We start from the raw sequence: 56,375 nt of genomic DNA, 5'->3' as shown, positions 1-56,375 counted from the left end.
CTCTTCGAGGCGCTGTCTCTCGCTCTGAAAAGCGCCATCGAGGATGGCAGCTATAACGAGGCGCTCGGGATGTTCGACTCCGCCGATGGCGGGCTGACACTCGAGCAGATCGAAGCCTCTTCTGGCGATTGAATCGAGGCATGCGGCAGCCTGAGCAATGTCCCCGCTTTCCATGAAAATATGGCGAAGGACGAAAGGGATTGAAGTCAGGTAGCCGCCATATGCGTGGCCTCACAAGGGATGATCGGGCCTTCATGGCCTCCGTCTGAAACAATCAAGCCCAAAGGTGACTAAGGTGAGTATGAAACAAACTGGCGCTGCACAAACGATGGACATGGCAGGCGCTCCGGAAATTCACAAGCCCACCAACGTCCTGCGTTGGTTCGGCGTGGCGGTCGTCAGCGTGATCTGCGCATGGATTGTCTACCAGATTCTCTTCAACCCCGGCTTCCAGTGGGATATCGTCGGTACCTACATGCTGCACCCCTCGGTGCTCTCGGGTATCGTGCAGACGATCTATTTGACGATCCTCGTGATGGTGCTTGGCATCATCATCGGCGTGTTGCTGGCCGTGATGCGTTTGAGCAATGATCCGTTGCTCGCATTCTGTTCGCATTCCTTCGTCTGGTTTTTTCGGGGGACGCCGGTGCTGGTGCAACTCGTGTTCTGGTATAACTTTGGCACGCTCTTCCCGATGATCGAGTTCGGTATTCCCTTCGATGGGCCGAAATTCATCGAGATCCCCGCCAACGTGGCCATTTCCTCGTTCACGGCAGCCCTTCTGGGCCTTGGCCTTGCGGAAGGCGCTTACATGGGCGAGATCATCCGCGCCGGCCTCATGTCCGTGGATGACGGGCAGACGGAAGCCTCCAAGGCGCTCGGACACCGTCCGTGGCAAACGTTCTGGGTGGTGGTGCTGCCGCAGGCCATGAAGGCGATCATTCCGCCCACCGGCAACCAGGTGATCGGGATGCTCAAATATACCTCGCTTGCCAGTATCGTGGCCCTGCCCGAACTGATGCACTCCATCGAGCTGATCTATGCCCGCACCTTCGAAACGGTGCCGATGCTGATCGTTGCGGCGGTCTGGTATCTCATCATGGTGAGTGTCCTCACCGTCGGTCAGCACTTCATCGAGAAGCACTATTCCAAAGGCTGGCGCCGTCAGGAGCAGGTGGATGGCTGATATGAACCTATCTCAAAATCTCGGAGGATCGACATCTGCTATGCATGAGATGGAAAACTCCAAGCCGCTGGTGCGCTGCGAAAACGTCTGGAAGAAGCTCGGCGGAAACGACGTGCTCAAAGGCATCAATCTCGAAGTCGGGCGCGGAGAGGTCGTGAGCCTGCTCGGGCCGTCGGGCGCGGGCAAGAGTACGTTGCTGCGCTGCATCAATGCCATCGAGTACATTGATCGCGGTCTTGTCTATGTCGATGACGTGCCGGTCGGCTGCGAAGAAAGTTCGGGCGGGTACATGCGGGTATCGGAGCAGCGGCTCAGCCGCCAGCGCGCGGATATCGGCATGGTGTTTCAGAACTTCAACCTGTTCCCGCACATGTCGGTCCTTCAGAACATCATCGACGCTCCGGTGCGTGTGCGGAAGGAGAAGAAGTCCGACGCCATCGAGCACGCCCACGAACTGATCAAGCGGGTGGGCCTGCCGGAAAAGGCCAACGCCTACCCGCGCCACCTTTCCGGCGGTCAGCAGCAGCGCATCGCGATCGCTCGTGCGCTGGCGATGCGACCGAAGCTGATGCTCTTCGACGAGCCCACATCGGCGCTCGACCCATATCTGACCAACGAGGTGCTCGACGTGATCAAGGACCTCGCGCAGAGCGGGATGACCATGATCATCGTAACCCACGAAGTGCGCTTTGCCCGCGAGGTCTCCGACAAGACGACGATCATGGGTAATGGGAAGATCATCGAAGCAGGCGACACTGAGCAGGTGTTTTCATCACCGTCGAATCCGATCGCGCAGGACTTTCTGTCGAACTCGCTCTGACGTTTCGGGCGCGGCGTATTCGTTCGCAGACTTTCGTAAGAACCAACAGGGAGAATAACATGTACAAGACCATTCTGACGGGGGTCGTCGCAGCCGCGATGAGCTCCTTCGCACTGACTGCCCATGCGGCCGATGTCACGCTGAACCTGTCGAACGAATATTCGGCCAACAGCGTTCACGGGCAAGGCGACCAGTATTTTGCCGATCTCGTAGCCGAAAAAACCGACGGTTCCGTCGAGATTGTCGTGCATTACGGTGGCGCGCTTGGCTACAAGTCGGCGGACCATTTCGATGCGGTAGGCGTTGGTGCGCTCGAAATCGCGGACACCTACGGTGGCGCGTTGGGCGGGATCGACCCGATCTTTCTCGTGTCTTCGCTGCCCTTCCTGACCACGACGCTCGACGAGGCGGAATTGCTTTATGGGGCCTCCGAGCCGGCGCTCAAGGAAGTGTTCGAAGAAAACGGTCAGATTCTGCTCTATGCCTCTCCCTGGCCGCCGTCGGGGCTTTGGGGCAAGGCGCCGCTCAACACCGTCGAAGCGCTAAGTGGCGTAAAGATCCGAACCTACGATAAGAACGGCACGACGGCCTTCAATTCGCTCGGTGCGGCGGCGGTGCGCCTCTCCTGGGCGGATGTGGTGCCCTCGATCTCGACCGGTGCGATCGATGCGGTTCTGACATCCGCGGAACTCGGTGCGGCCACCAGTTTCTGGGATTACTTCGACCATTACAGCGAGATTTATCAGTACTCGATTCCGGTGAACCTCGTGCACATGAGCAAGACCGTATTCGACGGGCTGACCGAAGAGCAGCAGGCTGCCATCCTGGAAGCTGCGGCCGAAACGCGGGATCGCAACTGGGCCGCCATCCCCCAAATGGTTGAACAGACCTATGCCGATCTGGATGAGCACGGCGTGACCATCGTACAACCCTCGGGCCCCGAATTTCAGGCGCAGCTTCAGGATGCCGGCAAGCTCGCTCTCGACGAATGGCTCGAAAGCGCCGGAGAGACCGGTCAGGCGATCATCGACGACTACATGTCGAAGGTGTCGCAGTGATCAAAGAAGTCGGCAATCATTGGGCAATGAGAGTTTTCAGGCGTGCCGATCACTTCTCAACCCTGTTGTCTCGGGCCGCGATTACGATCGCGGCCCTGATACTCGTCTATTCCGTCTGCCATATCCTGCTGGAGACGGCGCTGAGATCCGTTTTCGCGACCTCCACCCATGTGCTGGACGAGTTTATCGGGTTCGCCATCCTGTCCATGACCTTCCTGTCGCTTTCTGCCACGCTGCGGGCCGACAAAATGGTGCGGGTGACGATTATTTCCGAAAGACTGTCCGCAAAGACAAACCGCTGGCTTGATGCCGTGGTTTCCGCAATCGGGTTTCTTCTCGTGGCCTATGGCTGCCTCTTCTTCTGGGGCACGGTCGCCAAGAATTATGGCCGCGGCGCGGTTAGCGAAAGCGTGGCCGAAGTCCCGCTGTGGATTCCCGACCTGGTCGTGTTCATCGGTGCGGCGCTGCTTGCGCTGCAACTTCTCCTGCGTGCCCTCTGTCTGACACTGAGCGGTGAAACGCCGACAACTGTGGAGTAACTGGAGTTGGACCCCGTTCAATCGACCCTGATCGTTTTTGCTGTTCTGCTGCTGTGCCTTGCCAGCGGGCTGTGGGTGTTTCTTGCCCTCATCCTCACCTCGGGCCTCTCTCTCTTTCTGGTGATGGATTTCGATCCGGCCCGGATCGGCTCCATCGCGAATCTTATCATCGTGCGCAGCGCCACGTCCTGGGAACTGGCGGCGGTGCCTATGTTCATTTGGATGGGCGAGATCATGTTCCGCACGGATATTTCCGACAGGCTTTTCCGGGGTCTCGCCCCGATCGTTCAGCGCCTGCCCGGAGGGTTGCTCCATGTGAACGTCATCGGATCGGCACTCTTTGCGGCGGTCACCGGCTCCAGCACCGCCACAACGGCGACTGTGGGCAAGGTCACGCTGACCGAACTTGCCCGCCGCAAGTATTCCGACCGGCTTGCTATTGGCTCGCTGACCGGTTCGGGCAGCCTCGGGCTCCTTATTCCACCCTCGATCGCGCTTATTATCTACGGCGTGCTGGCTGAAGTCTCCATTGCCAAGCTGTTCATTGCAGGCATCGTTCCGGGCGTTCTGATCGCCTTCGCATACTCGGCGTATATCGCCGGGCGCTGTCTGATTACCCCGGCGCTTGCACCGCAGGAGGCAGAGGAGGCGGATGAGAGCAGCCTCGGTGCCATCGTCAAAAATGTCTCGCCGGTTTTCGGGCTCATTTTCGTGGTGCTTGGGTCCATCTATACCGGCTGGGCAACACCCTCGGAGGCTGCGGCCATCGGCGTGTTCGTTGCGATGGTCTTTGCGGTGACGACGCGGCAGATGACCTTCGAGATATTCCGGCAAACCATCATCAACGCGCTTAAAACCTCGTGCATGGTGTGCGCGATCCTGATGTCGGCGGCGTTTTTGTCCACGGCTATCGGCTATATGCATGTGCCGCGCAACATCGCGCTGTTTATCGAGTCGTTGGAGCTGTCGCCCTATGTGCTGATCATCGCGTTGTCGCTGTTTTATATCCTTCTGGGGCTGTTCCTTGATGGGATTTCGATCATCGTGATGAGCCTGCCGATCACCCTGCCGATTGTCTTGCAAGCCGGGTTCGATCCGATCTGGTATGGCATATTCCTTATTATCATGATTGAGTTGGGACTGATGACGCCGCCTGTCGGGCTTAATCTGTTTGTCATGCAATCTATCAGCAGAAAGCCGATCTACCGGGTGGCGGCCTACGCAGCGCCGTTCTTCCTGCTGATGTGCCTGGTGGTGGTATTGATTACCGTCTGGCCGGAGCTCGTGCTCTGGTTGACGAGAATCTTGTGATGTCGGATCGGCGGGAGGTCGGCCGTTGTGCAGGAAGGAGGGAAACCCGGTACGTGCCGCGCCTGCGTCGAATGGCGCATTTCGCAATTAAATGTACGATTCTATCAGAAACGCGGTAGCGTCACAAATTAAGGTGTCAAAGAAGTCGTCGCATAGCCTTCACAGTTTTGGAAAAGCTGTTTAAGTAGGCGAAAATACTTAAGTATGCTGGTGTATGCGAATGTTGGTGGTATGCTTTTAAAGCATTATTTAGCCCATTGGGAGGTGCTTGTCGTATGCGTGCAAGAAGTGTCCAGAATGTACGGAATTCACTTTCGCGGAGTGAACAGGTCTACGAGACGTTGCGGCAGAAGATCCGGTCCGGCGAATTGCGGGCGGGAATGCGCCTGCTGGAAGAGGAACTGGCCGCGAGTCTTGGGGTAAGCCGGACGCCTGTACGCGAGGCCCTGAGCCGAATGCAGGTGAAGGGCATGGCCGAATTGGCGAGTGGCGGCTTGTCCGTCTCTGTGCTGACGCGCCCCCAGATTATGGAAGTTTATGCGATGCGGGAAATCCTCGAAGGTGCCGCCGCGCGCTTTGCGGCTGAGAACGCCACCGCTTCTGACATCGCGGCGATCAAACATTTCCACAACCGTTTCCTTGAATATGACGGGGACTCCGGGGATTGGGCTCGTCTCAACCGGATGTTCCACGATGCGATCTACGATGCCGCGCGAAACCGCTATCAGAAGCGGATGCTTGACGAGTTGAACGACACGCTGGCACTGCTGCCCGACACGACCTTCTCCGTGAAGGGCAGGGCGGATACCGCCAAGCAGGAGCATTCCGCGATCGTCAAAGCCATCGAAAACCGGAATCCGGATGCAGCGGAAAAAGCCGCACGGCAGCATATGCAAAGTTCTCTGAACGCACGCCTTCACCTCATTTTCGACGAATAGGTGACGGACGCCTCAGTCGCAGCGGGAGGCGCCTGACGAGGCACTTGCCGACCATTTCGGAGATTGGCGCTGAGCATCGCTCATGCACGCTCTGGTTGTTGATGTCTGGAAATCCCCGGTGATTGATGAGGCTGCCGACGGTTCTGGGCCAGGCACATATGTCCTGGTGTCATCGCGCTTTTCGGTGGTGCCGGACTGAGTGCCGTATATGGCGCGAGGTCGGCGACACATCATATAAAACTGCACGCCCGCGATGGGTGTACCGCGTGCTTGATGCCAGGGCGCGGCAGTTGTGCCTCGTGCATCGGCACATCGCTTTCGCCTTTCCGAGTACCGCGCAAACACCTCTTTTAGTTGATTTTTCATATTTTCCGCAACGCAAGCCGGCGAAGTGCAACTTCGCGTCTTGGCAAGTTGTCTACTCTTGTATACAAATACATACATGCATGCACTAAACGCTTTGAAGGGGAATCATGCGTAGATTGAAAGCGCCGCCAGCGTCGGTGGATGTATTGATTATCGGAGGTGGAAATGCGGCGCTGTGTGCGGCCATCGCGGCCCGACGGGGTGGCGCCAACGTGGTGGTGGTAGAAGGAGCGCCAAAGTTTTACCGGGGCGGCAATACGCGGCACACGCGAAATATGCGATGCGCCCATGACGCGGCTACCGATCATCTGACCGGCCCCTATACCGAAGATGAATTCTGGGAAGACCTCTATCGGGTGACGGAGGGCAATACCGACGAACAACTCGCCCGTTTCATGATCTCTCGATCAAAGGATATGCTTGGCTGGATTGCGGAGCAGGGCGTGCGGTTTCAACCCTCTATCGGCGGCACCTTGAGCCTCGGGCGCACCAATTCCTTTTTTTTGGGTGGCGGTCGGGCGATGCTGAATACGCTTTATCGAACCGCTGAAAATTTGGGTGTCGAGGTGTTCTACGACACGCCGGTCACCAAGCTTGAAATCGACGGGACCGCGTTCAAATCTGCGACCGTTTCAGTCAATGGCAAACCGCACGTCATCAAGGCGAATGCAGTGGTTGCAGCGGCTGGCGGATTCGAGGCCAATATTGAGTGGCTGAAGGAAGGCTGGGGCGAAACCGCCGAGAATTTCCTTATCCGGGGCACGCCTTACAATCGTGGTGATGTGCTGCGCATGATGCTTGACAATGGTGCCGAACCCATCGGCGACCCGACGCAATGCCATGCCGTCGCAATTGATGCACGTGCGCCGAAATTCGACGGCGGCATCGTTACCCGGCTCGATTGCGTGGTGTTCGGTATTGTCGTGAACAAGAACGCCGAGCGCTTCTATGACGAGGGCGAGGATTTCTGGCCCAAGCGTTATGCCGTTTGGGGCCGGCTGGTCGCCGCCCAGCCTGACCAGATCGCCCATATCATTTTCGACGCCAAGTCGATCAACATGTTCATGCCCTCGCTTTTTCCACCGATACAGGCGGATACGATCGAAGAACTGGCCGGTAAGCTCGATTTGCCGGTCGAGGCACTCTGCACGACCATGAACGAATTCAACGAGGCCGTTCAGCCGGGTGTGTTCTGTCACACTGAACTGGACGATTGCAGAACCGAAGGGCTCGACCCGCCCAAGAGTCATTGGGCGCGGCGCATCGATCAGCCGCCCTATTACGCCTTTCCGGTCCGACCTGGCATCACCTTCACCTATCTGGGTACGCGCGTGGATCGCGATGCGCGGGTGCAGATGGTGTCGGGTGGGCCGGCGGAGAACATCTATGCCGCTGGCGAGATCATGGCCGGCAACGTGTTGGGCAAGGGCTATGCCGCTGGCATCGGTATGACAATCGGAAGCGTATTCGGTCGGATCGCAGGTGAAAGGGCAGCAAAACATGCACGCGAATGAAGAACTGGAAGAAGCCGATCGCCTGATGACGATCTGCAATTCGTGCCGGTATTGCGAGGGCTTGTGCGCGGTGTTTCCGGCAATGGAACTGCGCCGGAGCTTTGCAGATGGGGATCTGAACTATCTGGCGAACCTTTGTCACAACTGCGGTGCCTGTCATGTGGACTGCCAGTTCTCGCCACCGCACGAGTTCAACGTCAACGTTCCCAAGACGCTGGCGCAGGTGCGGGCGAAATCCTATCGCAGCTACGCCTGGCCCAGAATGTTCCAGCCCATGTTCGACCGCAACGGTCTGGCTATTGCAGTGGTGACGGCGATCAGCATCGCACTCTTCATCCTGGGCTTCGCGCTCTGGCATGACCCTAAGGTGCTTTGGGCGGGCGGTGATTTCTATCGGCTGATGCCCCATAAGGTGATGGTCGCACTGTTCGGGGGTGTTTCGCTGTTCGCGCTGCTGGCCTTCGTGATGGGTTTCCGGAACTTCTGGAAGGATATCGGCGCGGGCGAGACCAGTGCCGGCAACGGGAAAACGATCTGGCAGGCCATGAGGGATGCCGGAAGCCTGCGCTATCTCGACGGTGCCGGGGCGGGTTGCTTCAACGAGGATGAATACCCCACCGATAAGCGCCGCTTCTATCACCATCTAACCTTCTACGGCTTCATGTTGTGTTTCGCCGCAACCTCTGTGGCTACGATCTATCACTATGTGTTTGATTGGCCCGCGCCTTATGGCTGGTCCAGTCTGCCCAAGTTGCTGGGCATTTCCGGTGGTATCGGGCTTCTGATCGGACCGATCGGGCTGATGCGTGAAAAACGCAGGCGCAACCCGGAACTGGTGGAGAAATCCCAATTCGGGATGGAGGCCGCCTTTATCGTGATGCTGTTCGCCACCGGCCTCTCGGGCTTGTTGCTGATGGTGCTGCGCGAGACGCCAGCCATGGCTATCATGCTTGCGGTTCATCTCGGCACGGTGTTCTCCCTTTTCCTGACCATGCCTTATGGTAAGTTCGTGCATGGGCTCTACCGGTTCGGTGCGCTGGTGTATTATGCCTCAGAGCGGAGCCCTGACCCGGATATGTCCTACACCTCGAAATAACCTGCCCCGGATATCCGAGCAGTCGGGCTTGGCGGTTTATCTTCTGCGACAGGTGCGAAACAGAACCGTACTCGAATCTATTGTAAACGGCCTGTGACCAAAGCAAAGACCCGGCCTGCCAGGCCGGGTCAGAGAAGTAATTTCGAGAGTGGTAAGGTTTATTTGGGCGGGTCCACCCAAACCATTTTGGCGTCTTTCAGGTCGCCGCAATCGAAGCCGAAGACCATGGTCAGAGGTTCGTCGCCGTCATTATGGACAAGATGGTTGACCTCGGCGGGCATGTAGAAAAGCTTGCCCGGCTCGCCGCGGAACTCTTCCTCACCCATCACGAACTTGCCGCTGCCGGAGAGCACATAGTAAAACTCGGCGGCCGTGACGTGGTAATGCATCAGGTGCGTTTCGCCCGGATCGAGCGAGTAGATGCCGAGGATCATGTTTGCATTGGGAATCGTGTCCGGGGTGATCAAAGCCCGCCAGCGACCGCCATCATCGGGATTGCCGCCACCACGCTGGAAATCGGGATCGTTCTTGTCCGCCATTTCCTGAAAGGGGCGGTCATTGCCGTTCACCATGTAGCCCTTGGGTAAAGTTTCCGTCGTCATGTAACACTCCACATTGTGTTTATGTGTTTTGAACATGCATGGATCACTGTTCGCATGCTCTTGTATGCAAAAACATACTATACATGCGAACTCTGTCAATCGAAAGTAGGGAGCCAGTCCCGTGGGCCGAATGCGGCTCAGGAAAAAGGCGCACGGAGAGCTCCGTGCGCCTTTGAAGGTCCTGCGATGGGGCGGGGTTCAGGCCGGTGTAAAAAAGGGGATCGGCGCCCCTTCCGTTTCCTTGAAGACAACCTTTACCGGCTGACCGATGCGCAGGGCGTCGAAGTCGCAATCGACGAAATTGGTCAGCACCGAAGGTCCTTCGGCGAGTGTGACATACCCCACGGCGTAGGGTCCCGGCTTGGCTTTGCGCATGATGCTGAAGGTGTATATCTCGCCGGTGCCGGCACTTTCTTCCCAGACGGTATCGTCCGAGAAGCAGAACGGGCAGATCGAGCGTGGAAAGTAATGCGCTTCGCCGCAGCTATTGCATCGCTTGATGAGCAGTTTGTGGTCGCGTGCCGCTTCCCAGAAAGGGGTGGTTTCGGGGTTTTCCTTTGGGGCTGGATAGGTCTTGGTCTCGGTCATTGTGTGCGCTCCAGAATGGCGGTGGAGGCGCCGTGCCGCAGGCCGAGCAAGCCGCCCGTGCCATGCACCAGGGCCAGATCGCAGTCGGGCACCTGAACCTTCGGATGGGCCTCGCCGCGCAGTTGGCGTACCGCCTCGATAATCTTGGTCATACCACCGCGATTGACGGGATGGTTGTTGCACAGCCCGCCGCCATCGGTATTGAAGGGCAGTTTTCCCACGCCCGAGATCAGGTTGCCGTCGGAAACGAACTTGCCGCCCTGACCCTTTTCGCAGAAGCCGAGATCTTCGAGTTGCATCAGGACGGTGATGGTGAAGCTATCGTAGATTGAGGCGTACTTGATGTCTTGAGGAACGACACCTGCCTCCTGAAAGGCACGCGGGCCGGACCAGGCCCCGGCGGAGTAGGTCAGATCGAGCCGATTGCCGCCGCGCGGGCCCTTCATCGCTTCGCCGTGGCCGGTGAGGGTCACGAGCGGCCGATTCAGGCTTTGGGCGATTTCCTTCGAGGTCACCACGATGGCCCCGCCACCGTCTGTCACCACGCAGCAATCCATCCTGCGCAGAGGGTCGGAGATCATCGGGGAGGCAAGCACCTCCTCCACGGTGACGACATCCTGAAGGCGGGCGTTGGGGTTGTATTGAGCATGGTGTGAGGCGGCGACCTTGATCCAGGCAAGCTGTTCCGGGGTCGTGCCGAAATCATGCATGTGGCGCATGGCGCACATCGCATAGGCATTGTGAGTAGTGGCGCCGTAAGCGGCTTCGAAATCTTCTTCAGCGCCCACGGCCTTGGTGCCGATATCGCCGGTGCGGGGTTTGCCTGCCAGCGTGACAAGCGCGACAGAACACTTGCCGGAGGCAATGGCCTCGGCCGCATGGCCCAGGTGCATGATGTAGGAACAGCCGCCGGATTCCGTGCTGTCTACATGGCGTACCTTCAGGCCGAGATAGTCCACCATCGCCCAGGCACCGCCTGGAGCGTCGCGCCCGCAGAAATAGCCGTCTACGTCCTCGGATCGCAGCCCGGCATCTTCCAGTGCGCCCTTGGCGACCTCGGCATGGAGTTGCGCGGTGGATTTGTCCGGCGCATAGCGCGTGGGGTGTTCGTAGATACCAGCGATATACGCCTTACCCTTGATCGTCACAGGGGCCTCCGTCAGTTGGGTGTGTCGGCTGGTTTCCCGCGCAACCGATCATTTCTTTCTCGCATAGGAAAACCAGACGCTTTTCGTCTCAAGGTATTCCTTGATGGCTTCGATGCCGCTTTCGCGACCGATGCCGGATTGCTTCATGCCGCCGAACGGCATCATATAACTGATGACGCGGTAGGCATTCACCCAGACCGTGCCGCTTTTGATTGCCGAGGTCATGCGAAAGGCGCGGTCCATGCTTTCGGTCCAGACGCCTGCGGCAAGACCATAGATCGTATCGTTGGCGATGCGAATGGCGTCGTCTTCATCCTCGAAGCCGATCACGGAAAGCACCGGGCCGAAAACCTCTTCTTGGGCAATGCGCATGTCGGGCCGCACATCGGTAAAGATCGTGGGTTCGACGAACTGGTCGCCCGGCAGTTCGCCCGGTGCCACCGGTCCGCCGCCCAGAACGCATGTGGCGCCCTCTGTTTTGGCGATGTCGATATAGTCGAGCACCTTCTGGTATTGCGGTGGGGTGGTCACCGGGCCGATATCGGTTTCGGGCAGCATCGGGTTACCCTTGCGGGCCTTTGATGCGCGCTCGATAACCATTTGGGTGAATTCCTCGCGGATGGAGTTCTGCACCAGCAGGCGGGAACCGGCCATGCAGGTCTGCCCCGAGGCGGCAAAAATGCCCGAGATCACGCCCTCGGCGGCCAGTTCCAGGTCGGCATCTTCGAAGACAATGTTGGGGGATTTCCCGCCCAGTTCGAGCGAGACCCGCTTCATGCTCTTGGCGGCCTGCGCATAGATATGGGCGCCCGTGGTGTCGGACCCGGTGAAAGAAATCTTGGCCACATCCGGGTGATCCACCAGTGCGGCACCGGCCTCCGGGCCGAGGCCGGTGATGACGTTGAATACACCGTCGGGAAAACCCGCTTCCTTGGTGAGTTTGGCAAATTCGAGTGTCGAAACCGAGGCGAATTCAGAGGGTTTGACGACCACGGTGCAGCCTGCCGCCAGTGCCGGGGCGCATTTCCAGGCGATGAAGAGCAGTGGCGAATTCCACGCCGTTAGCGCGGCCACCACGCCCAGTGGTTCATGCCGGGTGAAGGCCATCATGTCGGGCTTGTCGATCGGGGTAACGGAGCCTTCGATCTTGTCGGCAAGCCCCGCGTAATAGCGCCACCATTCGGGGTGGTAGAAGAGCTGCCCGGTCATTTCGGAAAGGAGCTTGCCGTTGTCACGCACCTCGATCTCGGCCAGTCGCTTGGCATTGGCCTTTACGAGATCGGCAAGCCGCATCATCACCTTGCCGCGTTTGGTGGCGCTCATTGCGCCCCATTCGCCATGGAACGCGGCCGAAGCAGCGGCAACGGCCTTGTCTGCGTCTGCGGCATTGCCGCGGGCGATACGAGCCCAGGGCGTGCCAAGATAGGGATCGGTGCTGTCCAGCCACTCTCCGTTCGCAGGCTCGAGAAAGCTGCCGTTGATGAAGTGATGATAGGTTTCCATGCTGTCCACGCTTTACTGGAGGGGCGCTGCCGCGCTCAGATGACGTTGGCGGTTCCGGTGCTCAGGGTGCCCTTGAAGAAAAGAAGTGGGCTCGCCTCCGGGCGGCACACCGCCAGTTCCTGCACACGGCCCACCACGAGGTAGTGATCGCCTATCTCATGTTCGGTCTCGATATCGCAGGCGATGTAGGCCAGCGCGCCATCGAGGATGGGCAGGCCCGCCGCTGTCGTATGGAACCCGACATCGGTGAAGCGGTCTTCGGCTTTGCGTGAGAAGAGGCGGCAATGATCGCTTTGGTCGTCGGCCAGGATGTTGACGCAGAAGTGCTTGCTGTCGCGCAGCCTGGGCCATGTTTCGCTTGTTTTGGCCGGTGAGAAGCCGATAAGCGGCGGTTCCAGCGAGAGCGATACGACAGACTGACAGGTGAAGCCGAAGGGCACGCCGTTATCCATGCCGGTGATCACCGCGATACCGGTGCAGAAATGGCCGAGCGTGTTTCGAAAATCCTTCGGGCCAAAATTGCCTGGGTCCATGATGGTCATGCTGTGTCTCCGAGGGGATATGAGGGGAAAGAGGGCAGCTTTGCGCGCGCGGGATCGGGTGTCATGGCAGTTCAAGCACCCGTTTGGCGATGATGTTGCGTTGGATATCGTTGGTGCCCGAGGCGATCTTCGATGTGAAGTGCGCGTAGAACGGGCCGGTCACGTCAATCTCGTTGCCGTCGAACTCCTGCATGCCCGAGAGAGATCCTGCCTCGCCCGCAGTTTCGATCAACAGTTCGCCGGCCTGTTGTGCAACTGTGGCGACGACGATCTTGAGTTGCGACAGTTCCGCGCCGGGCGTGTCCCCGAGGCTGATGATGTCGGCGAAGCGCTGGTAGGCCGAACTCAGATCGGCGATGTCGAGATGGATGCGGTTGTATTTCGACTGAAAGACCGGATCTTCCCATGCGCCATTCGCCCGCGCTACCTTTTCCACGGCCTGGAGTGCGGCGCGCGCCGTCCGAGGGCTGCCGGAGTTGAGCCGTTCAAAACCGAGCAGGCTCTTGGCCACGGTCCAGCCATTGTTGACCTCGCCGACGATGTTATCCTTCGGGATGTGCACGTCTTCAAAGAACACCTCGGCGAACTCCTCATGCCCGGCGATGTTCTCGATCGGGCGGACGCTCACGCCCGGCGTGTTCATGTCGAGTATGAAGAAGCTGATTCCGGCTTGTTTCTTCACTGTCTTGTCGGTGCGGGCCAGAAGGAACATGTGATCGGCCCAATGGCCTGACGAGGTCCAGATCTTGGAGCCGTTGATGACCCAATGGTCGCCTTCCAGAACAGCGGAGGTGCGCAGGCTGGCGAGGTCCGATCCGGCGTTGGGCTCGGAATAGCCCTGGCACCAGATTTCCTCATTCTTGATGATCCTGGGCAAGTAGCGTTGTTTCTGCTCTTCGGTGCCCCAGCGCATGAGCATCGGGCCAAACATTACCACGCCCATATCCGGGTTGCGCATCACGCCCACGCGCTCGCGCTCTTCGATAAAAATAATCTGTTTGCCGGGCGACAGACCCATACCGCCCCATTCCACCGGCCAGGCCGGGGCAATCCAGCCTTTCTTGCCGATCACCTTCATCCAGTCGTGCATTTCCTCGGCACTCCCGCGACGACCGGTGTGGCGCATCTCCTGCGGGTAGGCCTTGTCGAGCCAGGCGAAGACGCCGGCGCGGAATTCTTCGTCGCTGAACTGGTTCCAGTCGATATCGGCACGTTCGTCCTGCAGAAAGACCTCCGGTACCTCCACGTCCATATGGCCGGTATTGTCCAGCTCGATTTCGTTGCGGAGCATCCCATACCGCCGGCGGTGCAGGTCGGGCGTGCCGAGCCACGCGTTGAGCACGACGGATCGGCGCAGGAAGAGGCCGATGTCGTACTCGTCCGTCACGCCGATGGCACCGTGCAGCGAGATGGCTTCACGCCCGATGGAATGGGCGGCGGTGCCGATCCGTGCCTTGGCACGGCTGGCAGCCACGCGCACTTGCGCTGGGGTGGGGTTGCCCGAATCGAGCGTTTTGAGGGCATCGCCGAGGGCGCAGAGGGAGAGCTCTTTTTCGATCCAGAGATCGACGGCCCGATGCTGCAACGCCTGGAAACTGCCGATGGGTTTGTCGAACTGAACGCGGGTGCGCATGTAATCGAGCGTGCGCTCCAGCGTCTCCTGCATGATGCCGAAGAGCTCTGAACAGGTGATGACTGTGGCTGTATCCTGCGCGTATTGCAGGGCGGCTTCGGCTTCGGCGCCGGTCAGCAGGGGAGCACCGGCTTCGGTGCCATCGAAGACAAGCTTTCCGGCGAAGGTGCCATCGGTGCGCGGTGTTTCCTCGATGATGAGGCCTGTTGCGTTGGCTGCGACATGGAACAGCGCACGTTCGCCGCCGATATCGGCGGCGACGATGAAGTCGGTGGCGCAGAGCGCGGGAAAGACATTATGGCATGTGCCGCTCAGAGTGTGGCCTGCGTCAGAGGCAATGGCGCTCACCTTGGCCTCTCCGAAACTGCGTTCAGAGAATGCGGTGCCGACGATAGCCTCGCCTCCGGCGATCCCCTCCAGCAGGCGCGTCTTGGTCTCGCTCTCTGTCACCTGCCGGAGCAGCATTGCCGACAGGACCGAGGAGCCTACGACTGGCTCGGGGCTGAGCACCCGGGCCAGTTCTTCGGCTACCACGCTCATCTCGGCAAAGCCGAGCCCGAGACCGCCGAATTCTTCCGGTATGAGAATACCGAGCCAGCCGTTTTCGGCCATCTGGTGCCAGACTGTCTCGTCAAGGCCGGGACGTGTCCCGCGCAGGCTGCGGGTGCGCTCGACGCCGGCGGAGGCCGAGAACGCGGAAACTGCCTCTCTCAGAAGCCGAAGGATTTCTTCATCGCCGGATTCATTCTGTGAGCTTTCAATCGTCGCTGCAGTGGACACGTATTCTTCTCCTGATTCAACTGCTGGCCCGCAGTGTGTGTGTCTCGTGCCCTGCGCCCCGCTATGGTGGGTACTCGGGGCGGACCGGGGTGCGGGTTGGCCACGTGGGCGTTAGTTTCTGACGTCCGTTTTGAACAATTTTTGGGCGACCAGCCATTTCCCTTCGGATTTCATGAAGCAGAGGTAGTCGACGTAGAAATTGGGCGGTACGGCGCATTTCAGTTTCACCATGCCAGCCGAATCAAAGAGCCGGTCGATGAAAAGAATTTCATCGTGGCGGGGGTGACCTTCCTCCTGGGGGGAAGGGCGGTTGCGCACCGCATCGAGCCAATCCTCCAGACTGATGACGCGAATCTTGTCTCTGGCCTGGAAGGTGAGGCTGGATTTCGGGTGAAACATGTCCGCCAGCCCGTTCGCATCACCCTTGTACAGGTTGTCGAGATAGGCCCGCGCGCAAATCTCGAGTTCTCGTATCACATTCGGCATCATCGCTTCCTTTCAGCCGAGTCGCGCGACTCAGGGAATGTTTGTGGTCGTCCGGCATATGCCGCGCCCTTGGGTGCGCCGGCGATCCGGCGAAATAAGGTGGTGCAGCGGACCGGGCGGTCGCATAAAAACGCCCGCCTGACCTATGCTGCACACGTATGTATACAAATGTGTGTGTTTTAGCGTCAAGCTAATTTTTAAGGGAAATTTCGACGTTGGATCACCTTGGTGAATTGTTTTCGTGTCCGCAAGAATTGTCTTGCGTGCGAGTGTATACAAAGATATGATCTCTTCAAATGGGGCGTTTTCACGGTGCGGGCGCTCCAATCCGGTGCGGAAATTCCGGGCGGATTCAGTGAGCGAAAATCGGGTGGTTTGATGGATTATGATAAGGTCATGGCATTGCGGAACGAAGGGCAGGAATACGCCTATTCCGACCGTGAGGTCATGCTTTACGCGCTCGCAATAGGCATGGGCTCTGATCCGCTCGATGGGCGCGAGCTTCCGTTCGTGAGCGAGTGCGGATCTGAGGGTGGCGGCCTTAAGGTGGTGCCGACCTTTGCGACAGTGGCTGCTTATGGTTCCGGCCCGGGGGACATGGGGGTGAACCGCGCGATGGTTGTTGACGGTGGTCGCGAGATCACCCTTCATCGCCCGATGCCCGCCGCGGCAAAATTGCTGGCGGATTCATCGGTGCTGGCCGTCTATGACAAGGGCAAGGAAAAGGGTGCCATCATCCGGCACCAGACGGTGCTGATGGACGAGGCGCGCGAGCCCTATGCCACCATTGTTTCGTCGCGGATCGCGCGGGGCGATGGTGGTTGCGGGGGCTCTTCCGAAGCGCCTCCGGCGCCGCATCAGCGGCCCGACCGGGCGCCCGACCTCAGCGTCGATATCGATACCCGGCCGGATCAGGCGCTGCTCTACCGGCTTTGCGGTGATCGCAATCCGCTGCATGCGAGCCCCGAGGCGGCGCGGCGCGCGGGCTTCGAGCGGCCTATTCTGCATGGGCTCTGCACTTGCGGGCTTGTCTGCCGGGCGATCCTTCAGACCTATGCCGACTATGACCCGACCGCTTTCGCGCATCACGCGGTTCGGTTCTCTTCCCCGGTTTTTCCCGGGGAGACGGTGACGGTCGACCTCTGGAAGGATGGCAGCAGAATCTCGCACGAGGCGCGGATCAGGGAGCGGGATGCGACGGTCGTGAAAAACGGTCTGTCGATTCTCAATTAACTCGGACTATCAGGAGAAAGACGTGGGAATTCTCGAGGGAAAGGTTGCAATCATCACCGGCGCGGGTGGCGGGCTCGGTGCGGCATATGCCAGGCTTCTGGCCAGCGAAGGTGCCGCCGTCGTCGTCAATGATCTGGGCGGTCCGCGCGATGGTTCCGCATCGGACGTGTCCATGGCGCAGACGGTTGTCGATGAGATTACCGCCGCTGGCGGCCGGGCCGTCGCCAACTGTTCCGACATTTCCACGATGGAGGGCGGCCAGTCCGTTTTCGAGGATGCAATCGCGAACTTCGGCGCGGCCAATATCCTGATCAACAATGCCGGTATCCTGCGCGATAAGAGCTTTGCGAAGATGACGGAGGAAAACTGGGACATCTGCGTCAAGGTGCACCTCAAGGGTACGTTTTGTGCCACGCTCCCGGTTTATAACTGGATGAAGGAAAACGGCGGCGGTGTGATCGTGAACACATCTTCCACCTCGGGCCTCATCGGTAATTTCGGACAGAGCAATTACGGCTCTGCCAAGGGCGGGATTTGGGGGCTGAGCAATGTGCTCACCGTCGAAGGCCGCAAGTACGGCATCCGTATCTGGACGCTGGCGCCTGGAGCGCTGACCCGCATGACCGAGGATGTGCCGCGTTACAAGGCCGCCCCCGAAAAGGCGCTGTCGCCAGAGGGGATCGCTCCGGCGGTGCTCTATATGGTGAGCGACCTTTCCGGCGAGCAGACGGGCAAAACGCTTGGCGTGTCCGGCGCCCGGGGCGTCCGTGAACTGAAAATGATGGAGATGGAAGGGTGGAACCCGCCGGGCGACGGCTGGACCGCGCAGGATATGCTCACCCATGCCGACGAAATCTTCTTTGAAGAGGATCATCCGCTGGCCGCGCGCCGCTTCTAACCCCTTTGAGAGACTACGGGAGAAATTTTCGTGACCGAACGTTACAGTGACTACACCTACCTGGAATTCGATTATCCGAGCGAACGGGTGCTCCGGATCACAATCAACAAGCCGGAAACCCGCAACAGCCTCGATGCGGTTGGCCACAGCGAGCTGGCCCGTGTCTGGCGTGAAGTGGACGAAGATCCAAACATCGGCGCGGTCATCCTGACCGGCAAGGGCAAGGCTTTCTCTGCCGGTGGTGATTTCTCGATGGTCGAGACCATGATGAACGATCACAACATGCTGGCCAAAGTGAACAAGGAAGCGCGCGAGCTCGTTTATAACATCATCAACTGCAGTAAACCGACCGTTTCCGCACTGAACGGTGTGGCTGTCGGGGCAGGCCTGGCAGCGGGCCTGCTGGCCGATATCCCGATTGCCGGCGCTTCAGCCAAGATTATCGACGGCCATACCCGTATCGGTGTGGCGGCAGGCGATCATGCGGTCATCAACTGGCCTCTGCTCTGCGGTATGGCCAAGGCCAAGTACTATCTGATGCTTTGCGAGCCCATGAGCGGCGAAGAGGCAGAGCGTCTGGGCCTGGTGTCGCTTTGTGTGCCCGATGACGAGCTCGAGGCGAAATCGATTGAGGTGGCTGAGAAGCTTGCCAAGGGCGCACCCAACGCCCTCTACTGGACAAAGCACACCCTCAATAATTGGTATCGGATGGCTGGCCCGATTTTCGATACTGGCCTCGCCTACGAGGCGCTCGGCTTTGTCGGGCCGGAAATGAAGGAGGGCCTCGCCAGCATCAAGGAAAAGCGAGAACCAGACTTCATCGGGGCGTCAAAGAAATAAAGGCAAAACCGGACGACAAAAGAAGCCGATAGCCTGACCCAAGAGACGACAGGGAGCCAAAAGCGATATGACTGAAGTACGAGATGCCGACAGCCTTGAGTTGCTGACCGCATTGGACATGGTCGCCATGTATCGCAACGGTACCCTGTCGCCCGTCGACGTGGTCCAGAGCGCACTACGCCGACTGGAGCGTCTGAACCCGGAGATCAACGCCTTCTACAGTGTCGATCACGAGGGTGCGCTCGAGGCGGCCCGTCGGTCGGAGACGCGCTGGCAGGCCGGTGCGCCACTCAGCCAGCTTGACGGTGTGCCCACCTCCGACAAGGATTCTCTTCAGGCTGTCGGTCATCCACGTCATTTCGGCTCGTCCGCCTTCGACGGGCTGACGCGCCCGTCAAACAGCGATGCCCCCGCGGTTGCCCGCCTGCGCGAAGCCGGGGCGGTATCGCTCGGTCGTACCACGATGTGCGACTTCGGTCTTCTGCCCTCGGGTTACAGCACGGCCTTTGGCCCCACTCGCAACCCCTGGGATACCTCGCGCACGCCGGGTGGCTCCAGTTCGGGTGCGGCGGCGGCGGTGGCCGCCGGCATTCATCCAGTGGTGGTGGGCTCCGATATCGTGGGGTCCATCCGCCTTCCGGCGTCCTTCTGTGGGCTTGTGGGGCACAAACCCTCCTACGGGCGTGTGCCCTTTTTCTTCCAGAACAGCCCTGCTGTCGTGACCGGCCCGATGGCTCGCACCGTCGACGATGTGGCGAACATGCTGACCATCATCAGTCGCCCGGACGCCCGTGACTTCACCGCGTTGCCGTATGATCCTGTCGATTACGCCGAGGCGATCAAGGCGCGTCCAGCCGTGCGCAAGATTGGCCTGATGCTTGACATTGGCTTTGGCCCCGACCCGGACCCGGAAGTTCAGGCTATCGTAGAGGCGAGAGCGCGTGAGATGGCCAAGCGCCTCGGTGCCGAGCTAATTGAGATCAAATCGCCTTTTGGACCGAAGGATTACGTTGCGGGCGATCAGTTCTATCGATTGCGTTGCCTGAGCCAGCTTTCACAGCTGCCCGAAGAGAACCAAAAACGCGGAGAGTTCATCTACGACTGGACAGCGCCCGTGCGCTCGATGTCGGCCGTAGATTATCATGCCTATGCCGACCGGCTGATAGTAACGCGTAGCCGTGCCATGCGACTGATGCAGGATTGCGATTATCTATTGCTGCCGTCGGTCGCCATTCCGGCCTTCGACGCGGAACTTCCGGGCCATGATCCCGACGAGATGTTTGCGGGTTGGTCCAACACATTCATTTTCAATCTGACTGAACAGCCTTCGGTTTCGGTGCCCGCGGGCCTGTCCGGCGGAGGTTTGCCTATTGGGCTTCAAATAGTCGGCCCGCGATACGACGATCTTGGCTGCCTGAAAATGGCATGGGTGGCGGAACAGATTTGGGGCCCATTCCCGAATTCGCCCATGGCTGGATCTGCGGAACAAGGCGACAACTAAAACGTAAGGAGTGAAAAAATGCGCGTAGTAGTTATGGCAATCCCGTACTTCATCGGGCGCCACGAGAATGTGCAGTTCGCCGGGTCCGATACAGGACGTTTTCAGGATCGGATGGAGCGGATGATCGAACAGATCAAGTTCGCCGAGGATCTTGGGTATTACGGCTTCAGCATGAGCGAACACCACATGCAGGTGGAAGGCATCGAAGGTACCACAAACCCGATCATGTGGGATCTCCTTGTCGCGCAGCACACCAAGAAGATGAAGGTTGGCCAGCTGGGTATGAACCTCACGGCGGTCAATCCGATCAAGCTTGCCGAAGATCTTGCCATGCTCGACCAGTTCACCAAAGGGCGCACATTCGCCGGTTTCTCGCGCGGGAACACGCCGCGCTGGACCAACACTTTCGGTCAACACCTCAATATCACGTCGACGGATTCTGACCGTTCGGAAGCCGACAAGCGCAACCGCGCCATTTTCTATGAGAACTGGCGCATTGTGAAAGAGCTTTGGACCAAGAAGACCACGAATGTGCAGGGTGAATTCTGGAAGGTGCCTTACCCCACTGAATGGCGTTTCCAGCCGACCGAAAAGTTCGGGGCCTCAGCGGTCGACGAGAACAATCAATTGCTTGAAATCGGTATCACACCACGGCCCTATCAGGACCCGCATCCACCCATTTATGCGCCGTTCAGCCAAAGTATGGAAACCGTGCGCTTCTGGGCGCGTGAAGGAGGGAAGATGGTGGCCTTCGTTTCCGACGAGTTTGAACGGTTCATTCCGATCATGCTGGACGAGTATCAGAAGGAAACCGAGAAGGCGGGCAGGGTTTTCAACCCGGACAATGCCCTGGGCTTGGGCGGGCATCTGACGCTCGGTCGGAATGCGGCGGAATCTGAAGATCTCGAAAAGGCGTTTCGCGAACTTTGGGGCTTTGCGTATGACGCGCCTCCCTATCACGCGCCGGTCGGCCGGATCTGGGGGGGGAGCAAGCAAAAGGTGCAGGACGATATCGGGCGCCTGAGAGAGACCTACGGGATCGAGGAGTTCTTCGTCTGGCACCATGTCGGGTATTTTCCGCAGGAAGTTGAGATGGCGATTCTCGAAGAGTTCGCTGATGCCGTGATCAAGGCGTGAAACTTTCGGAGACATTGAAATGACGACATTTGGTGAACTCGTTCGTCGCAACGGACGACATTGGGCAGAGAAAGACGCCTATGTTGCGACGGACCGCAAGGTAACCTGGAAAGAACTGGATCGACGTACGGATGCGTTGGGTCATGCCTACCGTGCACTGGGGTTGATCCCCGGTGACCGGGTGGGTGTGTTGACCCACGATTCCGTCGAGATCCCCGAGACCTTTCTGGCGGCGGCGAAGGTCGGCGGTATTCGTGTGGGCATCAACACGCGCCTCGCGGCGGCGGAGATCGCTGCGCTGATCAAGGATTCCACACCGCGTATCCTGGTTTATGGCGGTGAGTATCAGGATCTGATGGATCTGGTCAGCGCCCAGCTCTCCGATATGGCAGATCCACCGCTTCTTGTCGGTATCGGCGGGTTGCACAAGGCAAAGCACGATTACGAAGACCTGATCGCGCGACATATGGGTGACGGAGAACTGGAGCATACCCCGCACGAACTGTCGATGATCGCTTACACTTCGGGGTCCACGGGCCTGCCGAAGGGCGCCGTCTATCCGCACGACAAGTTCCTTCAGGCGGTCGTCTATGTCTCGCTCTACGAAGGGCTGACACACGATTCCGTATGGTTGCACACTATGCCGGCTGCAGGTGTGCCGATGATGCATATGCTGCGCAATGTTTTTCTGGCGGCGAAAACCGTGATCGTTGGGCCCTGGAATCCCGAACAAACGCTTTCTCTGATCGAGCAGCACAGCGTCACCGAAACCATGATGGTACCGACGATGCTCGCGGCGCTGCTGAACGAGCCGAACTTGCACAAATATGATGTGAAGTCGCTCAAGCTGCTGGGCTACGGCGCGGCCCCGTTGCCGCCCTCGACGATCCGGCAGGCGATGCAGACCTTCAATTGTAACTTCATCCAGATGTATGGCTGCACCGAGATTCTCGGCATGTCCCACATGCTGTTGCCCTCCGATCACATCACCGGGCTGAACGAACGCCCGGAAATCCTCGCTTCTGCCGGGCGTCCGCTCTCGTGGGTGGATGTACGTATCATCGACGAGGACAATCGGGATGTGCCCACCGGGGAGTTGGGCGAGGTGGTCATCCGCAGCGACATAGCCTTCCCCGGGTACTGGAACAATCCGGAACAAAGTAAGGAACTCTTTGTCGGAGATTACCTGCGCCTCGGTGATCTGGGCCGCGTCGACGATTTTGGTTATCTCTATCTGTCTGATCGCGTGAAGTTTCGCATGAAGTCGGGTGGCTATAATGTTTATCCTACCGAAATCGAAAACGTGCTGGCCGATCACGAGGCTGTCAGCGAAGTGTGCGTTTTCGGTGTGCCCGACAGCCGTTGGGGCGACAGGATTGAAGCAGTCGTGACCCTGCGGGAGGGCGCGGAATGCTCCGGAGATGCTTTGAAAGACTTCTGTCGCAACAAGATTGCCAACTTCAAAATCCCGAAAAATATTGAGATATGGGACGATTTGCCCAGAGGCGCCACTGGCAAGATACTCAAGCGTAGCGTGATCGACTTGATGGTCGAGCGCTACGCCAAGCTCGAGGCCAGCGAATAAGGTTTAAATCCGCGAGGGCGACGAGTGGGAAAACGGGCGGTTGCGACAATTCCTCCGGGCTAGCGATGTACGGACGAAGGTGTTGCCAAATGCCCGCGCAGACAGAAGGAAGAACAGGCATGAGCAACGATACTGACAACAGGGCTTCGGTGGCAGGTTCTGAGGCGGTCGGCAGCAGGATGCCGGGGAATGCAAGTGCTGATCGGGTGCGGGAGTCTCTCGCGGCAATCAAAGCCGGCGAGATGGTAATCGTGACCGATGACAACGAGCGCGAAAATGAAGGTGATCTGGTCATGGCAGCATGTTTCTGCAGACCCGAGCAGATGGCCTTCATGCTGCGTCATACTTCCGGTATTGTCTGTACGCCGATGCCAGCGAGCGAAGCCAAGCGCTTTGAGTTGGGGCAGATGGTGAGAGATAACGATGCGCCGCACTCCACCGCCTTTACGGTGAGTGTGGATTTTCGCCACGGCACGACCACTGGTATTTCCGCCGAGGACCGGACCCTGGCGGTACGTAACCTCGCCAATGCGAATACCGGTGCGTCGGATTTCGTACGTCCGGGCCATGTCTTTCCGCTGGTTGCAAAGGAAGGGGGGGTTCTGATCCGTTCCGGCCACACGGAAGCCGCGGTGGATCTTTGCGTGATGTCCGGGCTGCCGCCGGTGGGTGTGATTTGCGAGTTGGTCAACGATAACGGGAGCGTCATGCACGACGAGCAGATCAGCCTGTTTGCCGAACAGCATGGGCTCAAGGTCGTTTCGGTGAGCGATCTGATCCGGTATCGGCAGGAAAGCGAAGTGCTGGTTCAGAAGGTGGACACGCTGGACATAGATACCGTGGCGGGCCCGGCCACCGCACATTTCTTCAAGGTGCCGTGGGAGCCGACCCAGCATCTTGCAATTGTATATGGTGATTTGGGCGATGGTGAAGACGTACTTGTTCGGGTGCACCGCGAAAACGTTTTGACCGATGTGTTCGAGAAGCAAGACTTCCTTACGCGTCTCTCCAACAAGATGGTCGAAGAGGGCCGTGGTGTCATCATCTATCTGCGCGAAGGGGCGTCAGGGGTTGGTCAGGATGGCCGCGCGCGCGATTTTGCCGGTGACGAAGAGCATCATGCACAAGCGCTTGCGCGTCAGGACGCATGGCGCGAGGTCGGGCTTGGAGCACAGATATTGCGGGAGTTGGGCGTGTCATCCATGCGACTGGTCACGTCCAGTCAAAAGAAATACGTGGGCGTTTCCGGCTTTGGTATACGAATTCTGGGCAATGTGATGGTCTGACAAGGGATGTCAGAAAGAGTCGACCTGGTTTCGGCTAAGACAACGCCGCAAGCGAATTGACTGGTCATTCGTGTGAAGCATGGGCACTCGACAGAGTGGGCATATCTGACGACGTTGCTCTGGTGGTCGATACCGCCGGACGATGGTGACCCTTCAATTCGGCTCCGATGGATCACGCATTTGCAGGCCGCGCCACCATGTGATCGGCGGGAGACGAGGGGAATGGCCACCATCGTCCGCCGGTTCCTCCACCCTCGCCCGTACCGTCAATCAGCTATTGCAGGTGATCGGCTTCGGTTTGTGGGTCGAGCGCCGGCCCCGCGCCGATGGAGTCGAGATAGTGGTCGATCATTTCGGTTCCGGCGGCGGAGGCCGGAGTGTAGCCATCGCCTGTCGGGGCCGAAATGCTCAGTGCAACGGTCCAGCCGGCGGTGTCCCGGCAGGCGACGAGGCGGTTTGAAACGGTGTCGGCGGTTTCGACGACGATCACCCTGCACAGGCCACGGTCGGTTTCGAAGCTGCCGAGCACCCGGGCAGAGCCCATGTTCTCGATATCCAATGTCGCGCCGGTGGGGGTATCGGACAAGAGCTGCGCCACGTCGTTCAGGCTGGTCGCGGCGTCCGGCGTGTTGCCGCCTTTCAGGCTCCAGCCCAGCCCTATGCCGATTGACAGGGCCGCCGCGAGCGCCACCGGCCAGGCGAGTATGCGGCGGCGCAACGGCACGACGTTAGTCTCGTCCGGTGAGTGTTGTCCGTGCGGAGCGTTGACCGCTTCGATCAGCCGCTCGGGAATCTCGTCCTGTGCGAAGGCGGCCCGCAGCGCCGCGGTGGTTTCGGAGAAGATCGCGTAACGGGCGGCAAGGTCGGCGTCGCGTTCGACCCGTGCGCGCAGGGCGCTGGCCTGCATGTCATCCAGTTCGCCGTCTGCAAGGGCCATAAGCATTTCGTCACTCACGTGTTCGGTTTCTCGGGAGGTCATCGCGCGTCTCCTTTTCGGCGCGTGTCCGGGGCGGCTATCCCCAGGTTGCTGGCCAGGGCGGTGCGTGCCCTTGCCAGCCGGCTCATCACGGTGCCAAGTGGCACGTCCAGCATCTCGGCCACTTCGCGGTAGCGCAATCCCTCGACGCAGACCAGAAGCAGAACCGCGCGTTGATCCTGCGGCAGCCGGTCCATCGCGGTACGCACCCGCGCGAGTTCCAGCCGGGCCTCGGTGACCTGTCTGCCATCCTCGCCAATCAGGGCATACGGTGCATCGGTGTCGTCGATGGCGACAACCGGGCGCGTTGCCCTGTGGGTGTCGATCCATGTGTTCCGCATGATCCGAAACAACCAACTGTCGAGCCGGGTGCCGGGCGTGAACCTGCTCAGGTTTCCGAGGCCCTTTTCGACGGTTTGCTGAACGAGATCGTCCGCCTGATCCCAGCTTGGGGCCAGGGATCGCGCAAATGCCCGCAAACGCGGGAGCATGTCGACGATCTGTTGTCTCACCGGGTCGGTCACGGGTGGTGTCCTGCCAAATGGGCCGCGTTCAGGCGGCTTGCAGAGGGTATAACGTGGGCCGGATGGAATTATTCCGCAAAATCGCAGAAAAATATCGTTCGCCGGGAATAATCGTGATGCCGGTGCGTTATATGTAGACAATATGCGTTTGCACGCGCTCCGGCCCGCAACACAGGATCATTGGCGATGAGCGACCAAAACGATGATGGCCCCGACCTGACGCGCAGGAAGTTCCTGGCACGGATCGGCCTTGCCGGGGCAACAGCCTATACGGCCCCCGCGCTTACCCATCTGGGGATGGCGCATGCTTCGGGCGGGGGATCGGGCGGTGGCGGCTCGGGAGGAAGCGGTGGCGTCGGTGGCTCGGGCGGATCGGGGGGCGGCGGCCGGTTTCTGCGGCGAAGAAGAGTGCGCCGCACGCGGCGGCGTGTGGTGCAACGAACCCCGCCACCGCCGCCCGAACTCATTCTGTTCCTGCCGGTCGGCACCGGGGCGGACCCTGTGCGGGAGGCCGGATACACCGTGCGGGCAGAGGCCGCGAACACGACGCTTGGCGGTACGCTTTACAGGTTGGGTCTTCCTCCCGGTGTGTCGCCGGAAGACGGGACCGCGCAACTGGTCGCGCTTTTGCCCGGTGCGACAGTGGACGAAAACCACATCTACACCGCTGACGAGTTTCTTTGCGACGATGACGGCTGCGCCGCGCATGAGATGATTGGCTGGTCCGGCTGGCCAAGCATATACGCGCCGCGCATCGGGATGGTCGATACCGGTATCAATCAGGACCACCCGGCGCTCGCCGGTCAGAACCTGATCGTGCATCAGGCCGATCTCGGGGATCGGGCAGAAGCCGGAAGAAAACACGGCACCGCGATTGCGGCCATGCTGGTGGGGCGTCTGGATTACCGCGTGCCGGGGCTGTTGCCCAATGCCACGCTGGTTGCGGTCGAAGCCTTCCATCGCGGGTATTACGGCGAACAGGCGGATGTCTTTTCACTGGCCTCGGCAGTGGACATTCTGGGCGCTGCCGACGTGAACGTCATCAATATGAGCTTTTCCGGCCCGCGCAACGCGATTCTGGGGCAACTGGTGCAGCGCATGGCGGAACAGGACATCGCGGTCGTGGCCGCTGCCGGGAACGAGGGGCCGGGGGCCGATCCGGTCTATCCCGCCGCCTTCGAGCGGGTCTTGGCCGTGACGGCCATCGACCGGGACGAGCGCGCTTACAGGCAAGCCAACCAGGGCGGTTATATCAACTTTGCCGCGCCCGGTGTCCGTATCTGGGCTGCCGCATCGGTTTCCGGGGGGCGCCTGAAATCCGGCACCTCCTATGCCGCGCCTTTCGTGACCGCCACGCTGGCGGTGCAGCGCCTGCGCGCGCCGGGCGTTCCGCTGGAGCAGATCGTGGATGAGATGAACCGCTGTGCGAAGGATCTGGGGGATGCCGGGCATGATCCGGTTTTCGGGCATGGCCTTGTCGCCGCGCCGGGGCAGTGTTTCGCGGACGATCCGCAACTTTTTCCGGTTGCCGGGGATTAAAACTGCCGCGGTTTCGTTTTCCTTACAAGGCCGCATCGGGACGTGGCCGACGGAAACCGAAAAGGAGTAAACCGATGGCTGACAACAACGATATCAACATTTCCCGCCGCCGCATGCTGGCGCGGCTTGGTTTGGCAACGGGCGCGGCTTATGTCGCGCCGGTGATGATGCACCTCAGTGCCGCCCACGCTTCGGGTGGGTCCGGCGGTGGGAGCGGCGCCGGTGGCTCGGGCGGGTCCGGTGGCTCAGGTGGGTCGGGCGGCGGTCGAGGCGGTTCAGGTGCATCGGGTGGCGGTCGTCGGTCGGGGCGCGGACGGGGCCTTGGCCAAGCCGTGCGCGGCGCGATGCGCGATCTCGGCATCCGATACTGAGATGCCGACAGGCCGGGAAATCACTCACGGAGGGGCACGCTCGATGCGCGCCCCTCAGCCACGTGTTGCGACGCTGACCTTTCCGGATGCGCCACATGTGATCGAACTGCATGACAGCGACATGTTGTGCAGAACTCTTGAAACGGTCATGCCCGCCTGGACGGGAACTATGGTACACGGGCCGGTGGAGGGCGCAACGCCTGTAACCACCATCCGGCAGCACGAGGACGGCAGTTTCAGTTTCCGGTCGCGGTGGGGGCAGCACCCGTTGACCGATCTGGGTCTGGCCGGAGCGACCTGTGGGGCGGTGGCCGATATCACCCAGTCCTATCTGGATGCGCGGCCAGGCATTTTCGGGTTGCATTGCGGTGCGGTGCGGATCGGGGGACATCTGATCGCGTTCACGGGCACGTATCGGGCGGGCAAGACCACGCTGGTCGCGCGGCTGGGGATCGAGCCGGATTTCGAGCTGTTTTGCGACGATGTCCTGCCCATCGGCACCGATGGCAAGGCGGTCGCGCTTGGAATCCAGCCGCGGCTGCGCCTGCCGTTGCCCGATACGGTGGCGCCCGGTTTTGGCGATTACGTTTCGCGCAGCCTTACGGTGCATGACCGTCGCTACGGTTATGTTTCGATCCCGACCCAGGCACCACATGGCACGCGCGCGCCGCTGGCGGCGCTGGTCGTGCTGTCGCGTCGGGATGGCGGCCCGGCGCGGTTTCACCGAATGGAACCCGCAAAGGCCGCAGCCTGTCTCATCCGTCAGAACATCGCCGATCCGGGCGAGGCCAAGGCGCATTACGATCGGGTTGCCGCAATGGCCGAGGGCCTGACCTGCTTCCACCTGGTCTATTCGGATCTGGAAGAGGCGGTGGCGCTGATCCGGGCCGCGTTCGAGGCTCCGGCCATTCCCGCGGCAGATCTGGATATCGGTGCGGCTTTTCCCCCTGAAGACCCGGACGGGGAAGGAGAGCCGGCCGATCTTGACGGCCTCTTTGCCCGGGCGGGGGATGTCAGTGACCGCCAGATCGGAACCGACACGTTTCTGTGGCAAATGGACGGGCGCAATTTCTTCAGCCTCAATCCTGTGGGGGCCGGGGTCTGGGCCTTGCTTGAAAACCCGGTGACCGGTTGGGAAATCGTTGCGACATTGCGCGAGGTCTTTACCGATGTCGCACCCGATGCCATCGGGGCGGATGTGTCCGCGCTTCTGGGGCAGATGCGGCAGGCGGGTCTTGTCGTTCTGCACGACACCGGCCCGATACAGGACGGTACGGAACAGATTTGAACGGGGTTCCTTCTTTGCGGGATATTGCCTGCTTATCGGAGGGGTCATGCGTATCCGGAGATGCCAGACGCAGAACTTTGCAGCGCGCGGTATAACGCTCTGTCAGGCAGGAATTGTCGTCTGGGCGTCGGGGCCGGTTTTCTGCATTCCGAGCGCGATATTTCTTTAAGTCAATGTTTTCACGTTAAAATAATATTTTGACATATTAGTTAAGTTACTTCACGATGCTATGTAATATATCACAAGAGTTGTGAATTGAACTAATGTCGGAAAAGCAGACAAAACACCTTTTGACTGTAACGCGGGACGATTTGCTTGAAGATGGCAGCGATCTGGCGTTTCGCAAAATGTTGCACAACCTGCTCGCCTTTTCAGCGCGGCTCGAACAGATCAGAAGCAGGTTCGGCGCCTATATCGGCCTTTCCGGCCCGCAATATACCATTCTGATCACCACCCGGCAGCTTCAGGGGGCGGACGGGGTCGGGGTTGGGGCCGTTGCCGAACATCTGGCGCATTCCGCGGCCTTCGTGACGGCAGAGACCAACAAGCTTGCCAAGCTGGGTATCCTGAACAAGGTGCCCCATCCCGAAGATCGCAGGCGCGTGCGGCTGAGTGTGACCGACCGTGGTATCGCCCTGCTGGCCTCGCTGGCCAAAGTGCAGGCCGAGATCAACGATCAATTGTTCGAGCCCGTAGATGCGGGGAATTTCGAACTGTTGCAGGCGTTGTCGGCGGATTTGAGGGGGAGCGCGGAACGGGCTCTTCTTATGGCCGACTATCTCCTGCCGCCGGATGGAGGAATGTCATGACCGTATCCGTCGAAGATCAGAAGGCGCTGCGAAATGCGTTTGGTGCGTTCCCGACCGGCGTGTGCATCGTGACCTGCAGCGTCGATGGCGAAAAACTCGGGATGACGATGAGTTCGTTCAATTCGCTATCCCTCGATCCGCCGTTGGTGCTGTTCTCGATCGACAAGCGTGCGAACGGGCTCCCGCTGTGGGAGCGCGCCGAAGGATACGCGATCCATGTTCTGTCTCAGGAACAGACCGATCTCTCGAACCGGTTCGCGAGACCCGGCAACAAGTGGGAGGGCGTGGATTGCCGCCCCGGCGAATACGATGCGCCGCTTCTGTCCGGGGTCTCCGCCGTTTTCGTCTGTGCCGCCGAGCGCGTGATCGACGGCGGGGATCACCGACTCTTCATCGCGCGGGTCGAGCGTCATCGTACAGACGCCGACCGGTATCCGCTCGTCTTTGCAAAGGGCCGCTATGCGACCCTGAAACTGGGCGAGCCAATGGAAACTGACTGGCCGCTGGCCATTCACTACTGACCCAACAGGAGTTCATTATGCTCAAGACTGGCAAGCAGCACACGCAAAGCCTCCGTGACGGACGGCAGATTTTCATAGACGGGGCTGAAGTCAACGACCCGACAGAGCATCCGGCATTCAGGAATGCGGTCGCGTCGGTGGCGAACCTCTATGATTTCCAGTCGTCCCAGGAAAACCGCGACCTCATGACCTTCGAAATCGAGGGGTCCGGCGGTGAGCGGGCGAACAGGATCTGGCAATTGCCGAAATCGCATGCCGATCTGGTCGAGCGGCGCAAGGCGCTGGAAGCCTGGACCGAGCTTCACGGCGGGTTTCTCGGGCGCGCGCCGGACCATGTGGCGTCGTGCATCGCGGGGATGTATATGGGGCTCGAGACATTCGAGGCCTATGACAAGGACCGCGCCGGTGCTTTGGCCGATTACTATCGCTACGCCCGCGACAACGAGCTCTATCTCACCTATGTGATCATCAACCCGCAGGCGGACCGCTCAAAAGGGGCGAACGAGCAGCAGGACCCGTTTCTGACTGCGGGCGTCGTCGATCAGGACAGCGAGGGCCTGACCATTCGCGGCGCGAAGATGCTGGCGACCGGGGGTATCCTTGCCAACGAGGTCTTCGTGACTTGCATCCAGCCGCTGAAGGAAGGCGAGGAACCCTACGCGATCTCGTTCACCATTCCGATGAACGCCAAGGGGCTCAAGATCCTGTCTCGGACCTCTTACGAAGCTTCTGCCAAGAGCGTATTCGACAACCCTCTGGCCAGCCGCTTCGACGAGAACGACGCCGTCCTGTATTTCGACGATGTGAAAGTGCCTTGGGAGCGGGTGTTCGTCAATCAGGACACCGCCATGTGCAGCAAGCAGTTTCACGCGACGCCGGCGCATGTTTACCAGAACTATCAGGCGCAGATCAGGCTCATGGTCAAGATGCGTTTCCTGCTGGGGATCGCGCGCAAGACGGCTGAGACGAATGGCGTGATCGGGTTCCCTCAGGTTCGGGAAACGCTCGGGCAGCTTGCCTCGCAATGCGCGATGGTCGATGCGCTGGTGCATGCGATGGAAGTGAAGGGCAGACATCATGGGGAATACTTCATCCCCGACGGTCATACGCTCTATGCGGCGCAGGTCCTGACCCAGCAGCTTTATGGAACGGTCAATACCACCCTGCGCGACCTCGCGGGGGGCGGGATGATCATGCTACCGTCGTCGATTGCCGATTTCGCCAATCCCGAAGTCCGTGAGATGATCGGAAAAACCCAGCAGTCACCGACGACAACCTCGGAAGGCCGTGTGAAGTTCTTCAAGCTGGCATGGGATGCGGTCGGATCGGAATTCGCCTCGCGCCACAGCCAGTACGAGATGTTCTATGCGGGCGCGACCTTTGTGACCAAGGGCCATGCATTCCGCACCTTCGACTGGGACCGGTGTACCGGTCTGGTTGACAGGATGCTCGACAGCTACGGGCTCGAGGACGAGCTGGCCAAATTTTCCACCGCTGCGGAGTAAAGAAGATGACGATCAACAAGGAACACAAGGAATTCTATGCCATCGACATGGGAACCGAAGGCTGGCACACGCCGCCGGGTTACCCGAAAGGCATCCAGCAGAAGATTCTGGCGGGTGAACTGGACGAGGTGAACAAAACGGGCAACCGCACACGCCTTTTGCGCTTCGAGCCCGGCGTGTTCACCACCGCCCCGTTTGTCCATGACTACTGGGAAGAGGTCTATCTCGTCGAGGGCGATCTGACCGTGGGGAACGATGAGAATGGCGAGGGCGGGGAATCCTACGATCCGCACACCTATGCCTGCCGTCCCCCCGGCGCCTATCATGGGCCGTTCAAGTCCGAGGGCGGATGCGTGTTGATGGAAATCCATTATTTCGACGAAACCGCATGATGGACCCCGTCGCCGAGTTGTCTAAGAAACTGGGGGAGGGTGAGGTCACGAGCCTCGCCCTGACCTCGGCCTGTCTGGACCGTATCCTCGACACCGCGGGCGAGGGCGCGCGCGCCTTTACCATGATCGACCCCGAGCGCAGCTTTTCGCAAGCACAGCTACAGGATGAGTTGCGGTCAAGGGGCGCGGCCCCGTCTGCACTTGCCGGTATTCCGGTTTCGATCAAGAACCTGTTCGACATTACCGGACGGGTGACGATTGCCGGGTCGCGTGTGCTGGCATCCGCTGCGCCGGCCAAGGCGGATGCCGCTGTTGTCGGGCGCTTGCGCGCGGCGGGCATGGTCATCATGGGTCATACCAATATGACGGAGTTCGCCTATTCCGGGTTGGGGTTGAACCCGCATTACGGAACCCCGGCGAACCCGGTGGACCGGAGCCGTATTCCGGGCGGATCGTCGTCCGGTGCGGCGGTGTCCGTGGCCGCTGGTATGGCGGCGGTCGGGCTGGGGACGGATACGGGCGGCTCTTGTCGGATCCCTGCGGCGTTTTGCGGCCTGACGGGCTTCAAGCCGACGGCAAGGCGCATACCGATGGAGGGGACATTCCCCTTGTCCGCGTCGTTCGATTCAATCGGCTCGATCGGGCGCAGAGTGACATGCTGCGAATTGTTCGACGGAATTCTTGCGGGAGAGAGCGGACCGGTCGTGACGGCCCCGGACCTGTCCGACCTTCGGTTGGCCGTGTTGGACAATTACGTTCTCGACGATCTGTCGCCGGGGGTCGCATCGGCATTCGATACCGCGTTGAGGACGCTGAGCCAGGCGGGCGCGCAAATTTCACGGATCAGGCTGGAAGACCTCGATGACCTGCCCGGCCTGAATGCCCGTGGCGGGATCATCGCGGCAGAGGCCTGGGCGGTTCACAAGGAGATGCTGGCGCAAAACGAGGCGGAGTACGATCCGCGCGTCAGTGCCCGCATCCGGAAAGGCGAAACGCAGCGGCCCGGAGAGTATGACGACCTGATCGAAGCGCGGCGCAAGATGATTGCCCGCGCCGATCTGGCGACCGAGCCGTTCGATGCGCTGCTGATGCCCACGGTGGCCATGGAAGCGCCGACATTTGCCGAAATGGAGGATGACGACGCATTCGGTGCGGCCAACCTGCTTGCCCTGCGCAATACGACTGTCGCCAACATCCTTGACCGATGTGCGATATCCTTGCCGCTGCCGGTCGACGGTCTGCCCATCGGATTCATGCTGATGGGCGAAACGATGGAGGATCGCCGCCTGTTCGCGATGGCCCGGAGTGTGGAAAAGGCGTTGCGCCGTTGATCAGCGGCGCAGCACCTCGTCTACGATGTTCGACTGGAACGCATTGATATGGTCGCGGATCGCGGTTTCGGCCTTGTCGGGGTCGCCTGTCGCGATGGCGTCGATGATCACCGCGTGTTGCTCGCACACCAGATCGTTGTGGCCGGGCACTTTGAGCGACAATGTCCAGAAGCGCTGTGACCGGTCGTGCAGGTTGGCAAGCAGTTCCGCGAGGATCGAGTTCCCGGCGGCTTCGCTGATGAGCGCGTGGAATTCACTGTCGAGTGCGATCATGTCCGCCACGTCCCGCGCCGAGAGGGCCTCTTTCATTCGTGTAAGGTTTGTGCGCAGCGCCTGAATCTGGGTCTTGGTCGCCCGCTCGGCGGCCCAGCGGGCGGCCTGCACCTCGTTCAGCAGGCGAACCTCGTTGATTTCGACGAGATCGTCCAGGGAGACCGGCGAAACCACGACGCCCTTGCGCGGCATGACCTCGACCAGGCCATCGAGCGTGAGCCGCTCGACAGCCTGAAGAACCGGCATCCGGCCCATGCCGAGATCGACTGCGAGGTCGGCCACCGTGACGGCCGCGCCGGGTTTCAGCTCGCAATTGAGAATGCGTCGTTTCAGGGTTTCATAGGCCTGTGATTTCAGAGAGACGCGTTTCGTCCGCTCGGCTTTGGCAGCGTGCATGTCGTTCATCGTGTCTACCGAAATTCATTCAACAATTGGGCTGCTCAACCGGCAACGGGGAGGACTTCGATATCATAGCGTAGCGATATCTTGCGGGAAAGGACAGGGTCCACCAATTCCGCCATGAAACGCGGGGCCGGGCGAATTCCCCCGAGCGCCGGAACCGTGCCGCAGAACAGAACGGTGCCATCTTCGAGCGGGGTTTCGCCGGTCAGCCTGGCCATGGTGTCTTCGGGGTGCAGCAGACCGTCAAGCGTGCCTTCCTGATAAAGCACGGATTTGCCGTCTTCAACGATGTAGCTGCGCATGATCAGCTGGTCCCAGTGATCGACCACTTCTTCGTAAGGCCAAAGAGTGGTCGAAACCGGTTTGTCGCAAATCTGTTTCGAGAAGGCCACGCCATGGGTTTCGAGCTGACGGTCGGTATGGTCCGAGCCGATGCCGACAAAAAGCTTGCCGCCGCTGGCAACGATCACGGGTTCGACCTCGCCGCTCGATGCATCGCCCGATGCCTGGATCGCCGGATCGGTTGTCAGGCGGCTTGACGCAACACGGTAGAATGTCGGCGTTTCCTTGGGGCGAGGAACCCCGAGCTCTTCGAGTTCACGGATGTGATGTTCCATCGCGGCTTTGTCGCGCCCGGCCCATCCGGCGATGACCAGTTGATTCGCATCAAGGGTCAGCGAAGCCTCGGCACCGTTGGAAACGATATTCAAAGAAATCGTCATGGAGAGTTCCTTTTCCTTTGCAGGTTGATGGATTTTCGGACGCCGGGCTCGATTTTGGGCGCTTTGACCCGGTCGGTTCGGAATCCGTCTTGACAGGATCAGTTTTACAATCATTATGTGATATATCACAAGCGTTTTTATTTGGAGCTCGCCGGGCTGATCCAGTCGGCTCCTCGAAGAAAGCGCGGCGAAACCAAAGACGAAAAGCAGAACAGGGAACCCAAATGCAACACTTCAGACTGAAAGCCCTGGCCGTTGCGGCCACCGCTCTGACAACGCTGGCGACATCCGCGATGGCGCAGGACAAGCCGGAAAGTCTCGATATCGGCGTCTTCACCTTCCTGTCGGGGCCTGCCGCCGCTTATGGCATGCCCGGTCGGCAAGGCGCAGAGATCATGATCGAACAGATCAATGCCGATGGCGGAATCGGCGGCGTGCCGGTCTCGGCCACTTTCGTGGACGAAGCACAAGGGGCGGAAGGCGTGATCTCGGAATATCGGCGTCTGGCCGAGGGTGAGGCGGATTTCATGATCGCGGCGCTGTCCTCCGGCAATTGTCTGGCGCTTGCGCCGATTGCGGACCAGTTGCAGATGCCGACGGTGGGCTGGAACTGCGACACGCACCAGCTTTTCAAGGAAAGCCACGACTATTTCTATCGCCCGAACGGCAACACCATTGCCGAGTTCATGGCCTATACGCTGTATTTCCTCGATGAAAACCCGGATGTGAAGCGTGTGGCGATCATCAACCCGGATTATTCCTTCGGCCATGACGCTGCCGAGATCGTCAAGGCGACGCTCAAGGCGGTGAAGCCGGAAACCGAAGTGGTGGCGGAACTGTTTCCCAAGCTGGGATCGTCGAGCTATCAAACCGAGATTTCGCGCCTGGCGGCGGCCCGCCCCGACGTGATCTTTTCGAACCTCTGGGGTGGCGACCTCGAGAACTTCATCCGTCAGGCGCAACCACGCGGGATTTTCGCCCAGAGCAAGACGGTTCTGGCGCTTGGTGAAACCGTGCTTCAGCGATCCAACCTGCCCGAAGGCGTCATAGTCGGTGTCCTTGGTGACGGTTGGTGGCGATCGCCGGATGCGGAACAAATCGGGCAAGCCGGTGAATTCGCCGCAACCTATAACGCGAAATTCGGAGAAGACCCGGTCTTTCCGGCGGTGAAGATGGCCAATGCGTTTCTCGTCATGAAGGCCGCCTATGAAAAGGCGCTGGAAACCACCGGGGGCACCTGGCCCACGCATGAACAGGTGGCGGGCGCGCTGGAAGGTCTCAGCATCGAAACGCTGACCGGTGAAATGAGCTTCCGCGAGGATAACGACGGCATCGTGGATCAGATCGTCGGAACGACAACGATGGTCGAAGGTATCGACTATCCGGTGCTGGGCAACATGGTGCGCTATGACGGGGCGGCATTGCTGCCGCCGCTCGGGGAAGATCCGCTTGGCTGGATCGGCACGCTGTCCCCGTCGATCTTCGATGAACTGCCGGACCCCGGCAGCTACAAGTAAGCCGACTTATGGAAGCGGGCCCCGTGGCGCAGGCTGCGGGGTCTGCGCCTGCGGCCAGAATTTACCCGAGTTGAGGTAAAAAGAATGCTACAAACAATAATCCCCCTGCTAGTCGACGCCCTTGCCAATGCCGCGCTCATCTTTTTCGTGGCGGTCGGGCTGACCCTGGTGTTCAGCGTCCTGCGCATCCTGAATGTCGCCCACGGGAGCTTGTATTCCATCGGTGCCTATGTGGCGGCCAGCGTCGGCTTGTGGATCGTCGCCGCAGGCCTGCCCGAATGGCTCACCTTCCCGGCGCTGCTTCTCTCTGCGGCCTTCGTGGCGCTGCTGTTCGGTCCGTTGATCGAGAAAACGCTTGTGCGCTGGACCTATGACAAAAGCGAAGCCGTGCAGGTTCTGGTGACATTCGGCTTGTTTCTCATTCTCGAAGACCTACAGCGCATGGTGTTTGGCGTGCAGTCCGTCTACCAGGACACGCCGATGTCGCTGCTGGGGATCAGCCAGATCGGCGGGATTGTGTACCTCAACTACCAGCTTCTGCTGATCGCGCTCGCCATTGTCGTGCTGATCGCCCTCAAGGTGTTCATCGCTTATTCGCGCACCGGCAAGCTGCTTGCGGCGGTCGTTGCCGACCGCGAGGTGTCGCAGGCGATGGGGATCGACACGGGCAAGATGTTCGTGATCGCGTTTACCATCGGTGTCTTCCTGGCGGCGCTGGGCGGTGCCCTTGCGACGCCGACATCGGGAGTGTCGCCCGGTCTCGGGGCGGAAACGATGGTACTTGCCTTCGCCGTGGCAGCCGTCGGCGGACTCGGGCAGGTCGAAGGTGCTGCGCTTGCGTCGATCATCGTCGCCATGGCCAAGGTGCTGGCGATCTATTTCGCGCCCGCGCTCGATGCGGTTGCGCCCTATCTTGTCATGCTCGTCGTTTTGATCGTGCGGCCCTACGGGCTGTTCGGCAGCGGCGCGACGCGGAGGATCTGATGACCAGATTTCACATCATTCTCGCCACCGGTCTCGTCGCCATGGTGCTTGCGCCGCTGGTGTTCCCGTCCATCCAGTTCGTTCTGACCATTGCGATGGCCAAGGGGTTCGCGGCGCTCGGTGTCGCGCTGCTTCTGCGGGCCGGCCTGATTTCCCTGGGACACGCGATGTTCTTCGCCGCTGGCGCCTATGGCGCGGCTTTCCTCGCCACGCGGCTGGGGGTGACCGATATCTTGCTGATCCTTCTGCTTTCGACTGTCCTGGCCACGGTCGTCGGTCTGATCGTCGGCATGTTCCTCGTCCGCTACCGGGCGATCTTTTTCGCGATGCTCAATCTGGCCGTTTCGATGGTCGCCTATTCGCTGGTGTCCAAGTTTTATGGCATCACCGGCGGTACTGACGGGATCGGCGTTCCTGTCCCGACAGTATTCGGCGCAGTGCTCGACAAGGCTGCCTTCGACAACCTGCTCTATTACCTCGCCTTGGTGCTGGTGGTCGTGGTCGGGGTCTTCGTCCATCGGTATCTACACAGCCCGCTCGGCCATGCGTTGTCGGCGGTGCACACCAATGAGGTTCGCCTTGAATACCTTGGCGTATCGGCATGGTCGGCGCTTCTTGTCGGATATGGCATTTCCGCTGCGCTTGCCGGTCTGGGCGGGGCCATCGCCGCCACGTCGATCGGGCACGTCCTGCCGGAATACGCCTTCTGGACGGAAAGCGGCCACTTCGTTCTGACCGCCGTTCTGGGCGGGATCGCCGGGATTGCAGGGCCTTTGCTGGGCTCGATCTTTCTCGAGGTCGTTCACACGGCGGCGGTCGGATACTTTGCCGAGGCCTGGAACATGATCGTCGGGATCACCCTGCTTGTCGTGATCTTCTTCCTGCCGCGTGGCCTCTTTGGGCTTGTCGAAAAGCTGTCCGGCATCAAGGACCACCAAGGGGAGCCGAAACTGTGATGAAACCATTGCTGAAAGCAGAAGGTCTCGAAGTGAGCTTCGGGGGCGTTAAGGCGGCGGATGGTGTCAACCTCACCATTCATGAGGGCGAGTTCGTGGCCATCATCGGGCCGAACGGGTCGGGCAAGACGACGTTTCTCAATCTTTGCACCGGATATCTGCGGCCGAGTTCCGGCACGGTCTGGCTGGAAGATCGCAAAATCACGGCCATGGCCCCGCGCCTGATCGCGCGCAAAGGGATCGCGCGGGCCTTCCAGATTCCGCAACTCTTTACTGATCATACGGTCATCGAGAACGTGATGCTGGCCCTTGCCGCGCATCGCAACATCTGGGAGGCGCTGACCCCGCTCAATCGCCCCGCCTATGTCGAGGAGGCCATGGAACTTCTCGAATTGCTGGGCCTCGAAGAGCACGCCAAGACGATTGCCGGTACGTTGCCCGAGGGGCTCAGGAAGCTTGCGGATGTGACCGTGGCAATGGCCCTGCGCCCCAGGCTTCTTTTGCTCGACGAACCGACCAGCGGGGTTTCCGCGCTTGAGCGTTTTCCGCTCATGGATACCCTTATGAAGGCGATGCGAGCGCAGAATATCACCGCGCTCTTTGTCGAACACGACATGGAAATCGTGGAAAAATATGCCGACCGCGTCGTGGTCTGGGATTCCGGCCAGGTCATGGCCGAGGGTCGCCCGGACACGGTCATGAAAGACCCGCGCGTCCTGAAAAGTGTGGTGGGGGCACTGTAATGCTTGAAGTCAAGGAACTTTCGGTCGAGATCGCGGGCGTGCAGGTTCTGCGAGAGTTGGGGTTCAGCCTGCGGGCGGGAGTCTGCACCGTATTGATCGGGCGCAACGGGGCGGGCAAGACGACGACCCTGCGTGCAATCATGGGTCTGTTACTGCGTCAGAAGGGCTCGATCTATCTGGATGGCAAGCCGGTTCATGACCTGCCCAGCCATGCGCGTGCGGAACTCGGGATCGGCTATTCGCCCGAGGACCGCCGGCTTATCGGGGAGTTCTCCATCGAGGATAACATCCTGCTGCCGGCGCTGGCGCTGAATATGTCCGCAGGCGAACGCAAAAGGAGACTTGAAGAAGTTTACGAGCTTCTGCCCGAGCTTCGGAAGCTGCGCCAGCGGCCCGGCGGCGGCGTTTCCGGGGGGCAAGGCAAGATGGTGGCGCTTGGGCGGGCGCTGATGGTCGCCGACAAGGTTTTGTTCCTGGACGAACCGTTTCAGGGCCTCGCCCCAGCGCTGGCTTTGGAATATGCGCGCACGCTGTCGAAACTGCGCGAACACCGCCCGGACATCGCGCTGCTTGTCACCGAATCCTCTCCCAAGCTGCTCGATGAAATCGCCGACGAAACGCTTCAGATCGAACGCGGTGTCCTGACCGCCGCCTGAGCGACTGTGCGGCCACCGGGGCGATGTGCCTGGCATTCATTGCCCCGGTGCCAACTGAGGCGGTATGGGTGTGTCACGGAAACTGGCCGCGTGTTTCATGCCGACGACCCGTGGAGCAGCGCATGCTTCAAGCGCGCCAATTGCACAGACAGCCGAAAGGCACCTCATATAAACCCAACGATCCCCGTCGCAGTGAACGGTCGCTTCCTGCCCGGATGCAAAGCGACCTCGGTTTTGCAGCGGCTGTCAGAAAGCCATGCGACACGCCGTTCAGGGCGACCCGATGGCTCACCAATCCCGTTTGAAACCAGCCATGGGGTCGTCATGCAGTTGATCCGTAGGTACTTACAGAGTTCTTGACTGCCGGGCCCTGGCAGTGGTGGTCCCCCCAATTCATCAAGCAGTTCCTCTTTCGAGACACATATTCCGCTGATGCCAGCCCAACCTTCTAGCTTAACAGACCAGGAGCATCCGGATCATCAATGCCGGATCAACCGACGGCCTGCCGGTCGAACTGTAGAAAGGGGCCAGGTGCCGTCGGATGCCAGACAGGTCGACGAACCGATCTATCGCCCGAAGCACGTGATCCTGCCGTGGCCCTCGACCGAGAACTCGTAGAACAACGCGCCCTGCGCTTCCTGCTGTGGTCCCATCATTGCCACGCACCTCCGCTTGCCTCGCGGAAAGTGAATCAGCACTCAACACTCAAAAAAACCCAAGTTTTTCAACAGAACAGGCTCACAACCGCCATTTACCACACCGCGCAGGCTTCTCCACTTGCAGTCCCGGCGTGAGCTGCTGGCGTTCCATCCCCGGTAAAACTGAAATCCATATGTCACGTTTCACCGCGCCATGGGGGTGGATCAAGCGCAAACCGGAACGCTGACGATCCGCAAGCGTTCGTGATTTCAGAAAACGGGGGACCGGGACAGGATCAGCCGTCGGTCGCCTGTTTGGCGACGGCGGTGTCCTGTTCGGCGGCGGCCTTGCGGTTTTGCGCGTAGCGGGTCGGGTCCCATTCCTCGAGGACTTTGGAATTGTCGTCGCTGTCATATTCGCGCAGGTGCTGTTCGCTCACGTTAGGCAATGTGGCGAACTGTTCGGCCAGCTTGACCGGCGACCACGTGGCCGAGACGTTCTGCGGGAACACCTGCGACAGGATCGTCGAGGTCGACCGCGCGCATTGCGCCGGGGGCACCGCGCCATAGGATTGCGCCAGTTGCATCACCCGTTCCGCCGTTTGCGGCGACACGTCCAGTTTCTGCACCTGAACGTGATAGCTCTCGCGCGCGTGGTAGCGGGTATAGACATCCTCGACCGGAGGCGTGATGCCATAGACCACGTCGTTTCGCTCGGGCAGGGTTTCGTGTTTGAAAGACCCGGCGGGATCGAAGATCACCCGCTGCGAGCCGTTGATCATCAGCGAGGAATGCGCGCCCGCGCCCGTCCTGTTGTTGATCATGGTGTAGAGCGTCAGGCGCGTGGGCCCGTCATGGCGATAGGCGGCGCGTTGCACCGCGTCGTCCGGGGCCCAGACGGATTGGCCGGTGCACCCGGCCAGAGAAACGACAGCGCACAGCGCCAGAACCCAACCACGCATGCCTGCACCCCTTTAGTCCAAGATGGACGAACCGAAGTTCGTTCAGCCGTTCACCAGCGCGATGAAGACCAGAACGAAAAGGATGACAACAGACGACCATGTCACGGCTTTGACAAAGCCGTTAAAGGTTTTTTCCTGAACGTCGATATTCATTTCGCCATGCTTGTGGTCAGCCATGTTGTCCGTTTCCTCGTGTTCGCGCGCTCGGCGTCATCCTGAAAAGTCCGGGATTGGATAGCGCATATCCGGGGGGCTGTCACCCTCTTAGCTGCGCCCCGGCGCGGGCTTTCGATCAGCCTTGTTCGAGGTCCTGCACCAGCCGGAAACCAATGCGGCGCGGGGGCTCCTGTTCGGTTTGTTTGGGCAGGGCGCGCAACAGGACGCTGAGCTGGCTGACATGCTGCACCAGCTGGGTTTTCGCGCCGGTCGCGTCGGCGCCATAGAAGGTCACGATATCGGGGTCGAAAAAACCCATCCCCTCGATCCGCAGCACGCCCGCATCGCCGCCGGTAAAGCCCATCGCGACCTCGTGTTCGTTATCGAGCGTTTCCTCGAAATTCCTGATGTAGAGAATCAGTCGCTCATAGGCCCATTCGGCGGGGCTTTTCTGATCGACGGGTTTGCGGCGCAACTCCTCGGGCACCTCATTGCAATCGCGCGTATCCGGGTTGGCGTGAACCTCGTGGCGGCGCGGCAGGGCGTCGGCCTCGTGCGCCTCGGCGGAGGTGGCGATTTCATCATCCATGGTCATTTATCCCTTCGACTGCCACAGCCACGCGCCATCCGTGCGGCGGGTGCGGGATATTTCGCCCGCCTGATGCAGATGATTGAGATGCGCGACCGCTTCGACAAGAGCCAATCCGTAGGAGTCGCCATCAATTTTCCGTTTGAACAGGGCCGGAAAGCATTCGGTGGCGGTTTTCGGGCGGTCCAGAAACGCGCGCAGGCGGTCCAGCGCGCCGTGGTGATTCTCGATCAGTTGCCGCATCCGCACCGGCAGGCCGGTGAAGGGCAGCCTGTGGCCCGGCAAAACGAGGTGGCCCTCATGCGCCAGCCCGGCCAGGCGCGAGCAGGCCTCGAGCCATTCGGCCACCGGATCGGCCTCGGGCTCGGTGGGATAGACGCCGAGATTGGGGCTGATCGAGGCGAGGATCTGATCGCCCGCGATCACGAGATTGTCGTCACGACTCCAGAGCGTCAGGTGTTCGGGGGCGTGACCGTTGCCGATATGCACGTCCCACATCCGCCCGCCCGCGCGGATCGTGTCGCCCTGCTGAACGCGGCTGTAACCCACCGGGATCGGACAGGAGGTATCGGCGAAATTATAGGGACGCTCGGTTTTGCGGGCCTCGTAAACCTCGGGGTCCATGCCCGCGCTCAGCCAGAATTCGAGCGTCTGCCGGGTGGGGCGTTCCTCGACATCGAGGATCAGCATGCGCGCCAGCAGCCATGCGGTGCGGGTGGTGATCAGTTCGGCATCGAAACGCTCCATCAGCCAGCCCGCCATGCCGATATGATCGGGATGATGGTGAGTCAGGATCACCCGGCCCACCGGTTTGCCCTGCAAGGGGCCGGTCAGCACCCGTTCCCACAGCGCGACCGCATGTTGCGAGTGGATGCCGGTATCGACAACGGTCCAGCTGTCGCCGTCATCCAGCGCGTAGACATTCACATGATCCAGCACCATCGGCAGCGGCAGGCGAATCCACAGCACGCCCTCTGCCACCTCGACCGCCGCGCCGTGATCGGGCGGGGCCTCCCACGGGTAGCGCAATATCCCGCCTGCGCCGTCCATCAGGCCGACAGATCCTCGGGCGAGAGCGCATAGAGATCGTCGGCCCCGGCGGTGGCATGGGCCAGAAGCCCCTCGTGTTCGGGCAGGAGCCGGGTGATATAGAACCGCGCCAGACGGGTGCGCGGGCCGTCGCCGCCTTCGGCGATGGCCGCGGCCAGGTGATAATGCCCGCCCAGAACCCGCGCAAAGGCGCGCAGGAATGGCACTGCCCCGGCAAAGCGCTGAGTCAGGTCGGATTGCCCCAGCATCCAGTCGAGCCCCTCGCGCAGGGTTTCGGAGGCCTGCCAGACCGGTTCGGCCAGTTCAGGCAGCTTGGCGCGAGCGCCTTCGGCCTGTGCCTCGATCTCGTCGATCAGGGCGTGGGCGGCCTCGCCCCCGTCCATCAGCTTGCGCGCGGTGAAATCCATCGCCTGAATGCCGTTGGTGCCCTCGTAGATCGCGGTCACGCGCACGTCGCGCAGGTACTGGGCAGCGCCGGTTTCCTCGATATAGCCCATGCCGCCATGCACCTGCACGCCCAGATCGGACACGGCAATGCCGGTATCGGTGCCGAAGGCCTTGGCGATCGGTGTAAGGAACGCGGCGCGCGCGGCCCAGTCCGCCGCGCCGGTGGCGGTTTGCATGTCGATGGCCACGGCGCAGGCCAGCGCGATGGAGCGCGCGGCATAGGTTTCGGCCTTCATCGTGGTCAGCATGCGGCGCACATCGGCGTGGTCGATGATGGTGCCGGTGCCGTTCTCAACCGGGCTGCGGCCCTGTTTGCGCTCCTGCGCGTAGGCAAGCGCATGTTGCAGCGCGCCTTCGGCGGCACCGATCCCCTGCCCGCCCACACCGAGGCGGGCGTTGTTCATCATGGTAAACATGGCGCGCATGCCGTCATGTTCCTCGCCCACCAGCCAGCCGGTGGCGCCGTCATACTGCATCACGCAGGTCGGGCTGCCATGCAGACCCATCTTGTGTTCGAGGCTGACGACCGACAGATCGTTGGCCCGGCCCGGAGCGCCGTTTTCGTCAGGGATGTATTTCGGGACGATAAACAGGCTGATTCCCTTGGTGCCGGGCTTGCCGTCGGGCAGGCGGGCCAGCACGAGGTGACAAACGTTTTCGGCAAAATCGTTGTCGCCCCAGCTGATGAAGATCTTCTGCCCGGTGATCGCATAGGTGCCGTCGCCGTTGGGGTTGGCCTTGCTGCGCAATGCGCCCACGTCGGAGCCGGCCTGCGCCTCGGTCAGGTTCATGGTGCCGCACCATTCGCCGCTGACGAGCCTGGGCAGGTAGATATCCTTGATCGCGTCGCTGGCATGGTGTTCCAGCGCCTCGATCTGGCCCTGAGTCATCAGTGGGTTGAGTTGCAGCGACAGGCAGGCGGCGCTCATCATTTCGTTGACGGCGGTGGTCAGGGTCATGGGCAGGCCCATGCCGCCATGCGCCGGGTCGGCCCCGATCGAGACCCAGCCGCCCTCGGCGATGGCGCGGTAGCCTTCGGCAAAACCGGGCGAGGTGCGCACGACCCCGTTTTCCAGATGCGCCGGGTGCAGATCGCCGTTGCGTTGCAGCGGGTGCAGAACCTCTTCGCACATGCGGCCCGCTTCGCTCAGGATGGCCGAGGTCAGGTCGGGCGTGGTTTCGGAAAACCGGTCGGTGGCGGTGACCTGAGCCAATCCGACAACATGATCGAAGATGAACTGGTAATCTTCTACCGGGGCGCGATATGGCATCTGATTGCTCCTGATCTGTCACTTTGCCGGGCACGGCTTGGCAATGCCGCCGCGCCCCTATATGCCTTTCGTTCGATCCACAGACTAGTCAAAGATCGCCCACCAGCAACCGAAACGCCGCGTCAGAGCCATTTATGCCCGAAGCAACAGAACATCTTGTCGCCGATACGGAAGGGTATGCCCGTGCCGCGCAGCTTCTGCGCGAGGGCGGGCTGGTCGCGTTTCCGACGGAAACGGTTTACGGGCTGGGGGGCGATGCGCGCAACGACATGGCGGTGGCCGGGATTTTCGAGGCCAAGGGCAGGCCGCGGTTCAACCCGCTGATCGTGCATGTGGACAGCCCCGAAACCGCGCGGCGCTATGTGGAATGGTCCGATGCGGCGGACCGGCTGGCCAGCGCGTTCTGGCCCGGACCGCTGACTTTGGTGTTGCCGCTGCGCCCCGATGCGGGCCTGTCGCCGCTGGTGACGGCTGACCTGCCGACACTGGCGATCCGGGTGCCCGCGCATCCCGTGGCGCGGGCGCTGCTGCGCGCATTCGGCGGGCCTCTGGCGGGGCCATCGGCCAATCCGTCAGGGCGGATCAGCCCGACGACGGCGGCGCATGTGGCTGCCGGGCTGGACGGGCGCATTGCGGCGATTCTGGATGGCGGGGCCTGTGGGGTCGGGGTGGAATCTACCATTCTGGGGCTGGCGGAGGGTCCCACCCTGCTGCGCCCCGGCGGATTGCCGGTGGAGGCCATCGAAGCGGCGCTTGGCGGGCCGGTGGCGCGGCGCGGCGCGAACGATCCGCTGACAGCGCCCGGACAGATGACATCGCATTACGCGCCGGGGGCGCGGGTGCGACTGGAGGCCACCGAAGCCCGCGAAAGCGAGGTTCTTCTGGGGTTCGGCGCGGTGGAGTGCGATCTGAACCTGTCACCGGCGGGCGATCTGCGCGAGGCGGCGGCCAACCTGTTTCACCACCTGCATGCCCTGGATGCGACAGGAGCCGAAGGCATCGCCGTATCGCCGATTCCGCAAGCCGGGCTGGGCCTTGCGATCAATGACCGCCTGCGCCGCGCGGCGGCCCCGCGCGAGTAATCCGGGGAGACCAAATGCCTGCGCAAGCGCAGTCAGGTCACGCGGAATGAGGGGCTCTGCCCCTCAAATTTCCCGGAACATTTCCGAACAGAAGAAAGCCGTGTCACTGACAGCGCTTTTCGGCCTCATCCAGCGCGGCAGTATAGCCCAGAAGCGAGAACGTGTCCTTGGTGGTCGTCCCGCGTGACGAGCGCGCGGTCAGCACCGCGTCGGCGCCCCGCTTCATGGCGGCGATGATCTTGGCATCGTCCGATGCATTGGCGGGCCACGCCCATTCGCCATCGGTAAAGAGTTCGAACTCGGTTCCGCTGATATTGACGTTGACGGTCGATCCGCCTGCGAACGGGTAGCCGCCGGTAAAGGCCACCTGCCCCGTGACGCCCGCATCGGGACGGAAGAACGTCATCAGAAGGATGTCCCCGCGCCGCACGGCCACGACGCGCCCGTCCTTCATGTTCACCGTTTCCGTGGGCGAGGACACCGCCCAGCATTCGCGCGGGTCCTTGTCTTCGAAAACGCTCCAGGCGGTTTCTGCGGCGACCTGATTGGTGCTTTCTTCCTGCGCCCATGCGCCGGTGGCCACCAGAGCCAGAAGAGCGCCAGCACACCCGCGTGCAATTCGTGATACCATATGTCCAGCCTCCAAGCTGTCCTTAGCCTCAATCCAGCTGGCTGCGCGCCTCCGTTCGCGGGAGTTGTATATTGCGCCGCCATTTCGTACTCGACATAGCAATATTAGCCTGAAACAGGCGAGACATGAAAGACGCAATTGGCGGAAAACCGCACAGACCCGCCAACCGGAGGCCATATGACCAACGCTGTTCCCCTGACTGAAATCTGGCGCGGACCGATGGCCGAAAGCCTTCATCGCGGTCATGCGGTGATTTGCGACGATACCGGAGCGATTGTCGAGGCCTGGGGCGATCCGAAGGCCACGGTGCTTCCGCGCAGTTCGGCCAAGATGATTCAGGCGCTGCCGCTGGTGGAAACCGGGGCCGCCGATGCCCGTGGATTGAACAGCGAGCACCTGGCGCTGGCCTGTGCCTCGCATAACGGGGCGGCGATCCATACCGACCGGGTGCGCGCGTGGCTCGGTGATCTGAACCTGCAAGACGGCGATTTCCGCTGCGGTGCGCATATGCCCAAGGACAAGGCCGCGCGCCATGCGCTGATCAGGGCGGATGAGAAACCCTGCCAGGTGCATAACAACTGCTCCGGCAAACATGCGGGCTTCCTGACGCTGACGCAGCACATGGGATGGGGTCCCGAATATGTGGAGCCGACCCATCCGATGCAGCGGGCATGTCTCGAGGCGTTCGAGGAAATGACAGGCGAAACCAGCCCCTGTTTCGGGATCGACGGTTGTTCGGCCCCGAACTTCGCCACGTCGATGCACGGCATGGCCCGCGCCATGGCCTCATTCGCCGCCGCGCGCGAGGGGCGCAACGCGCGGGAAACGGCGGCGGTGCGGCTGTGGCAGGCGATGGTCGCCCATCCCGAACTGGTGGCCGGGGAAAAACGCGCCTGTACGGAACTGATGCGCGCCTGCAAGGAACCCGTCGCCCTGAAAACCGGGGCCGAGGCGTTTTTCATCGCCATTATTCCCGGTCGCAGGCTGGGACTCGCCGTGAAGATCGAAGACGGCGCCACCCGCGCGGCGGAATGCACCATCGCAGCGCTTCTGGTGCGGTTGGGCGTGTTGGACGCCGATCATCCGGCAACCCGCAGATTCATGAACGCGCCAATCACCAACTGGCGGGGAATCGAAACCGGCACGATCAAACCGGCAAACGGGCTGTTGTAATCCCCGCGAGCCGCACGCGGCATCGTTTGAAACGGTTGCCTTTTGCGAGTCATTGCCAAAATGACGCTTCTCGGAGCGCGAAATCCCGCTGGTTCCATGGGGCCCCGGACCAGCGGCAACCAAGCGCCGAGCCAAACCCGCGATTTCAGCCTGTTTCCGCAGATTTTCGACGGGTTGATCGTCACATACAGACATCGGGACACTTAGCCCCCACCTTCTGCCTCAGAGGGCACAACGACCCTCGTCAACACGAACCGGAAAAGGATGTTTCCAATGTTCAAGAAGATCACTGCCGCCACTTTCGCCACCGCTCTGATCGTGCCGGGTTTTGCCCTCGCTCAATCTGCGGACACCGATGGCGACGGCATGGTATCGATGTCGGAATTCCAGGCTGCCTATCCCGAGGCAGGCGCGGATGTGTTTTCGAGCGTTGACACAGACGCCGACGGCGCTCTGAGTGAGGAGGAGATCACCGCAGCTCAAGAAGCCGGCGTACTGCCCGCTGACGGCTAACCCGAACCACCAGTCAGGGGTGCGCAGATGCCGCCCCCTGACACTTCCCCGCTGCGCCCGTGTCGGAAACGATGCGGGCGTATGCGTTTTCCGGGTTGCCAGTCGTGCGGGGATCGCCAATGATCGGCACTGTTCTCAGGGCGGGGCGGAATTCCCCACCGGCGGTATGGGGCCAATCGCGCCCCGAGCCCGCGAGCGCTCCGGCCCCATGGCCGGGGGTCAGCAGATCTGGTGAGACTCCAGGGCCGACGGTCATAGTCCGGATGGAAGAGAACGCCGGGCCAGGCGGGGGTTCCCGTCTTTCCTGTCGTACTGCGCCTTGGGTGAGACGTGTCGATCAGGAAAGGAGCCCCACATGACACACACCCGCTATGCCTTTGTCAAAGCCAACTGGCACGCCGATATCGTGGATCGCGCCCTGGATGGGTTTTGCGAGTTGATCCCACGCGAACAGGTCGATGTGTTCGACGTACCCGGTGCGTTCGAAATGCCGCTTCTGGCGCGCGATCTGGCCATGACCGGACGTTACGGCGCGGTGGCCGCAGCGGCCTTTGTGGTGGATGGCGGGATTTACCGCCACGATTTCGTGGCGCAGGCCGTAGTGGACGGGCTGATGCGCGCCGGGCTGGACAGCGGCGTGCCTGTCCTGTCGGTTTCCCTGACCCCGCATCAGTATCAGGAAACCGCGCATCACGACGCGATCTTCCGGGCGCATTTCATCGAAAAGGGGCGCGAAGCCGCGCGTGCCGCGCTGAGCATCGGAAAAACACGCGCCGCGCTGGCTGCCTGAAACCCTGATGACAAGCGGCCCCTGACAACAGGGGCCGTCAGACCGGCCTGTCAGGCCTTTTCCAGCATTCGGCCCAGAGGACGCCCACCCAGGATATGGACATGCAGGTGGGGCACCTCCTGCACACCGTGTTCACCCGCGTTCGAGATCATGCGGAATCCGCCCTGTTCGACCCCCATGAGCCTGCACACCTCGCCGATGGCGCGGGTATAGTCGGCGATTTCGGCATCGCTGGCCTCCTGCGCGAAATGGTCATAGCAGACGTAAGGCCCTTTCGGGATCACCAGCACATGCACCGGCGCCTGTGGCTGAATATCGTTGAAGGCAAGGCTGTGTTCGGTTTCCAGAACGGTATCGTTCGGAATCTCGCCGCGCAGGATCTTGGCAAAGATATTCTGGTCGTCATAGGCATAGGACATGGGCGCTGCTCCTCAATCGGCAAACAGGTGATCGGTTTGCGCCACCTCTAGCGCTTTCTCCGGCCCGACATCAAGAAACCGCGCGATCAGCCCGGCATGTTGTTCGACATCGTCACCTTCGCGCAGGATCATGTGATTCTCGAACTCGGCGTCGCGAATGCGGTCGCTTTCGAAATTGATGTCGCCCCGGATGGTCGGCAGCAGCCGTTCCAGCGTTTCGGGCGGGGTCTGTTCCCCGGCCAGCCCGACACGCATCGCGTGACCGGCAAGGTAATCGTCGGAAAACTGGCACTGGATTTCGAGGATCTTCGTGGTCGAACGATCACCGTTGAAATCATGCAACAAATCCAGACTGGCCGGGTCGATACACACGATCAGGCGATCCGTATCGTAATAATCGAACAGCATCCGCATCAGCGCCCGGCGGTGGCGCGTCCGCTTGCCCAGCGTGGCCTGAATGCCACCCAGATCGGGCAATGCGGTGTCTTCCTCGTTGAACAGGTATTCGATGGCGGGCACGTTCACGACATGGCGCAGCTTGTCGAGCAGGCGCTTGGCGACATGCCATTTCTTGCACACCACGATCATCAGTTCGCGATCCCGGCCAAGGGTGCTTTCGGTTTCCCAGAACCGGCTGGCGAAACGCCGCCCGATCCGGCCTCGCCCGGTCAGGAAGCTGAACAGGCTGCGCCCTTCGTTCGATATCTTGAATTCGGCCTTGTCGTCGGCATATAGCGCGCCCAGCCGTGTCTTGAGTTCCGTGGCCTCGGGGCTGATCTTGCGGGCGAACAGGAAATCCTGACTGAGCAGCAGGTCGTAGTGATCGTTATAAAACGTCACCGGCATCCCGTAATCGGTGAACATCAGGAATGTCAGGGTCCGGGTGCGGATTTCTTCGTCGGGCACGACATGGCGCACAAGGGTCTGAAAGAATGTCTCGTCGGGAATCCATGTGGTGCGGAAAAACCGCATGACATCGCGCCGCTTGCGGGTGAAGTCCAGAATCCATTCGATGGTGCGGCGGCGCAGGCACCACCACTGGCTGCCGATCTGGACCTGGATGTCGGCGGGAATTTCGCGGGTCAGGCCCAGCCGTTTCTGCAATTCGAAACTGGCGTAGAACCGTTTGGATTGCGTGCGCTCGTTGAAGAAATGGCGATAGATCAGCCGCTCTTCCTTCATGCCGGTCTTGATCCAGTCGCTTTCGAAATAATCGAAGCTTTCGATGAAATCGACATCGTTGGCATCGAGGAATTCATGCGCATAGGCCGCCGATTTGATCGCCGCGCAATCGCCGGACAGCATGTAGAAATGGGTGGCGTGTGGAAATTCCTCGACCGCGGCCTCGACCGCGTAAAGCGTGGCCTGCACCAGAGACCACTCGCCCCAGCCGCATTTGATGCGCTTCCTGGCAAAGGTGACGTTGGGATTGTCGGCCAGCGCCTCGCGGATTTTGCGGTAATGTTCGGGCCGTGCGCGGGCGTCGAAATGAATCGCCATGCAATCGCCCGCGGCTGTCAGCATGTTCGCCTGACCTATGATCGCGTCCGGATCCTTGTGACACAGCAATATGAACGCGATTTTCGCCATCTGGAAAACAATACACTGAAGGTTGCCAACACTGCCTACAGTGATAGACATCAATACGGATTGAATAAACAGGGTTTCTTTGCTTTTTTTAGCAGGTTAGTAACCATTTGCCCGGAATTTACGTGGCAAATCAGGCGGAGGCGGCGGGCATGGGATTTCCCGGAACATGGATGACCGAAAGTGAAAGCATGGTCTACAGGGTCGTGCCCAAATGCGCCTGTTCGACCATCGGTCAGATCATGTATTATTCGGATCATGGCAAGTTCTTCGACGGCGACATTCACGACGCCCAGGACGGGCTGCACAAATGGGCCCGCGACGAAAGCCAGCCCCTGATCCGGGACAACGTCAGGACGCACAGCTCCTACGCGTTCACCTGCGTGCGCAATCCCTATACCCGCATCCTGTCCAGCTTCTTCGACAAGATCTGCGGCATCCAGCGCAACGGAAAACGCTATCGCGGCAAGCTGGTGCCGCTGCTGATCCAGAAATACGGGATCGAAGTGGGCGGCGACGACGGCAAGCAGGAGTTCGACCAGATCCAGAGCTTCCGCCGGTTCCTGCTGTTCGCCCGCGACACGATCCGCTGGCGCCGCCCGATGGAGCCCGACATTCACTGGTCGGCCATGTCAGGGCATGTTTCCACCTTCATTGCCAATGGCGGCACTTATGACAGGATTTTCTGGACCGAACAGTTCAACGACGGCATGCAAGAGGTGCTGAACGCGACCGACACGCCCCACAAGGTCGATCTGGACGCCATTCCGCGGTTCAACGAATCCGAGGGCCACGGCCCCAAGCGCGCACATCCGGTCGAAGACTATTTCGACGACCTGTCGATGCATCTGGTCTATGAAATCTATCACCGCGATTTCAACCTGTTCAAATACGACTTCGAGGACCCGTCGAACAAGATGCCGACAGGCGAAATCGACCTTGACGAGGTGCATGCCAAACTGGGCGAGTGACCCGTTGCGGGCCGGGAAGCGGGGGCGCTGCCCCCGACGTTGAAACCCTGCGGCTTTCAACGCCTCCCCCGGGGTATTTTCACCAAGAAAAAGCAGCTTACGCTTTGTTAACCCTGCTGTGACTAGAGTGGAGGTGCGGTACAGGCTGGGGAGCCGATGACCGCCCAAGGAAAAGCCGCCGCGCTTGTCCGGTTTGCATCGGCAGAGGTCCGAACGACGCCAGTAAGCAAGGCACGCTTTCACGGTGCGCCCTTTACCCCCGACAGGGGCGGGGCGCACCTTTTTGGTTTTTTCTTGGTGAAAATACCCGAATCCGACCGATGCCGCTCGTGCGGTGGTTGGAGGTTCAGATCAGCCCTTCAGCCGCGAACATCGCCTTGACATCGGCCTCGGGGCGGGCGCCGTAATGGCCGATCACCTCGGCGGCGGCGATACAGCCCATCCGCCCCGACACCGCCAGCGGCTGCCCGGTCGCCAGGCCATAAAGAAACCCGGCGGCAAACTGATCGCCCGCGCCGGTGCTGTCCAGCGGGGTCACCGCATCGACCGGAACGGTCACGGTTTCGTCGCCCTGCACGATCACCACGTCATGGCCCGAGCGAGTGCACACCACCAGCCCGCTGTCCGCCGCCGCCTGTTCCAGCGCCGCACCCAGATCCTCGGTTTCATATAGCGAGCGCCATTCGTGTTCGTTGCCCAGAACGAAATCCAGTTCCTGCACGAGGGTGCGGAAATCGTCGCGGTGGCGGTCCACGCAGAACGGATCGGACAGGGAAATTCCCGCCTTGCCGCCCCTGGCCCGGCAGGCCCGCGCGGCGGCCTGAAACGCCTCTTTGCCCTTGGGTTTGTCGAAAAGATACCCCTCCAGAAACAGGAGTTCGGCGGCCCCGGCCACCTCGTCATCCACGTCCTCGGGGCCCAGTTCGGCCGAAATGCCCAGATAGGTATTCATCGAGCGCTCACCATCGGGCGAGACGAAGATCATCGAGCGCGATGTCGGCAGTTCGCCGTTCGGTACGGGCGCGTTGACGAAATCGGTGCCGTCCTTGCCCATCGCCGCGGCATAGAACCGGCCCAGCACATCGTCATGCACCCGCCCGATGAAGCCGGTTTTCAGGCCCATCGCCCCCAGCCCTGCAATGGTGTTGGCGACCGACCCGCCGGGCATCTGCCGCGGGGTTTCCATCTGTTCATACAGGTATTCGCCGCGCTCCTGCTCGACCAGTTGCATCACGCCCTTGTCGATGCCCATGCGGGTCAGGAAACGGTCGTCGCACTGGCTGATGACATCGACGACGGCATTGCCGATGCCGACGGCCTGATACTTGGTCATATGGTCTTGTCCTCGAATTGGCACAGGTCACGGATGATGCAGGTGGGGCACATCGGCTTGCGCGCCTTGCAGTGATAGCGGCCATGCAGGATCAGCCAGTGATGCGCATGTTGCTGGAAATCTACCGGCACGTTGTCTTCGATCGCGCGTTCCACGGCATCGACATTCTTGCCGGGGCAGATGCCGGTGCGGTTGCCGACGCGAAAGATATGGGTATCGACCGCCTGCGCGGGGTAATGCCACCACATGTTCAGCACGACGTTGGCGGTCTTGCGGCCCACACCGGGCAGCGATTGCAGCGCGGCGCGCGAATTGGGCACTTCGCCGCCGTACTCCTCGACCAGGATTTTCGACAGCTTGATGACGTTCTTTGCCTTGTTGCGATAAAGGCCGATGGTCTTGATATGTTCGATCAGTCCCTCTTCGCCCAGGTCCAGCATCTTTTGCGGGGTGTCCGCAATTTTGAACAGGGCGCGCGTGGCGCGGTTCACGCCCGCATCCGTCGCCTGTGCCGACAGCGCCACCGCCACGACAAGCGTATAGGCGTTGACATGTTCCAACTCGCCCTTGGGTTCGGGCTCGGCCGCGTGAAAGCGGGTGAAAATCTCGCGGATCGTATGATAGTCAAGCTGCTTGGCCATGCCCGACCGTATGCCCCGAAACCCCGCAATGCGCAATATTCGGGTCGCAAGGAAATCGCGGCGACCCTATTATTGGGGAAACCCGCAAGGAAACCCCATGACCGACACGTTTGAGCAGAGTTACCACTACAACGTCATGCGCCGCGCGCTCGACCTGATCGACGGTGCCGATGCCCCCCTGACGCTCGAGGAACTTGCTCGCGAAATGCAGATGAGCCCGGCGCATTTCCAGCGGCTGTTTTCGTCCTGGGTGGGGGTGTCGCCCAAGCGGTATCAGCAATACCTGACGCTGGATCACGCCAAGGCGCTGCTGACCGAGCGGCATACGCTGCTGGAGGCCGCCGACGCCACGGGCCTGTCGGGCACGGGCCGCCTGCACGATCTGTTCCTGCGATGGGAGGCGATGAGCCCCGGCGCCTATGCCCAGCGTGGCGCGGGCCTGACCATCCGCTATGGCTGGTTCGACAGCCCCTTCGGCGAGGTTCTGGCCATGGGCACCGACAAGGGGCTGTGCGGGCTGGCCTTCGCCGGGGAATGCGGGCGCGACGCGGCATGGGAGGACATGACAGGCCGCTGGCCCGAGGCGGATTTCACCGAAAACCCCGACGCCATCGCCCCATGGGTGGATGCGGCCTTTGCGGGCAAGGGGCAGGCCGCGCTGCACATGATCGGCGCGCCCTTCCAGATCAAGGTATGGGAGGCGCTGTTGCGCATCCCCACCGGCCATGTGACCACCTATTCCGATATCGCCCGCGCCATCGGCAACCCGAACGCCGTGCGCGCCGTGGGCACTGCGGTGGGGCGCAACCCGGTCAGTTTCCTGATCCCCTGCCACCGTGCGCTGCGCAAATCCGGGGGCCTGGGGGGCTATCACTGGGGCCTGCCCGTCAAACGTGCGATCCTGGCCTGGGAAAGCGCCCGGACCGAAGCCTGAGCGCGCGCGGATATGCGCGGAAATTCGCCGATTTCCCCCGTGATTTATCTTGGGCTGCCGTTCGTTATTGAATAACCTGCGCCCAATCCCTTGCATTGAGGGGAAGGTATAAACACGAGGCGAACTCATGATCCGAGCGAAACATTCCGTTCTCTTTCTGGCCGGCGCATCGCTGCTGACGGCCGCGGCCTGCACCGATCCCGGCGCGGTCGGCACCACCGACCCAAATCAGAAAACCAAACAGGGCGCGCTGTTGGGCGGCGTTCTGGGGGCCGGCCTGGGGGCCATCGTCAGCGATGACAGGGGCAAGGGCGCCCTGATCGGCGGCGCGCTTGGCGCGGCTGGCGGCGCGGCGTACGGCAACATGCTGGACAAACAAGAGGCGGAACTGCGCCAGCAGCTGGACAACGACCGGGTGCGTATCACCAATACCGGTGACCGCCTGATCGTGACCATGCCGCAGGACATCCTGTTCGATGTGGACAGCTCGACCGTGCGGCCCGGCCTGCGCGGCGATCTGATGACCGTGGCCAGCAGCCTGCGCGACTACCCCGATTCCACCGTTCAGGTGGTCGGCCACACCGACAACACGGGCGACGCGGCCTATAACCAGCGCCTGTCGGAACGTCGCGCCAATGCGGTGGCCGATGTGCTGATGGAGGGCGGCGTCTCCTATGGCCGCATCCAGACCTATGGCCGGGGCGAAAACCAGCCGGTCGCGGACAACCTGACCGAAGCGGGCAAGGCCCAGAACCGCCGTGTGGAAATCGTGATCCTGCCGAACGCGGCCTGATCCGATCCACGGATGCAATAAAAAACCCCGGCAGGAGCAACACCTGCCGGGGTTTTCATTTCAATATGTCGGCGTTTGTCAGCGGGCTTCGATCATCTCGGCCTGCTTGACGATCACCTCGGCCTGCTTGATCGAAGCGATATCGACCAGACGGCCCTTGTAAGTGGTCGCACCTTCGCCGCGCGCCTTGGCCTCTTCCATGGCTTGCAGGATTTCGCGGGCTTCCTGAACGGCCTCGGCGGATGGGGTGAACACCTCGTTGGCCAATGCGATCTGCTTGGGATGGATCGCCCATT

General features: G+C 60.8%; 58 protein-coding genes, 1 pseudogene and 1 riboswitch (2 of these 60 cut by a window edge). Of the genes and pseudogenes, 36 read left to right on the top strand and 23 right to left on the bottom strand.

Going from position 1 to position 56,375, the window contains the following annotated elements; genetic code table 11:
- The 9 genes from BUB53_RS08205 to tcuB all read left to right on the top strand — a co-directional run.
- Positions 1-132, top strand: partial view of a transporter substrate-binding domain-containing protein gene (locus tag BUB53_RS08205; protein WP_073034227.1) — the 3' end only. Its footprint begins 747 nt before the window's first position; the window shows 132 of its 879 coding nt (coding positions 748-879); its start codon lies beyond the left edge, outside the window; it ends in the stop codon at positions 130-132.
- Positions 133-301: 169 nt separating this feature from the next.
- Positions 302-1,186 carry an amino acid ABC transporter permease gene (locus BUB53_RS08200; RefSeq protein ID WP_143163174.1) on the top strand — a complete coding sequence of 295 codons (885 nt, stop codon included), beginning with the start codon at positions 302-304 and terminating at the stop codon, positions 1,184-1,186.
- On the top strand, positions 1,179-2,006 hold the full coding sequence (locus tag BUB53_RS08195) for an amino acid ABC transporter ATP-binding protein (RefSeq protein ID WP_308424294.1): 828 nt from the start codon (positions 1,179-1,181) through the stop codon (positions 2,004-2,006). Before BUB53_RS08200 ends, BUB53_RS08195 begins: the two co-directional genes overlap by 8 nt.
- A gap of 59 nt (positions 2,007-2,065) precedes the next feature.
- The gene (locus BUB53_RS08190; RefSeq protein WP_073034224.1) at positions 2,066-3,064 is read left to right on the top strand and encodes a TRAP transporter substrate-binding protein; all 999 of its coding nucleotides are present in this window, start codon (positions 2,066-2,068) and stop codon (positions 3,062-3,064) included.
- Between the two features lie 26 nt (positions 3,065-3,090).
- Positions 3,091-3,603: a TRAP transporter small permease subunit gene (locus tag BUB53_RS08185; RefSeq protein WP_073034352.1), complete on the top strand. Its 513-nt coding sequence runs from the start codon at positions 3,091-3,093 to the stop codon at positions 3,601-3,603.
- Between the two features lie 6 nt (positions 3,604-3,609).
- Positions 3,610-4,914 (top strand): TRAP transporter large permease, encoded by a 1,305-nt coding sequence (locus BUB53_RS08180; RefSeq protein WP_073034223.1) that lies wholly within the window; start codon positions 3,610-3,612, stop codon positions 4,912-4,914.
- Positions 4,915-5,189: 275 nt separating this feature from the next.
- On the top strand, positions 5,190-5,852 hold the full coding sequence (locus tag BUB53_RS08175; RefSeq protein WP_073034222.1) for a GntR family transcriptional regulator: 663 nt from the start codon (positions 5,190-5,192) through the stop codon (positions 5,850-5,852).
- Between the two features lie 473 nt (positions 5,853-6,325).
- Positions 6,326-7,732, top strand: a complete 1,407-nt coding sequence (gene tcuA, locus BUB53_RS08170; RefSeq protein WP_073034221.1) for an FAD-dependent tricarballylate dehydrogenase TcuA — start codon at positions 6,326-6,328, stop codon at positions 7,730-7,732.
- Positions 7,719-8,828, top strand: a complete 1,110-nt coding sequence (gene tcuB, locus BUB53_RS08165) for a tricarballylate utilization 4Fe-4S protein TcuB (protein ID WP_073034220.1) — start codon at positions 7,719-7,721, stop codon at positions 8,826-8,828. Before tcuA ends, tcuB begins: the two co-directional genes overlap by 14 nt.
- Before the next feature lie 158 nt (positions 8,829-8,986).
- On the opposite strand, the gene BUB53_RS08160 is transcribed toward tcuB, so the two are convergent.
- From BUB53_RS08160 to BUB53_RS08130, 7 genes are all read right to left on the bottom strand, one after another.
- Positions 8,987-9,430: a cupin domain-containing protein gene (locus tag BUB53_RS08160; RefSeq protein WP_159437781.1), complete on the bottom strand. Its 444-nt coding sequence runs from the start codon at positions 9,428-9,430 to the stop codon at positions 8,987-8,989.
- 198 nt (positions 9,431-9,628) lie between these two features.
- Positions 9,629-10,018 (bottom strand): Zn-ribbon domain-containing OB-fold protein, encoded by a 390-nt coding sequence (locus BUB53_RS08155; protein ID WP_073034218.1) that lies wholly within the window; start codon positions 10,016-10,018, stop codon positions 9,629-9,631.
- Positions 10,015-11,166, bottom strand: coding sequence for a thiolase domain-containing protein (locus tag BUB53_RS08150; RefSeq protein WP_073034217.1), 1,152 nt, complete (start codon positions 11,164-11,166; stop codon positions 10,015-10,017). The genes BUB53_RS08155 and BUB53_RS08150 overlap by 4 nt, the downstream gene beginning before the upstream one ends.
- A 48-nt stretch (positions 11,167-11,214) precedes the next feature.
- Positions 11,215-12,669, bottom strand: a complete 1,455-nt coding sequence (locus BUB53_RS08145) for an aldehyde dehydrogenase (RefSeq protein ID WP_073034216.1) — start codon at positions 12,667-12,669, stop codon at positions 11,215-11,217.
- A 35-nt stretch (positions 12,670-12,704) separates the two neighbouring features.
- Positions 12,705-13,211: a flavin reductase family protein gene (locus BUB53_RS08140; protein WP_073034215.1), complete on the bottom strand. Its 507-nt coding sequence runs from the start codon at positions 13,209-13,211 to the stop codon at positions 12,705-12,707.
- Positions 13,212-13,272: 61 nt separating this feature from the next.
- Positions 13,273-15,624, bottom strand: a complete 2,352-nt coding sequence (locus tag BUB53_RS08135) for an acyl-CoA dehydrogenase (protein WP_084729011.1) — start codon at positions 15,622-15,624, stop codon at positions 13,273-13,275.
- A gap of 111 nt (positions 15,625-15,735) precedes the next feature.
- Positions 15,736-16,110 (bottom strand): nuclear transport factor 2 family protein, encoded by a 375-nt coding sequence (locus BUB53_RS08130; protein WP_073034350.1) that lies wholly within the window; start codon positions 16,108-16,110, stop codon positions 15,736-15,738.
- Between the two features lie 378 nt (positions 16,111-16,488).
- Here BUB53_RS08130 and BUB53_RS08125 point away from each other — a divergent pair, with 378 nt between their 5' ends.
- From BUB53_RS08125 to ribB, 7 genes are all read left to right on the top strand, one after another.
- The gene (locus BUB53_RS08125) at positions 16,489-17,343 is read left to right on the top strand and encodes a MaoC family dehydratase (RefSeq protein WP_073034214.1); all 855 of its coding nucleotides are present in this window, start codon (positions 16,489-16,491) and stop codon (positions 17,341-17,343) included.
- Between the two features lie 22 nt (positions 17,344-17,365).
- Entirely contained in the window at positions 17,366-18,241 is an 876-nt protein-coding gene (locus tag BUB53_RS08120; RefSeq protein ID WP_073034213.1) for an SDR family NAD(P)-dependent oxidoreductase, read from the top strand.
- A gap of 30 nt (positions 18,242-18,271) precedes the next feature.
- Positions 18,272-19,081: an enoyl-CoA hydratase/isomerase family protein gene (locus BUB53_RS08115; RefSeq protein ID WP_073034212.1), complete on the top strand. Its 810-nt coding sequence runs from the start codon at positions 18,272-18,274 to the stop codon at positions 19,079-19,081.
- Between the two features lie 67 nt (positions 19,082-19,148).
- Positions 19,149-20,582: an amidase family protein gene (locus BUB53_RS08110; protein WP_073034211.1), complete on the top strand. Its 1,434-nt coding sequence runs from the start codon at positions 19,149-19,151 to the stop codon at positions 20,580-20,582.
- Positions 20,583-20,600: 18 nt separating this feature from the next.
- Entirely contained in the window at positions 20,601-21,719 is a 1,119-nt protein-coding gene (locus BUB53_RS08105; protein ID WP_084729007.1) for an LLM class flavin-dependent oxidoreductase, read from the top strand.
- A gap of 19 nt (positions 21,720-21,738) precedes the next feature.
- The gene (locus BUB53_RS08100) at positions 21,739-23,304 is read left to right on the top strand and encodes a class I adenylate-forming enzyme family protein (protein WP_073034209.1); all 1,566 of its coding nucleotides are present in this window, start codon (positions 21,739-21,741) and stop codon (positions 23,302-23,304) included.
- 119 nt (positions 23,305-23,423) lie between these two features.
- On the top strand, positions 23,424-24,590 hold the full coding sequence (ribB, locus tag BUB53_RS08095; RefSeq protein WP_229709507.1) for a 3,4-dihydroxy-2-butanone-4-phosphate synthase: 1,167 nt from the start codon (positions 23,424-23,426) through the stop codon (positions 24,588-24,590).
- Between the two features lie 274 nt (positions 24,591-24,864).
- Here ribB and BUB53_RS08090 read toward each other — a convergent pair whose 3' ends face one another.
- Both BUB53_RS08090 and BUB53_RS08085 read right to left on the bottom strand, forming a co-directional pair.
- Positions 24,865-25,569 (bottom strand): anti-sigma factor family protein, encoded by a 705-nt coding sequence (locus BUB53_RS08090; protein WP_073034208.1) that lies wholly within the window; start codon positions 25,567-25,569, stop codon positions 24,865-24,867.
- Positions 25,566-26,090 carry an RNA polymerase sigma factor gene (locus tag BUB53_RS08085; protein WP_073034207.1) on the bottom strand — a complete coding sequence of 175 codons (525 nt, stop codon included), beginning with the start codon at positions 26,088-26,090 and terminating at the stop codon, positions 25,566-25,568. Before BUB53_RS08085 ends, BUB53_RS08090 begins: the two co-directional genes overlap by 4 nt.
- Positions 26,091-26,276: 186 nt before the next feature.
- Here BUB53_RS08085 and BUB53_RS08080 point away from each other — a divergent pair, with 186 nt between their 5' ends.
- The 8 genes from BUB53_RS08080 (at position 26,277) to BUB53_RS08045 (ending at position 33,846) form a co-directional block, all read left to right on the top strand.
- Positions 26,277-27,629 (top strand): S8 family serine peptidase, encoded by a 1,353-nt coding sequence (locus tag BUB53_RS08080; protein WP_073034206.1) that lies wholly within the window; start codon positions 26,277-26,279, stop codon positions 27,627-27,629.
- A 74-nt stretch (positions 27,630-27,703) separates the two neighbouring features.
- Positions 27,704-28,000 carry a hypothetical protein gene (locus tag BUB53_RS08075; protein WP_073034205.1) on the top strand — a complete coding sequence of 99 codons (297 nt, stop codon included), beginning with the start codon at positions 27,704-27,706 and terminating at the stop codon, positions 27,998-28,000.
- Positions 28,001-28,043: 43 nt separating this feature from the next.
- A complete protein-coding gene (locus tag BUB53_RS08070; RefSeq protein WP_073034204.1) occupies positions 28,044-29,288 on the top strand; it encodes a PqqD family protein in 1,245 nt (414 codons plus the stop codon).
- A gap of 290 nt (positions 29,289-29,578) precedes the next feature.
- A complete protein-coding gene (locus tag BUB53_RS08065; protein ID WP_200797788.1) occupies positions 29,579-30,097 on the top strand; it encodes a MarR family winged helix-turn-helix transcriptional regulator in 519 nt (172 codons plus the stop codon).
- Positions 30,094-30,618 carry a flavin reductase family protein gene (locus BUB53_RS08060; protein ID WP_073034202.1) on the top strand — a complete coding sequence of 175 codons (525 nt, stop codon included), beginning with the start codon at positions 30,094-30,096 and terminating at the stop codon, positions 30,616-30,618. The genes BUB53_RS08065 and BUB53_RS08060 overlap by 4 nt, the downstream gene beginning before the upstream one ends.
- A gap of 17 nt (positions 30,619-30,635) precedes the next feature.
- Complete coding sequence (locus BUB53_RS08055) at positions 30,636-32,123, top strand: 4-hydroxyphenylacetate 3-hydroxylase family protein (protein ID WP_073034201.1); 1,488 nt, start codon at positions 30,636-30,638, stop codon at positions 32,121-32,123.
- Between the two features lie 5 nt (positions 32,124-32,128).
- Positions 32,129-32,515, top strand: a complete 387-nt coding sequence (locus tag BUB53_RS08050; RefSeq protein ID WP_073034200.1) for a cupin domain-containing protein — start codon at positions 32,129-32,131, stop codon at positions 32,513-32,515.
- Entirely contained in the window at positions 32,512-33,846 is a 1,335-nt protein-coding gene (locus BUB53_RS08045) for an amidase (RefSeq protein WP_073034199.1), read from the top strand. The genes BUB53_RS08050 and BUB53_RS08045 overlap by 4 nt, the downstream gene beginning before the upstream one ends.
- Here the strand turns inward: BUB53_RS08045 and BUB53_RS08040 are convergent, their stop codons facing one another.
- Together BUB53_RS08040 and BUB53_RS08035 are read right to left on the bottom strand one after the other, a co-directional pair.
- Positions 33,847-34,515: a GntR family transcriptional regulator gene (locus tag BUB53_RS08040; protein ID WP_159437778.1), complete on the bottom strand. Its 669-nt coding sequence runs from the start codon at positions 34,513-34,515 to the stop codon at positions 33,847-33,849. It abuts the gene before it with no gap.
- A 44-nt stretch (positions 34,516-34,559) separates the two neighbouring features.
- The gene (locus BUB53_RS08035; RefSeq protein WP_073034198.1) at positions 34,560-35,243 is read right to left on the bottom strand and encodes a DUF2848 domain-containing protein; all 684 of its coding nucleotides are present in this window, start codon (positions 35,241-35,243) and stop codon (positions 34,560-34,562) included.
- 224 nt (positions 35,244-35,467) lie between these two features.
- On the opposite strand from BUB53_RS08035, the gene BUB53_RS08030 reads away from it, so the two are divergent.
- The 5 genes from BUB53_RS08030 (at position 35,468) to BUB53_RS08010 (ending at position 40,099) form a co-directional block, all read left to right on the top strand.
- Entirely contained in the window at positions 35,468-36,760 is a 1,293-nt protein-coding gene (locus BUB53_RS08030; RefSeq protein ID WP_073034197.1) for an ABC transporter substrate-binding protein, read from the top strand.
- Positions 36,761-36,844: 84 nt separating this feature from the next.
- Positions 36,845-37,744: a branched-chain amino acid ABC transporter permease gene (locus BUB53_RS08025; protein ID WP_073034196.1), complete on the top strand. Its 900-nt coding sequence runs from the start codon at positions 36,845-36,847 to the stop codon at positions 37,742-37,744.
- On the top strand, positions 37,744-38,700 hold the full coding sequence (locus BUB53_RS08020; RefSeq protein ID WP_073034195.1) for a branched-chain amino acid ABC transporter permease: 957 nt from the start codon (positions 37,744-37,746) through the stop codon (positions 38,698-38,700). The genes BUB53_RS08025 and BUB53_RS08020 overlap by 1 nt, the downstream gene beginning before the upstream one ends.
- Complete coding sequence (locus tag BUB53_RS08015; protein WP_200797787.1) at positions 38,700-39,443, top strand: ABC transporter ATP-binding protein; 744 nt, start codon at positions 38,700-38,702, stop codon at positions 39,441-39,443. The genes BUB53_RS08020 and BUB53_RS08015 overlap by 1 nt, the downstream gene beginning before the upstream one ends.
- Positions 39,443-40,099, top strand: coding sequence for an ATP-binding cassette domain-containing protein (locus BUB53_RS08010; protein WP_073034193.1), 657 nt, complete (start codon positions 39,443-39,445; stop codon positions 40,097-40,099). The genes BUB53_RS08015 and BUB53_RS08010 overlap by 1 nt, the downstream gene beginning before the upstream one ends.
- Positions 40,100-40,558: 459 nt before the next feature.
- Here BUB53_RS08010 and BUB53_RS08005 read toward each other — a convergent pair.
- The 6 genes and pseudogenes from BUB53_RS08005 to BUB53_RS07980 all read right to left on the bottom strand — a co-directional run.
- Positions 40,559-40,755, bottom strand: a pseudogene (locus BUB53_RS08005) (IS5/IS1182 family transposase); the annotation flags it as partial.
- A gap of 278 nt (positions 40,756-41,033) precedes the next feature.
- Positions 41,034-41,699, bottom strand: a complete 666-nt coding sequence (locus BUB53_RS08000; RefSeq protein ID WP_073034192.1) for a hypothetical protein — start codon at positions 41,697-41,699, stop codon at positions 41,034-41,036.
- A 42-nt stretch (positions 41,700-41,741) separates the two neighbouring features.
- Positions 41,742-41,876: an aa3-type cytochrome c oxidase subunit IV gene (locus tag BUB53_RS07995; protein ID WP_073034191.1), complete on the bottom strand. Its 135-nt coding sequence runs from the start codon at positions 41,874-41,876 to the stop codon at positions 41,742-41,744.
- A gap of 115 nt (positions 41,877-41,991) precedes the next feature.
- Positions 41,992-42,444, bottom strand: a complete 453-nt coding sequence (locus tag BUB53_RS07990) for a DUF6173 family protein (RefSeq protein ID WP_073034347.1) — start codon at positions 42,442-42,444, stop codon at positions 41,992-41,994.
- A gap of 6 nt (positions 42,445-42,450) precedes the next feature.
- Positions 42,451-43,494, bottom strand: a complete 1,044-nt coding sequence (locus tag BUB53_RS07985; protein WP_073034190.1) for an MBL fold metallo-hydrolase — start codon at positions 43,492-43,494, stop codon at positions 42,451-42,453.
- Positions 43,494-45,212 carry an acyl-CoA dehydrogenase gene (locus BUB53_RS07980; protein WP_073034189.1) on the bottom strand — a complete coding sequence of 573 codons (1,719 nt, stop codon included), beginning with the start codon at positions 45,210-45,212 and terminating at the stop codon, positions 43,494-43,496. Before BUB53_RS07980 ends, BUB53_RS07985 begins: the two co-directional genes overlap by 1 nt.
- A gap of 134 nt (positions 45,213-45,346) precedes the next feature.
- Between BUB53_RS07980 and BUB53_RS07975 the strand changes: the two genes are divergently transcribed.
- Positions 45,347-46,294, top strand: coding sequence for an L-threonylcarbamoyladenylate synthase (locus tag BUB53_RS07975; RefSeq protein ID WP_073034188.1), 948 nt, complete (start codon positions 45,347-45,349; stop codon positions 46,292-46,294).
- 103 nt (positions 46,295-46,397) lie between these two features.
- Here BUB53_RS07975 and BUB53_RS07970 read toward each other — a convergent pair whose 3' ends face one another.
- On the bottom strand, positions 46,398-46,925 hold the full coding sequence (locus BUB53_RS07970; protein WP_073034187.1) for an invasion associated locus B family protein: 528 nt from the start codon (positions 46,923-46,925) through the stop codon (positions 46,398-46,400).
- A 177-nt stretch (positions 46,926-47,102) separates the two neighbouring features.
- Between BUB53_RS07970 and BUB53_RS07965 the strand changes: the two genes are divergently transcribed.
- From BUB53_RS07965 to BUB53_RS07955, 3 genes are all read left to right on the top strand, one after another.
- Positions 47,103-48,098, top strand: a complete 996-nt coding sequence (locus BUB53_RS07965; RefSeq protein WP_073034186.1) for an asparaginase — start codon at positions 47,103-47,105, stop codon at positions 48,096-48,098.
- Positions 48,099-48,371: 273 nt separating this feature from the next.
- On the top strand, positions 48,372-48,611 hold the full coding sequence (locus BUB53_RS07960; RefSeq protein ID WP_073034185.1) for a penta-EF hand family protein: 240 nt from the start codon (positions 48,372-48,374) through the stop codon (positions 48,609-48,611).
- 127 nt (positions 48,612-48,738) lie between these two features.
- Positions 48,739-48,890: riboswitch (FMN riboswitch) on the top strand.
- A gap of 76 nt (positions 48,891-48,966) precedes the next feature.
- Entirely contained in the window at positions 48,967-49,401 is a 435-nt protein-coding gene (locus BUB53_RS07955; RefSeq protein WP_073034184.1) for a 6,7-dimethyl-8-ribityllumazine synthase, read from the top strand.
- Between the two features lie 50 nt (positions 49,402-49,451).
- On the opposite strand, the gene BUB53_RS07950 is transcribed toward BUB53_RS07955, so the two are convergent.
- Entirely contained in the window at positions 49,452-49,820 is a 369-nt protein-coding gene (locus BUB53_RS07950) for a histidine triad nucleotide-binding protein (protein WP_073034183.1), read from the bottom strand.
- 12 nt (positions 49,821-49,832) lie between these two features.
- Positions 49,833-51,410, bottom strand: a complete 1,578-nt coding sequence (locus tag BUB53_RS07945) for a DUF5928 domain-containing protein (protein WP_073034182.1) — start codon at positions 51,408-51,410, stop codon at positions 49,833-49,835.
- Between the two features lie 149 nt (positions 51,411-51,559).
- Here BUB53_RS07945 and BUB53_RS07940 point away from each other — a divergent pair, with 149 nt between their 5' ends.
- On the top strand, positions 51,560-52,378 hold the full coding sequence (locus BUB53_RS07940; protein ID WP_073034181.1) for a sulfotransferase family protein: 819 nt from the start codon (positions 51,560-51,562) through the stop codon (positions 52,376-52,378).
- A gap of 346 nt (positions 52,379-52,724) precedes the next feature.
- On the opposite strand, the gene BUB53_RS07935 is transcribed toward BUB53_RS07940, so the two are convergent.
- Positions 52,725-53,711, bottom strand: a complete 987-nt coding sequence (locus BUB53_RS07935) for an adenosine kinase (RefSeq protein WP_073034180.1) — start codon at positions 53,709-53,711, stop codon at positions 52,725-52,727.
- Positions 53,708-54,352 carry an endonuclease III gene (gene nth / locus BUB53_RS07930; RefSeq protein ID WP_073034179.1) on the bottom strand — a complete coding sequence of 215 codons (645 nt, stop codon included), beginning with the start codon at positions 54,350-54,352 and terminating at the stop codon, positions 53,708-53,710. Before nth ends, BUB53_RS07935 begins: the two co-directional genes overlap by 4 nt.
- A gap of 97 nt (positions 54,353-54,449) precedes the next feature.
- On the opposite strand from nth, the gene BUB53_RS07925 reads away from it, so the two are divergent.
- Positions 54,450-55,286 carry a methylated-DNA--[protein]-cysteine S-methyltransferase gene (locus tag BUB53_RS07925; protein ID WP_073034178.1) on the top strand — a complete coding sequence of 279 codons (837 nt, stop codon included), beginning with the start codon at positions 54,450-54,452 and terminating at the stop codon, positions 55,284-55,286.
- Between the two features lie 127 nt (positions 55,287-55,413).
- Positions 55,414-56,079 carry a YiaD family glycine zipper/OmpA-like lipoprotein gene (locus BUB53_RS07920; protein WP_073034177.1) on the top strand — a complete coding sequence of 222 codons (666 nt, stop codon included), beginning with the start codon at positions 55,414-55,416 and terminating at the stop codon, positions 56,077-56,079.
- A gap of 78 nt (positions 56,080-56,157) precedes the next feature.
- Here BUB53_RS07920 and BUB53_RS07915 read toward each other — a convergent pair whose 3' ends face one another.
- Positions 56,158-56,375, bottom strand: partial view of an L-malyl-CoA/beta-methylmalyl-CoA lyase gene (locus BUB53_RS07915; protein ID WP_073034176.1) — the 3' portion only. 742 nt of this gene lie beyond the right edge of the window; the window shows 218 of its 960 coding nt (coding positions 743-960); the start codon falls outside the window, past its right edge; it ends in the stop codon at positions 56,158-56,160.

Origin of the sequence: Roseovarius pacificus (assembly GCF_900142665.1) — a bacterium.
GTDB classification, from domain to species: Bacteria; Pseudomonadota; Alphaproteobacteria; order Rhodobacterales; family Rhodobacteraceae; genus Roseovarius; species Roseovarius pacificus.
This window is presented reverse-complemented; position numbering and strand designations above follow the sequence as displayed.

Coding starts and splice junctions, on each gene's coding strand:
- BUB53_RS08190 (WP_073034224.1), top strand. CDS start 2,066: ATGTACAAGACCATTCTGACGGGGGTCGTCGCAGCCGCGATGAGCTCC.
- BUB53_RS07940 (WP_073034181.1), top strand. CDS start 51,560: ATGGGATTTCCCGGAACATGGATGACCGAAAGTGAAAGCATGGTCTAC.
- tcuA (WP_073034221.1), top strand. CDS start 6,326: ATGCGTAGATTGAAAGCGCCGCCAGCGTCGGTGGATGTATTGATTATC.
- ribB (WP_229709507.1), top strand. CDS start 23,424: ATGAGCAACGATACTGACAACAGGGCTTCGGTGGCAGGTTCTGAGGCG.
- BUB53_RS08030 (WP_073034197.1), top strand. CDS start 35,468: ATGCAACACTTCAGACTGAAAGCCCTGGCCGTTGCGGCCACCGCTCTG.
- BUB53_RS07990 (WP_073034347.1), bottom strand. CDS start 42,444: ATGGATGATGAAATCGCCACCTCCGCCGAGGCGCACGAGGCCGACGCC.
- BUB53_RS07980 (WP_073034189.1), bottom strand. CDS start 45,212: ATGCCATATCGCGCCCCGGTAGAAGATTACCAGTTCATCTTCGATCAT.
- BUB53_RS07960 (WP_073034185.1), top strand. CDS start 48,372: ATGTTCAAGAAGATCACTGCCGCCACTTTCGCCACCGCTCTGATCGTG.
- BUB53_RS08110 (WP_073034211.1), top strand. CDS start 19,149: ATGACTGAAGTACGAGATGCCGACAGCCTTGAGTTGCTGACCGCATTG.
- BUB53_RS08045 (WP_073034199.1), top strand. CDS start 32,512: ATGATGGACCCCGTCGCCGAGTTGTCTAAGAAACTGGGGGAGGGTGAG.
- BUB53_RS08090 (WP_073034208.1), bottom strand. CDS start 25,569: ATGACCTCCCGAGAAACCGAACACGTGAGTGACGAAATGCTTATGGCC.
- BUB53_RS08040 (WP_159437778.1), bottom strand. CDS start 34,515: ATGCACGCTGCCAAAGCCGAGCGGACGAAACGCGTCTCTCTGAAATCA.
- BUB53_RS08140 (WP_073034215.1), bottom strand. CDS start 13,211: ATGACCATCATGGACCCAGGCAATTTTGGCCCGAAGGATTTTCGAAAC.
- BUB53_RS08050 (WP_073034200.1), top strand. CDS start 32,129: ATGACGATCAACAAGGAACACAAGGAATTCTATGCCATCGACATGGGA.
- BUB53_RS08185 (WP_073034352.1), top strand. CDS start 3,091: ATGAGAGTTTTCAGGCGTGCCGATCACTTCTCAACCCTGTTGTCTCGG.
- nth (WP_073034179.1), bottom strand. CDS start 54,352: ATGGCCAAGCAGCTTGACTATCATACGATCCGCGAGATTTTCACCCGC.
- BUB53_RS08160 (WP_159437781.1), bottom strand. CDS start 9,430: ATGACGACGGAAACTTTACCCAAGGGCTACATGGTGAACGGCAATGAC.
- BUB53_RS08130 (WP_073034350.1), bottom strand. CDS start 16,110: ATGCCGAATGTGATACGAGAACTCGAGATTTGCGCGCGGGCCTATCTC.
- BUB53_RS07945 (WP_073034182.1), bottom strand. CDS start 51,410: ATGGCGAAAATCGCGTTCATATTGCTGTGTCACAAGGATCCGGACGCG.
- BUB53_RS08125 (WP_073034214.1), top strand. CDS start 16,489: ATGGATTATGATAAGGTCATGGCATTGCGGAACGAAGGGCAGGAATAC.
- BUB53_RS08010 (WP_073034193.1), top strand. CDS start 39,443: ATGCTTGAAGTCAAGGAACTTTCGGTCGAGATCGCGGGCGTGCAGGTT.
- BUB53_RS08035 (WP_073034198.1), bottom strand. CDS start 35,243: ATGACGATTTCTTTGAATATCGTTTCCAACGGTGCCGAGGCTTCGCTG.
- BUB53_RS08020 (WP_073034195.1), top strand. CDS start 37,744: ATGACCAGATTTCACATCATTCTCGCCACCGGTCTCGTCGCCATGGTG.
- BUB53_RS07955 (WP_073034184.1), top strand. CDS start 48,967: ATGACACACACCCGCTATGCCTTTGTCAAAGCCAACTGGCACGCCGAT.
- BUB53_RS08075 (WP_073034205.1), top strand. CDS start 27,704: ATGGCTGACAACAACGATATCAACATTTCCCGCCGCCGCATGCTGGCG.
- BUB53_RS08200 (WP_143163174.1), top strand. CDS start 302: ATGAAACAAACTGGCGCTGCACAAACGATGGACATGGCAGGCGCTCCG.
- BUB53_RS08105 (WP_084729007.1), top strand. CDS start 20,601: ATGCGCGTAGTAGTTATGGCAATCCCGTACTTCATCGGGCGCCACGAG.
- BUB53_RS08080 (WP_073034206.1), top strand. CDS start 26,277: ATGAGCGACCAAAACGATGATGGCCCCGACCTGACGCGCAGGAAGTTC.
- BUB53_RS08145 (WP_073034216.1), bottom strand. CDS start 12,669: ATGGAAACCTATCATCACTTCATCAACGGCAGCTTTCTCGAGCCTGCG.
- BUB53_RS07925 (WP_073034178.1), top strand. CDS start 54,450: ATGACCGACACGTTTGAGCAGAGTTACCACTACAACGTCATGCGCCGC.
- BUB53_RS07995 (WP_073034191.1), bottom strand. CDS start 41,876: ATGGCTGACCACAAGCATGGCGAAATGAATATCGACGTTCAGGAAAAA.
- BUB53_RS08025 (WP_073034196.1), top strand. CDS start 36,845: ATGCTACAAACAATAATCCCCCTGCTAGTCGACGCCCTTGCCAATGCC.
- BUB53_RS08000 (WP_073034192.1), bottom strand. CDS start 41,699: ATGCGTGGTTGGGTTCTGGCGCTGTGCGCTGTCGTTTCTCTGGCCGGG.
- BUB53_RS07970 (WP_073034187.1), bottom strand. CDS start 46,925: ATGGTATCACGAATTGCACGCGGGTGTGCTGGCGCTCTTCTGGCTCTG.
- BUB53_RS07985 (WP_073034190.1), bottom strand. CDS start 43,494: ATGGACGGCGCAGGCGGGATATTGCGCTACCCGTGGGAGGCCCCGCCC.
- tcuB (WP_073034220.1), top strand. CDS start 7,719: ATGCACGCGAATGAAGAACTGGAAGAAGCCGATCGCCTGATGACGATC.
- BUB53_RS07965 (WP_073034186.1), top strand. CDS start 47,103: ATGACCAACGCTGTTCCCCTGACTGAAATCTGGCGCGGACCGATGGCC.
- BUB53_RS07920 (WP_073034177.1), top strand. CDS start 55,414: ATGATCCGAGCGAAACATTCCGTTCTCTTTCTGGCCGGCGCATCGCTG.
- BUB53_RS08060 (WP_073034202.1), top strand. CDS start 30,094: ATGACCGTATCCGTCGAAGATCAGAAGGCGCTGCGAAATGCGTTTGGT.
- BUB53_RS08175 (WP_073034222.1), top strand. CDS start 5,190: ATGCGTGCAAGAAGTGTCCAGAATGTACGGAATTCACTTTCGCGGAGT.
- BUB53_RS08195 (WP_308424294.1), top strand. CDS start 1,179: ATGGCTGATATGAACCTATCTCAAAATCTCGGAGGATCGACATCTGCT.
- BUB53_RS08070 (WP_073034204.1), top strand. CDS start 28,044: ATGCGCGCCCCTCAGCCACGTGTTGCGACGCTGACCTTTCCGGATGCG.
- BUB53_RS07975 (WP_073034188.1), top strand. CDS start 45,347: ATGCCCGAAGCAACAGAACATCTTGTCGCCGATACGGAAGGGTATGCC.
- BUB53_RS08055 (WP_073034201.1), top strand. CDS start 30,636: ATGCTCAAGACTGGCAAGCAGCACACGCAAAGCCTCCGTGACGGACGG.
- BUB53_RS08155 (WP_073034218.1), bottom strand. CDS start 10,018: ATGACCGAGACCAAGACCTATCCAGCCCCAAAGGAAAACCCCGAAACC.
- BUB53_RS08015 (WP_200797787.1), top strand. CDS start 38,700: ATGAAACCATTGCTGAAAGCAGAAGGTCTCGAAGTGAGCTTCGGGGGC.
- BUB53_RS08100 (WP_073034209.1), top strand. CDS start 21,739: ATGACGACATTTGGTGAACTCGTTCGTCGCAACGGACGACATTGGGCA.
- BUB53_RS07935 (WP_073034180.1), bottom strand. CDS start 53,711: ATGACCAAGTATCAGGCCGTCGGCATCGGCAATGCCGTCGTCGATGTC.
- BUB53_RS07950 (WP_073034183.1), bottom strand. CDS start 49,820: ATGTCCTATGCCTATGACGACCAGAATATCTTTGCCAAGATCCTGCGC.